This window comes from Litchfieldia alkalitelluris, assembly GCF_002153425.1.
GTDB lineage: Bacteria > Bacillota > Bacilli > Bacillales > Salisediminibacteriaceae > Evansella > Evansella alkalicola.
On the sequence record NZ_KZ119600.1, the window covers coordinates 1 to 57,399 of the forward strand.

At 40.4% G+C, this 57,399-nt stretch carries 66 protein-coding genes, 2 tRNA genes, 2 rRNA genes and 2 other annotated features; of the genes, 69 read left to right on the forward strand and 1 reads right to left on the reverse strand.

All coding sequences use genetic code 11. The features are described 5' to 3' along the window. Positions 1-149 precede the first annotated feature (149 nt). The 5 genes from BW724_RS00005 (at position 150) to BW724_RS24205 (ending at position 3,918) form a co-directional block, all read left to right on the forward strand. Positions 150-226: transfer RNA gene (locus BW724_RS00005), tRNA-Ile, on the forward strand. Between the two features lie 103 nt (positions 227-329). Next, positions 330-405, forward strand: a tRNA-Ala gene (locus BW724_RS00010). Between the two features lie 179 nt (positions 406-584). Further along, positions 585-3,519, forward strand: a 23S ribosomal RNA gene (locus BW724_RS00015). An 84-nt stretch (positions 3,520-3,603) separates the two neighbouring features. Further along, positions 3,604-3,718, forward strand: a 5S ribosomal RNA gene (gene rrf / locus BW724_RS00020). A 71-nt stretch (positions 3,719-3,789) separates the two neighbouring features. Next, positions 3,790-3,918: a hypothetical protein gene (locus BW724_RS24205; protein WP_268876122.1), complete on the forward strand. Its 129-nt coding sequence runs from the start codon at positions 3,790-3,792 to the stop codon at positions 3,916-3,918. A 389-nt stretch (positions 3,919-4,307) separates the two neighbouring features. Here BW724_RS24205 and BW724_RS00025 read toward each other — a convergent pair whose 3' ends face one another. Beyond that, entirely contained in the window at positions 4,308-4,925 is a 618-nt protein-coding gene (locus BW724_RS00025) for a hypothetical protein (protein WP_088073087.1), read from the reverse strand. 331 nt (positions 4,926-5,256) lie between these two features. Here BW724_RS00025 and BW724_RS00030 point away from each other — a divergent pair, with 331 nt between their 5' ends. The 64 genes from BW724_RS00030 to rplQ all read left to right on the forward strand — a co-directional run bounded on the left by BW724_RS00030 (position 5,257) and on the right by rplQ (position 57,367). Further along, positions 5,257-5,973 carry an MgtC/SapB family protein gene (locus tag BW724_RS00030; RefSeq protein ID WP_088073088.1) on the forward strand — a complete coding sequence of 239 codons (717 nt, stop codon included), beginning with the start codon at positions 5,257-5,259 and terminating at the stop codon, positions 5,971-5,973. 292 nt (positions 5,974-6,265) lie between these two features. Next, entirely contained in the window at positions 6,266-6,739 is a 474-nt protein-coding gene (locus BW724_RS00035; protein WP_088073089.1) for a CtsR family transcriptional regulator, read from the forward strand. An 18-nt stretch (positions 6,740-6,757) separates the two neighbouring features. Next, complete coding sequence (locus BW724_RS00040; protein WP_088073090.1) at positions 6,758-7,294, forward strand: protein-arginine kinase activator protein McsA; 537 nt, start codon at positions 6,758-6,760, stop codon at positions 7,292-7,294. Positions 7,295-7,297: 3 nt separating this feature from the next. Beyond that, complete coding sequence (locus tag BW724_RS00045; protein ID WP_088077559.1) at positions 7,298-8,368, forward strand: protein-arginine kinase McsB; 1,071 nt, start codon at positions 7,298-7,300, stop codon at positions 8,366-8,368. Positions 8,369-8,394: 26 nt separating this feature from the next. Next, complete coding sequence (gene clpC / locus BW724_RS00050) at positions 8,395-10,824, forward strand: ATP-dependent protease ATP-binding subunit ClpC (RefSeq protein ID WP_088073091.1); 2,430 nt, start codon at positions 8,395-8,397, stop codon at positions 10,822-10,824. A gap of 123 nt (positions 10,825-10,947) precedes the next feature. Then, positions 10,948-12,354 (forward strand): DNA repair protein RadA, encoded by a 1,407-nt coding sequence (gene radA, locus BW724_RS00055; protein WP_088073092.1) that lies wholly within the window; start codon positions 10,948-10,950, stop codon positions 12,352-12,354. 10 nt (positions 12,355-12,364) lie between these two features. Continuing rightward, a complete protein-coding gene (gene disA, locus BW724_RS00060; protein ID WP_088077561.1) occupies positions 12,365-13,411 on the forward strand; it encodes a DNA integrity scanning diadenylate cyclase DisA in 1,047 nt (348 codons plus the stop codon). 197 nt (positions 13,412-13,608) lie between these two features. After that, positions 13,609-14,715, forward strand: coding sequence for a PIN/TRAM domain-containing protein (locus tag BW724_RS00065; protein WP_088073093.1), 1,107 nt, complete (start codon positions 13,609-13,611; stop codon positions 14,713-14,715). Between the two features lie 86 nt (positions 14,716-14,801). Continuing rightward, positions 14,802-15,497, forward strand: coding sequence for a 2-C-methyl-D-erythritol 4-phosphate cytidylyltransferase (ispD, locus tag BW724_RS00070; protein WP_088073094.1), 696 nt, complete (start codon positions 14,802-14,804; stop codon positions 15,495-15,497). Beyond that, on the forward strand, positions 15,494-15,970 hold the full coding sequence (ispF, locus tag BW724_RS00075; protein WP_088073095.1) for a 2-C-methyl-D-erythritol 2,4-cyclodiphosphate synthase: 477 nt from the start codon (positions 15,494-15,496) through the stop codon (positions 15,968-15,970). Before ispD ends, ispF begins: the two co-directional genes overlap by 4 nt. Positions 15,971-16,081: 111 nt before the next feature. Then, positions 16,082-17,536, forward strand: a complete 1,455-nt coding sequence (gltX, locus tag BW724_RS00080; RefSeq protein ID WP_088073096.1) for a glutamate--tRNA ligase — start codon at positions 16,082-16,084, stop codon at positions 17,534-17,536. Between the two features lie 84 nt (positions 17,537-17,620). Further along, positions 17,621-17,879: a binding site (T-box leader), on the forward strand. A gap of 107 nt (positions 17,880-17,986) precedes the next feature. Further along, positions 17,987-18,637, forward strand: a complete 651-nt coding sequence (gene cysE, locus BW724_RS00085) for a serine O-acetyltransferase (RefSeq protein ID WP_088073097.1) — start codon at positions 17,987-17,989, stop codon at positions 18,635-18,637. 33 nt (positions 18,638-18,670) lie between these two features. Beyond that, positions 18,671-20,071, forward strand: a complete 1,401-nt coding sequence (cysS, locus tag BW724_RS00090) for a cysteine--tRNA ligase (RefSeq protein ID WP_176371235.1) — start codon at positions 18,671-18,673, stop codon at positions 20,069-20,071. Between the two features lie 20 nt (positions 20,072-20,091). Then, entirely contained in the window at positions 20,092-20,505 is a 414-nt protein-coding gene (locus BW724_RS00095) for a Mini-ribonuclease 3 (protein ID WP_140355072.1), read from the forward strand. Then, positions 20,489-21,241 (forward strand): 23S rRNA (guanosine(2251)-2'-O)-methyltransferase RlmB, encoded by a 753-nt coding sequence (rlmB, locus tag BW724_RS00100; protein WP_088073100.1) that lies wholly within the window; start codon positions 20,489-20,491, stop codon positions 21,239-21,241. The genes BW724_RS00095 and rlmB overlap by 17 nt, the downstream gene beginning before the upstream one ends. After that, entirely contained in the window at positions 21,242-21,754 is a 513-nt protein-coding gene (locus BW724_RS00105) for an NYN domain-containing protein (protein WP_088073101.1), read from the forward strand. A gap of 67 nt (positions 21,755-21,821) precedes the next feature. Next, positions 21,822-22,517, forward strand: coding sequence for an RNA polymerase sporulation sigma factor SigH (gene sigH / locus BW724_RS00110; protein ID WP_417891353.1), 696 nt, complete (start codon positions 21,822-21,824; stop codon positions 22,515-22,517). Positions 22,518-22,713: 196 nt separating this feature from the next. Next, a complete protein-coding gene (gene rpmG / locus BW724_RS00115; protein WP_088073103.1) occupies positions 22,714-22,863 on the forward strand; it encodes a 50S ribosomal protein L33 in 150 nt (49 codons plus the stop codon). A gap of 49 nt (positions 22,864-22,912) precedes the next feature. Next, positions 22,913-23,107: a preprotein translocase subunit SecE gene (gene secE, locus BW724_RS00120; protein WP_268876123.1), complete on the forward strand. Its 195-nt coding sequence runs from the start codon at positions 22,913-22,915 to the stop codon at positions 23,105-23,107. A gap of 250 nt (positions 23,108-23,357) precedes the next feature. After that, positions 23,358-23,891 (forward strand): transcription termination/antitermination protein NusG, encoded by a 534-nt coding sequence (nusG, locus tag BW724_RS00125; protein WP_088073104.1) that lies wholly within the window; start codon positions 23,358-23,360, stop codon positions 23,889-23,891. A 165-nt stretch (positions 23,892-24,056) separates the two neighbouring features. Further along, on the forward strand, positions 24,057-24,482 hold the full coding sequence (gene rplK, locus BW724_RS00130) for a 50S ribosomal protein L11 (RefSeq protein ID WP_140354875.1): 426 nt from the start codon (positions 24,057-24,059) through the stop codon (positions 24,480-24,482). Between the two features lie 121 nt (positions 24,483-24,603). Further along, entirely contained in the window at positions 24,604-25,299 is a 696-nt protein-coding gene (gene rplA, locus BW724_RS00135) for a 50S ribosomal protein L1 (protein ID WP_088073106.1), read from the forward strand. Positions 25,300-25,349: 50 nt separating this feature from the next. Next, positions 25,350-25,500 (forward strand) — a sequence feature (ribosomal protein L10 leader region). 29 nt (positions 25,501-25,529) lie between these two features. Next, positions 25,530-26,030, forward strand: a complete 501-nt coding sequence (rplJ, locus tag BW724_RS00140) for a 50S ribosomal protein L10 (protein WP_088073107.1) — start codon at positions 25,530-25,532, stop codon at positions 26,028-26,030. A gap of 60 nt (positions 26,031-26,090) precedes the next feature. Further along, positions 26,091-26,456: a 50S ribosomal protein L7/L12 gene (rplL, locus tag BW724_RS00145; protein ID WP_088073108.1), complete on the forward strand. Its 366-nt coding sequence runs from the start codon at positions 26,091-26,093 to the stop codon at positions 26,454-26,456. Positions 26,457-26,683: 227 nt separating this feature from the next. After that, on the forward strand, positions 26,684-27,283 hold the full coding sequence (locus BW724_RS00150; protein ID WP_088077565.1) for a class I SAM-dependent methyltransferase: 600 nt from the start codon (positions 26,684-26,686) through the stop codon (positions 27,281-27,283). Positions 27,284-27,592: 309 nt separating this feature from the next. After that, positions 27,593-31,132: a DNA-directed RNA polymerase subunit beta gene (gene rpoB / locus BW724_RS00155; protein ID WP_088073109.1), complete on the forward strand. Its 3,540-nt coding sequence runs from the start codon at positions 27,593-27,595 to the stop codon at positions 31,130-31,132. A gap of 36 nt (positions 31,133-31,168) precedes the next feature. Then, a complete protein-coding gene (rpoC, locus tag BW724_RS00160) occupies positions 31,169-34,783 on the forward strand; it encodes a DNA-directed RNA polymerase subunit beta' (protein WP_088073110.1) in 3,615 nt (1,204 codons plus the stop codon). A gap of 284 nt (positions 34,784-35,067) precedes the next feature. Next, positions 35,068-35,316, forward strand: coding sequence for a 50S ribosomal protein L7ae-like protein (locus BW724_RS00165; RefSeq protein ID WP_088073111.1), 249 nt, complete (start codon positions 35,068-35,070; stop codon positions 35,314-35,316). A 114-nt stretch (positions 35,317-35,430) separates the two neighbouring features. Further along, entirely contained in the window at positions 35,431-35,844 is a 414-nt protein-coding gene (gene rpsL / locus BW724_RS00170) for a 30S ribosomal protein S12 (RefSeq protein WP_088073112.1), read from the forward strand. A gap of 64 nt (positions 35,845-35,908) precedes the next feature. After that, positions 35,909-36,379, forward strand: coding sequence for a 30S ribosomal protein S7 (gene rpsG / locus BW724_RS00175; protein WP_088073113.1), 471 nt, complete (start codon positions 35,909-35,911; stop codon positions 36,377-36,379). A gap of 89 nt (positions 36,380-36,468) precedes the next feature. Beyond that, entirely contained in the window at positions 36,469-38,547 is a 2,079-nt protein-coding gene (fusA, locus tag BW724_RS00180; RefSeq protein WP_088073114.1) for an elongation factor G, read from the forward strand. A gap of 122 nt (positions 38,548-38,669) precedes the next feature. Then, complete coding sequence (gene tuf, locus BW724_RS00185; protein ID WP_088073115.1) at positions 38,670-39,860, forward strand: elongation factor Tu; 1,191 nt, start codon at positions 38,670-38,672, stop codon at positions 39,858-39,860. 954 nt (positions 39,861-40,814) lie between these two features. Continuing rightward, positions 40,815-41,786 carry a nuclease-related domain-containing protein gene (locus BW724_RS00190; protein WP_088073116.1) on the forward strand — a complete coding sequence of 324 codons (972 nt, stop codon included), beginning with the start codon at positions 40,815-40,817 and terminating at the stop codon, positions 41,784-41,786. Between the two features lie 572 nt (positions 41,787-42,358). Then, entirely contained in the window at positions 42,359-42,667 is a 309-nt protein-coding gene (gene rpsJ, locus BW724_RS00195; protein ID WP_013486754.1) for a 30S ribosomal protein S10, read from the forward strand. 37 nt (positions 42,668-42,704) lie between these two features. Beyond that, the gene (gene rplC, locus BW724_RS00200; protein WP_088073117.1) at positions 42,705-43,340 is read left to right on the forward strand and encodes a 50S ribosomal protein L3; all 636 of its coding nucleotides are present in this window, start codon (positions 42,705-42,707) and stop codon (positions 43,338-43,340) included. A gap of 26 nt (positions 43,341-43,366) precedes the next feature. Further along, positions 43,367-43,990, forward strand: a complete 624-nt coding sequence (gene rplD, locus BW724_RS00205) for a 50S ribosomal protein L4 (RefSeq protein WP_088073118.1) — start codon at positions 43,367-43,369, stop codon at positions 43,988-43,990. After that, positions 43,990-44,280, forward strand: coding sequence for a 50S ribosomal protein L23 (gene rplW / locus BW724_RS00210; RefSeq protein WP_088073119.1), 291 nt, complete (start codon positions 43,990-43,992; stop codon positions 44,278-44,280). Before rplD ends, rplW begins: the two co-directional genes overlap by 1 nt. A 29-nt stretch (positions 44,281-44,309) precedes the next feature. Continuing rightward, a complete protein-coding gene (gene rplB / locus BW724_RS00215) occupies positions 44,310-45,140 on the forward strand; it encodes a 50S ribosomal protein L2 (protein ID WP_088073120.1) in 831 nt (276 codons plus the stop codon). A 63-nt stretch (positions 45,141-45,203) separates the two neighbouring features. Continuing rightward, positions 45,204-45,482 (forward strand): 30S ribosomal protein S19, encoded by a 279-nt coding sequence (gene rpsS, locus BW724_RS00220; RefSeq protein WP_088073121.1) that lies wholly within the window; start codon positions 45,204-45,206, stop codon positions 45,480-45,482. A gap of 21 nt (positions 45,483-45,503) precedes the next feature. Next, positions 45,504-45,845, forward strand: coding sequence for a 50S ribosomal protein L22 (gene rplV / locus BW724_RS00225; protein WP_088073122.1), 342 nt, complete (start codon positions 45,504-45,506; stop codon positions 45,843-45,845). Between the two features lie 2 nt (positions 45,846-45,847). After that, positions 45,848-46,507, forward strand: coding sequence for a 30S ribosomal protein S3 (rpsC, locus tag BW724_RS00230; RefSeq protein ID WP_088073123.1), 660 nt, complete (start codon positions 45,848-45,850; stop codon positions 46,505-46,507). Between the two features lie 2 nt (positions 46,508-46,509). After that, positions 46,510-46,944, forward strand: a complete 435-nt coding sequence (gene rplP / locus BW724_RS00235; protein ID WP_088073124.1) for a 50S ribosomal protein L16 — start codon at positions 46,510-46,512, stop codon at positions 46,942-46,944. Next, a complete protein-coding gene (rpmC, locus tag BW724_RS00240) occupies positions 46,934-47,137 on the forward strand; it encodes a 50S ribosomal protein L29 (protein WP_088073125.1) in 204 nt (67 codons plus the stop codon). The genes rplP and rpmC overlap by 11 nt, the downstream gene beginning before the upstream one ends. A 21-nt stretch (positions 47,138-47,158) precedes the next feature. Further along, positions 47,159-47,422, forward strand: coding sequence for a 30S ribosomal protein S17 (gene rpsQ / locus BW724_RS00245; protein WP_088073126.1), 264 nt, complete (start codon positions 47,159-47,161; stop codon positions 47,420-47,422). 48 nt (positions 47,423-47,470) lie between these two features. Then, positions 47,471-47,839: a 50S ribosomal protein L14 gene (gene rplN, locus BW724_RS00250; RefSeq protein ID WP_088073127.1), complete on the forward strand. Its 369-nt coding sequence runs from the start codon at positions 47,471-47,473 to the stop codon at positions 47,837-47,839. Between the two features lie 59 nt (positions 47,840-47,898). Further along, positions 47,899-48,210: a 50S ribosomal protein L24 gene (gene rplX / locus BW724_RS00255; protein WP_088077567.1), complete on the forward strand. Its 312-nt coding sequence runs from the start codon at positions 47,899-47,901 to the stop codon at positions 48,208-48,210. Positions 48,211-48,239: 29 nt separating this feature from the next. Next, on the forward strand, positions 48,240-48,779 hold the full coding sequence (gene rplE / locus BW724_RS00260; RefSeq protein WP_088073128.1) for a 50S ribosomal protein L5: 540 nt from the start codon (positions 48,240-48,242) through the stop codon (positions 48,777-48,779). Positions 48,780-48,808: 29 nt separating this feature from the next. After that, a complete protein-coding gene (locus BW724_RS00265) occupies positions 48,809-48,994 on the forward strand; it encodes a type Z 30S ribosomal protein S14 (protein WP_088073129.1) in 186 nt (61 codons plus the stop codon). A gap of 27 nt (positions 48,995-49,021) precedes the next feature. After that, positions 49,022-49,420, forward strand: a complete 399-nt coding sequence (rpsH, locus tag BW724_RS00270) for a 30S ribosomal protein S8 (protein WP_088073130.1) — start codon at positions 49,022-49,024, stop codon at positions 49,418-49,420. Positions 49,421-49,451: 31 nt separating this feature from the next. After that, positions 49,452-49,988: a 50S ribosomal protein L6 gene (gene rplF / locus BW724_RS00275; RefSeq protein WP_088073131.1), complete on the forward strand. Its 537-nt coding sequence runs from the start codon at positions 49,452-49,454 to the stop codon at positions 49,986-49,988. Positions 49,989-50,018: 30 nt separating this feature from the next. After that, positions 50,019-50,381 carry a 50S ribosomal protein L18 gene (gene rplR / locus BW724_RS00280; RefSeq protein ID WP_088073132.1) on the forward strand — a complete coding sequence of 121 codons (363 nt, stop codon included), beginning with the start codon at positions 50,019-50,021 and terminating at the stop codon, positions 50,379-50,381. Between the two features lie 24 nt (positions 50,382-50,405). Beyond that, positions 50,406-50,903 (forward strand): 30S ribosomal protein S5, encoded by a 498-nt coding sequence (gene rpsE / locus BW724_RS00285; protein WP_088073133.1) that lies wholly within the window; start codon positions 50,406-50,408, stop codon positions 50,901-50,903. 13 nt (positions 50,904-50,916) lie between these two features. Next, positions 50,917-51,105 (forward strand): 50S ribosomal protein L30, encoded by a 189-nt coding sequence (gene rpmD, locus BW724_RS00290; RefSeq protein WP_088073134.1) that lies wholly within the window; start codon positions 50,917-50,919, stop codon positions 51,103-51,105. 27 nt (positions 51,106-51,132) lie between these two features. After that, the gene (gene rplO, locus BW724_RS00295) at positions 51,133-51,573 is read left to right on the forward strand and encodes a 50S ribosomal protein L15 (RefSeq protein ID WP_088073135.1); all 441 of its coding nucleotides are present in this window, start codon (positions 51,133-51,135) and stop codon (positions 51,571-51,573) included. Further along, positions 51,573-52,865: a preprotein translocase subunit SecY gene (gene secY / locus BW724_RS00300; RefSeq protein ID WP_088073136.1), complete on the forward strand. Its 1,293-nt coding sequence runs from the start codon at positions 51,573-51,575 to the stop codon at positions 52,863-52,865. Before rplO ends, secY begins: the two co-directional genes overlap by 1 nt. 63 nt (positions 52,866-52,928) lie before the next feature. Continuing rightward, on the forward strand, positions 52,929-53,582 hold the full coding sequence (locus BW724_RS00305) for an adenylate kinase (protein WP_088073137.1): 654 nt from the start codon (positions 52,929-52,931) through the stop codon (positions 53,580-53,582). Further along, positions 53,579-54,328 carry a type I methionyl aminopeptidase gene (gene map, locus BW724_RS00310; protein ID WP_088073138.1) on the forward strand — a complete coding sequence of 250 codons (750 nt, stop codon included), beginning with the start codon at positions 53,579-53,581 and terminating at the stop codon, positions 54,326-54,328. Before BW724_RS00305 ends, map begins: the two co-directional genes overlap by 4 nt. A 13-nt stretch (positions 54,329-54,341) precedes the next feature. Beyond that, positions 54,342-54,644, forward strand: a complete 303-nt coding sequence (locus BW724_RS00315) for a KOW domain-containing RNA-binding protein (RefSeq protein ID WP_088073139.1) — start codon at positions 54,342-54,344, stop codon at positions 54,642-54,644. A gap of 4 nt (positions 54,645-54,648) precedes the next feature. Then, positions 54,649-54,867, forward strand: coding sequence for a translation initiation factor IF-1 (infA, locus tag BW724_RS00320; protein ID WP_010896341.1), 219 nt, complete (start codon positions 54,649-54,651; stop codon positions 54,865-54,867). A 42-nt stretch (positions 54,868-54,909) separates the two neighbouring features. Continuing rightward, positions 54,910-55,023, forward strand: a complete 114-nt coding sequence (gene rpmJ / locus BW724_RS00325; RefSeq protein WP_003322638.1) for a 50S ribosomal protein L36 — start codon at positions 54,910-54,912, stop codon at positions 55,021-55,023. Between the two features lie 20 nt (positions 55,024-55,043). Next, complete coding sequence (rpsM, locus tag BW724_RS00330; protein ID WP_088073140.1) at positions 55,044-55,409, forward strand: 30S ribosomal protein S13; 366 nt, start codon at positions 55,044-55,046, stop codon at positions 55,407-55,409. 18 nt (positions 55,410-55,427) lie between these two features. Then, complete coding sequence (gene rpsK, locus BW724_RS00335; protein ID WP_088073141.1) at positions 55,428-55,820, forward strand: 30S ribosomal protein S11; 393 nt, start codon at positions 55,428-55,430, stop codon at positions 55,818-55,820. A 183-nt stretch (positions 55,821-56,003) separates the two neighbouring features. Continuing rightward, the gene (locus BW724_RS00340; protein ID WP_088073142.1) at positions 56,004-56,948 is read left to right on the forward strand and encodes a DNA-directed RNA polymerase subunit alpha; all 945 of its coding nucleotides are present in this window, start codon (positions 56,004-56,006) and stop codon (positions 56,946-56,948) included. 56 nt (positions 56,949-57,004) lie between these two features. Beyond that, a complete protein-coding gene (gene rplQ, locus BW724_RS00345) occupies positions 57,005-57,367 on the forward strand; it encodes a 50S ribosomal protein L17 (protein ID WP_088073143.1) in 363 nt (120 codons plus the stop codon). The last annotated feature ends 32 nt before the right edge of the window (positions 57,368-57,399 follow it).

Sequence of the window (57,399 nt, forward strand, 5' to 3'; positions counted from 1 at the left end):
CGGAAGGTGGGGATGGATCACCTCCTTTCTAAGGAGCTTAAAAGGCTCATACCTTTTTAAAAAACTTCGTTTTGGTACTTTTTGTTTAGTTTTGAAGGGTTATACCTTCAAAATAATTCTCGCTTTTACTATGACAACAAACAAGGCGGGGGCCTGTAGCTCAGCTGGTTAGAGCGCACGCCTGATAAGCGTGAGGTCGGTGGTTCGAGTCCACTCAGGCCCACCATGAATTTTCATATCAAGAACTTTTATAATTCTTGAGAATTAATATAGTAAAAGTGATTACGAATGAAAATTTATTACTCTTTGACATTCTTAGAAATTAACCTGGGGCCTTAGCTCAGCTGGGAGAGCGCCTGCCTTGCACGCAGGAGGTCAGCGGTTCGATCCCGCTAGGCTCCACCATATTTGATTTCACCAAAGACCTCATAGAGGTTCTTTATATTGTCCTTTGAAAACTAGATAACACAAGATTGATAAGAAACACACTGGTTAACTTTTTTTGAAAAGCCTATGCTTTTTGAAGAGTTCAACTAAGTGTCTTAGAGAAGGCTAATTAATGATGACGCCACAACTTTTTTAGTGGTTAAGCTAGAAAGGGCGCACGGTGAATGCCTTGGCACTAGGAGCCGATGAAGGACGGGACGAACACCGAAATGCTTCGGGGAGCTGTAAGTAAGCTTTGATCCGGAGATATCCGAATGGGGGAACCCACCATCCGTAATGGGATGGTATCCATACCTGAATCCATAGGGTATGAGAAGGCAGACCTGGGGAACTGAAACATCTTAGTACCCAGAGGAAGAGAAAGAAAATTCGATTTCCTGAGTAGCGGCGAGCGAAACGGAAAGAGCCCAAACCAAGAGGCTTGCCTCTTGGGGTTGTAGGACACTCCATACGGAGTTACAAAGAAACGGCGTAGACGAAGCGATCTGGAAAGATCCGCGAGACAAGGTAACAGCCCTGTAGTCGAAATGTCGTTTCCTCCGGAGTGTATCCTGAGTACGGCGGGACACGTGAAACCCCGTCGGAATCTGGGAGGACCATCTCCCAAGGCTAAATACTACCTAGTGACCGATAGTGAACCAGTACCGTGAGGGAAAGGTGAAAAGCACCCCGGGAGGGGAGTGAAATAGATCCTGAAACCGTGTGCCTACAAGTAGTTGGAGCCCGTTAATGGGTGACAGCGTGCCTTTTGTAGAATGAACTGGCGAGTTACGATAACGTGCAAGGTTAAGTTGAAGAGACGGAGCCGCAGCGAAAGCGAGTCTGAATAGGGCGCCATAGTACGTTGTTGTAGACCCGAAACCGTGTGATCTACCCATGTCCAGGGTGAAGTCCAGGTAACACTGGATGGAGGCCCGAACCCACGCACGTTGAAAAGTGCGGGGATGAGGTGTGGGTAGGGGTGAAATGCCAATCGAACACGGAGATAGCTGGTTCTCCCCGAAATAGCTTTAGGGCTAGCCTCGAGGGAAGAGTCTTGGAGGTAGAGCACTGATTGGACTAGGGGTCCCCACAGGATTACCGAATTCAGTCAAACTCCGAATGCCAATGACTTATCCTCGGGAGTCAGACTGCGAGTGCTAAGATCCGTAGTCAAGAGGGAAACAGCCCAGACCATCAGCTAAGGTCCCAAAGTATACGTTAAGTGGAGAAGGATGTGGAGTTGCTTAGACAACCAGGATGTTGGCTTAGAAGCAGCCACCATTGAAAGAGTGCGTAATAGCTCACTGGTCGAGTGACTCTGCGCCGAAAATGTACCGGGGCTAAACGTATCACCGAAGCTATGGCTTGTCCTTATGGACAGGGGTAGGGGAGCGTTCCAAGGGCTGCGAAGCATGACCGGAAGGACATGTGGAGCGCTTGGAAGTGAGAATGCCAGTATGAGTAGCGAAAAGAGGGGTGAGAATCCCCTCCGTCGAAAGCCTAAGGTTTCCTGAGGAAGGCTCGTCCGCTCAGGGTAAGTCGGGACCTAAGCCGAGGCCGAAAGGCGTAGGCGATGGCAAACAGGTTGAAATTCCTGTACCACCACGTCACCATTTGAGCAATGGGGGGACGCAGGAAGGTAGGGTAAGCGCGGCGATGGAATGCCGCGTCCAAGCAGTTAGGCTGACAAGTAGGCAAATCCGCTTGTCATAAAGGCTGAGCTGTGATGGCGAGGGAAATATTAGTACCGAAGTTCCTGATCCTACACTGCCAAGAAAAGCCTCTAGCGAGGTGACTGGTGCCCGTACCGCAAACCGACACAGGTAGGCGGGAAGAGAATTCTAAGACGCGCGGGAGAACTCTCGTTAAGGAACTCGGCAAAATGACCCCGTAACTTCGGGAGAAGGGGTGCTCTATTAGGGTTTACGCCCGAGAGAGCCGCAGTGAATAGGCCCAAGCGACTGTTTATCAAAAACACAGGTCTCTGCTAAGCCGCAAGGCGACGTATAGGGGCTGACACCTGCCCGGTGCTGGAAGGTTAAGAGGAGGGGTTATCCTTTTTGGAGAAGCTCTGAATTGAAGCCCCAGTAAACGGCGGCCGTAACTATAACGGTCCTAAGGTAGCGAAATTCCTTGTCGGGTAAGTTCCGACCCGCACGAAAGGTGTAACGATTTGGGCACTGTCTCAACGAGAGACCCGGTGAAATTATATTACCTGTGAAGATGCAGGTTACCTGCGACAGGACGGAAAGACCCCATGGAGCTTTACTGTAGCTTGATATTGGATTTTGGTACAGCTTGTACAGGATAGGTAGGAGCCTTGGAAGCCGGAGCGCCAGCTTCGGTGGAGGCGTTGGTGGGATACTACCCTGGCTGTACTGAAATTCTAACCTCGAACCGTGATCCGGTTCAGGGACAGTGTCAGGTGGGCAGTTTGACTGGGGCGGTCGCCTCCTAAAAAGTAACGGAGGCGCCCAAAGGTTCCCTCAGAATGGTTGGAAATCATTCGCAGAGTGCAAAGGCATAAGGGAGCTTGACTGCGAGACATACAGGTCGAGCAGGGACGAAAGTCGGGCTTAGTGATCCGGCGGCACCGTATGGAAGGGCCGTCGCTCAACGGATAAAAGCTACCCTGGGGATAACAGGCTAATCTCCCCCAAGAGTCCACATCGACGGGGAGGTTTGGCACCTCGATGTCGGCTCGTCGCATCCTGGGGCTGAAGTAGGTCCCAAGGGTTGGGCTGTTCGCCCATTAAAGCGGCACGCGAGCTGGGTTCAGAACGTCGTGAGACAGTTCGGTCCCTATCCGTCGCAGGCGTAGGAAATTTGAGAGGAGCTGTCCTTAGTACGAGAGGACCGGGATGGACACACCGCTGGTGTACCAGTTGTTCCGCCAGGAGCATCGCTGGGTAGCTACGTGTGGAAGGGATAAGTGCTGAAAGCATCTAAGCATGAAGCCCCCCTCAAGATGAGATTTCCCATCACGTAAGTGAGTAAGATCCCTCAGAGATGATGAGGTTGATAGGTCTCGTGTGGAAGCATGGCGACATGTGTAGCTGAGAGATACTAATCGATCGAGGGCTTAACCAATTTTTAAAACTTCTTTAAGTATTATCAATCCAATATGTTATCTAGTTTTGAGAGGACAATTTATTTTGTTTTATCTCAATCAAGTCCAGTGACGATAGCGGAGAGGTCACACCCGTTCCCATGCCGAACACGGTAGTTAAGCTCTCCAGCGCCGATGATAGTTGGGGTTCACCCCTGTGAAAGTAGGACGTTGCTGGGCAGATAAAGACATTCTCAATAGAGGGTGTCTTTTTTTGTGTTTTAATACACCGAAAGGTGTTTATGGTTTATATGAGATGTAAATTTGTAAACGAGGGAATTGAGGAGCAAGAAGGTCAAGGAAACAAGGGAGAGAGAATCGGAATGGGCTATGCCCATGAGAATCGAACGAGTGCAGTTGACGCAGAGATTCGTAGGTAATCGATTCCCGCAGTCCGAACACGGTAGATAAGCTCGAGCGCCGATGATAGTTGGGGTTCACCCCTGTGAAAGTAGGACGTTGCTGGGCAGATAAAGACATTCTCAATAGAGGGTGTCTTTTTTTGTGTTTTAAATGATGTGATGATTTTTTGTGTAAGGTACTCGCTTTCACTTAAGGTATTTGTGCGATATCTGCTCATTCTTCGCAGTGTTTTCTTTGCAGTGGGCAATGCTTCAGGTCTTAGGTTATTTCAGCGTTACTTCGTCGACTATGTGGCGAGTTGTCTCGACGGATAAGGTTCTTAGCTTATACTCGTAGAGGAAGAGACAGGTTTACCTTACGCAAAAATTACTGCTATAAGTAAAATTACAAATAGTCTTAAATAGAGCTAATTAAATGAAGACTGAAACAAATGATAACTCATATTTGAGTCCTCATTTTCAAAGAATGAGGACTGAAACTTATTAGAAATTAAATTTGAGTCCACATTTTCAAAGAATGAGGACTGAAACTCATTAGAAATTAAATTTGAGTCCACATTTTCAAAGAATGAGGACTGAAACCTATGATAAATCAAATTTGAGTCCTCATTTTCAAAGAATGAGGACTGAAACCTATGATAAATCAAACTTGATTCCTCATTTTCAAAGAATGGGGACTGAAACCCATGAGAAATCAGATTTGAGTCTTCATTTTCCCAGAATGGAGACTGAAACCCATGAGAAATTAGATTTGAGTCTTCATATTCCCAGAATGGAGACTGAAACCCATGAGAAATTAGATTTGAGTCTTCACTTTCCCAGAATGGAGACTGAACTGCACTAAAAATTAGATTTGAGTCTTCATTTTCCCAGAATGGAGACTGAAACCCATGAGAAATTAGATTTGAGTCTTCACTTTCCCAGAATGGAGACTGAACTGCACTAAAAATTAGATTTGAGTCTTCATTTTCCCAGAATGGAGACTGAACTGTACTAAAAACTAGATTTGGGTCTTCATTTCCCAAAATGAAGACGATCTCCAGAAAAAACTAGATTTGGGTCTTCATTTCATCAAAATGAAGACTAGCTCGCATGAGAAATCAGCTTTGTATCTTAATCCTCCCAAAGTGAAGACAGCACCCTCCTCTGACTAGAAGATAAATATCTTTGCTAGATATATTAACCAAACTTTTTTTTGAAAGTAGATAATAGATAGATGAATTGCTAACAAGTAGATATGAAGAACCGATAGTAGAATAAGTTAAAAGAGCACATTTCAAATAAGGAAACTAAATATAATATTGGGGAATATATTTTTAACAGGACGATAAATCTTTTTAAAGGGGTGAATGTGAGATGGAATGGGAAGTAATAACAAATAGTGAAACATTTATTATGACAATCCGTTTAATCATTGCAGCTGCTTTAGGAGGCTTAGTTGGAGTAGAGAGGGAATTTCATCAACACCCCGCTGGATTTCGAACACATTTATTAGTGAGTGTGGGTTCATGTTTGATTATGTTGCTAGCTTTTTACGGTTTTCAAAATTATATTAGTGGTCATAATCCTGAAACAATTAATTTTGACCCTTCTCGTCTTGCTGCATATGTTGTAAGTGGAATAGGGTTTCTAGGAGCAGGAACGATTCTTGTCCAAGGATATACAGTGAGGGGACTTACTACAGCTGCGTCAATTTGGGTCGTTGCGGGAATTGGGTTAACTGTAGGTGCTGGTATGTATCTACCTGCAATTATAACAACTATTATCGTGATTCTAAGTTTATTTTTATTAGGAAAAATCGACTTTGGTTTTTTAATGAAGCGTAAAAAAAGGTTTATCTATTTAGTCGTGGAAGAGGGAAAGAGTCCATTAAGTAACTTAATTAAAGTGGTGGAATCATACTCGATCGAAGTAAAAGGGATCAAAACGGAAAAACAAAAATTATTTAATGATAAATCCATGATTGAATACAGGCTATATGTGGAATATGAAGATAAGGAGGCAATTATTTACTTAGCAGATCATCTAAATAAAGATGAATTTGTGCATCAAGTATACTTAGATGGAAAATAGGATTAATGTTTGATTATCTGGCTATACTGATAAAGGATTCTGTGAAACCTTTAGTGTATATTATTTGCGGAATAATTTTTTTTAGTGCATAATATCCTTATAGTCAAAGATAGTCAAAGTCAAATAACCTAACTTAATATCATAAAAAATATCAGAACATAAAATCTTTAAGAAGGTGCTTTGTTAATAGAGCTAACATAGCCAAAAACGATTAGATGTTCTATTTACAACATGGCTTTCATGATAAGTAGGGATATAGGACCTTTTCATCCATGCAGGGGAGGGTTGTTATATGCGAAATATTTCTGATGTAATTGAAAACTACTTAAAGCAAATTATTAACCAAAGTAATAATGAAATTGTGGAAATTAAAAGAAGTGAACTGGCAGAAAGATTTGAATGTGTCCCGTCCCAGATTAATTATGTCATCAGTACTCGATTTACAGTAGAAAAAGGGTATATGGTTGAAAGCAAACGGGGTGGTGGGGGCTACATTCGAATTATTAAGGTGAAACCTAACGATAAGCTAGAATTATTTGATCAACTGATCGAATTATCAGGTAGCAGGATTACACAGCAATCTGCCGAAAGTATTATCCTAAGATTATTTGAGGAAGAGGCGATAACAAAACGGGAGGCTAATCTAATGGCTAGTGTCATTGATAGGTCTGCTATCCATGTGAATTTGCCACTTCGAGATGAAATTAGAGCTCGGCTTCTTCGGGCAATGATTTCAACGCTTAAATATAAGGAATGGAACGATTAAATAAAGGAGGGAGAAGGGATGCTCTGTCAGGAATGTCAAGAGAGGCAGGCTACGTTACATTTTACAAAAATTATTAATGGTGAGAAAACGGAGTTCCATATCTGTGATGTTTGTGCCAAGGATAAAGGAGAGTATTTCCCAGGTTCCAATAGTTTCTCCATTCATCAGCTTTTATCAGGATTATTAGATGTGGATCATCCAGTCTCAAAGGCAAATGAAGGATTTGCTCAGCAAAAAGCACAATTAAGATGTTCAAGCTGCGGAATGACATATCAACAATTTGCAGATATAGGACGATTTGGATGCTCTAATTGCTACAAAAGATTTAATGAAAAATTAGATCCAATCTTTAAAAGAATTCATAGTGGTAATGCAAAGCACGCAGGTAAAATACCAAAACGTAAAGGGAAAGACTTGCACATTCATAAGGAAATAAGAAGACTGAAAGAACAAATGCAGCAATATATTTCAAAGGAAGAGTTTGAACAAGCTGCAGAAATTAGAGATGAAATAAGATCTCTAGAAAAGAAGCTAAATGAGAAAAGGGAGGGGTGAATGATGTCTCTTCAAAATTTCATAAGTGAAGCAATCAGTCCTTGGATGAAAAATGAAGGTCCTGATGCGGATATTGTTTTAAGCAGCAGGATTAGATTAGCTAGAAACATCGATAATACACCATTTCCAATTACTGCTTCTAAGGAGAAGCATGAAGAAATAATTGAAATTGCAAGATCAAAGTTTTCAAAGCACTCTCATAAAAGATTTGGAACGCTTGAACTTCTTAAAATGGATGATATGAAGAAGAATGAAAAAAGAGTTTTAGTAGAAAAACATTTAATTAGTCCTAATCTTTCTGATGAATCTAAAGCTGGAGCTGTTTTATTAAGTGAAGATGAATCTTTAAGTATTATGGTGAATGAAGAGGACCATTTTAGAATACAAGTCTTATTATCTGGGTTTCAACTTGACCATGGATTAAGGTATGCAAATGAAATTGATGACTGGATGGAGGATAGGCTCGATTTTGCTTTTGAGGAAAAACGAGGTTATTTAACTAGCTGTCCAACAAATGTGGGAACGGGCTTGAGGGCATCCGTCATGATGCACTTACCAGCCTTAGTTATCACGCGACAAATGAACCGAATACTCCCTGCTATCAATCAACTAGGATTAGTTGTAAGGGGAATATACGGTGAAGGAAGCGAAGCATTAGGAAATTTATTTCAAATATCTAATCAAATGACCTTAGGGAAATCTGAAGATGATATCGTAGATGATTTAAGAAGCGTTGTTGTACAGTTAATCCAACAGGAGAGGGCTGCAAGGGAAACTTTATTGCAACAGTCTAAACTCCAAATGGAAGACCGTGTCTATCGTTCCTATGGAATATTATCTTATAGTCGAACGATGGAATCAAAAGAGGCAACGCAGCGACTGTCTGATGTAAGACTCGGAATAGATATGGGACTTATCACTGATATAAGTGGCAGTATCTTAAATGAATTAATGATATTAACGCAACCTGGTTTTTTACAACAGTACGCAGGGGAAATTCTCTCATCAGAGCAGAGAGACCAGCGCAGGGCAACATTAATCCGTGAACGGTTAAAACTTGAAGAAAATAATTAAGGTATTTATTTCGGAGGTGGATACTTATGATGTTTGGACGATTTACAGAACGAGCACAAAAAGTATTAGCATTGGCACAAGAAGAGGCAGTACGATTAGGCCATAATAATATTGGGACAGAGCACATCCTTCTAGGCTTAGTACGCGAAGGGGAAGGAATCGCAGCTAAAGCTCTTGTTGCTTTAGGGCTTAATCCGGAGAAAATACAAACAGAAGTAGAAAATTTAATTGGACGTGGTGGAGAAAATTCGAAGCAGGTCCACTATACTCCACGAGCTAAGAAAGTAATTGAGCTATCTATGGACGAAGCGCGTAAACTAGGACACTCTTATGTAGGTACGGAGCATATCTTATTAGGACTTATACGTGAGGGAGAAGGAGTCGCGGCAAGAGTTTTAAATAATTTAGGAGTGAGCTTAAATAAAGCTCGACAACAAGTACTACAACTCCTTGGAAGTAGTGAGTCTTCCAACAGTCAGCAGCAAGCTGCAGGGGCAGGAAATAATGTAAACACTCCTACACTAGATGGCTTAGCGAGGGATTTAACAGCTATAGCCAAAGAGGAACAAATAGACCCTGTCATTGGACGTTCTAAAGAAATCGAGCGAGTTATTCAAGTACTTAGTCGAAGAACAAAAAACAACCCTGTATTAATTGGTGAGCCAGGGGTAGGTAAGACAGCTATTGCAGAAGGTCTTGCACAGCAAATAGTAAACAATGAGGTTCCTGAAACTTTGAGAAACAAACGTGTCATGACCCTTGATATGGGAACGGTTGTAGCAGGAACAAAATACCGCGGGGAATTTGAGGATCGTCTAAAGAAGGTAATGGAGGAAATTCGTCAAGCTGGTAATGTCATTCTATTTATAGATGAACTTCACACACTGATTGGTGCTGGTGGGGCAGAAGGCGCTATTGATGCATCGAATATTTTGAAACCATCGTTGGCTCGTGGTGAGCTACAATGTATTGGTGCGACTACGTTAGATGAGTATCGCAAATATATTGAGAAGGATGCGGCGCTAGAGCGAAGATTCCAGCCAATACAGGTAGATGAACCTACTGCTGACGAGTCCATTCAAATTTTAAAAGGGTTACGTGACAGATACGAAGCACATCATCGTGTTGAAATTACTGATGACGCAATTGATGCTGCGGTTAAGTTATCTGATCGTTATATATCTGATAGATTTTTACCAGATAAAGCGATTGACTTAATAGATGAAGCAGCTTCAAAGGTTAGACTACGATCTTATACGGCTCCTCCGAACTTAAAGGAAATGGAGCAAAAGCTTGAAGAGACAAGGAAGGAAAAGGATGCAGCGGTACAGAGCCAGGAATTTGAAAAGGCAGCATCTTTACGAGATAGTGAGCAGCGCATTCGAGAAGAACTTGATACGTTAAAGAAAGAATGGAAAGAAAAACAAGGTCAAGAAAACTCAGAGGTTACTACGGAAGATATAGCCCAAGTTGTTGCAAGTTGGACTGGAATTCCAGTTAGTAAACTAGAAGAGGAAGAAACAGAGCGTCTTTTACGCATGGAAGAGATTTTACACAATCGGGTTATTGGGCAAGAAGAGGCAGTCAAGGCTGTTTCTAAAGCAGTACGTCGTGCACGAGCTGGCCTAAAGGATCCTAAGCGACCAATAGGCTCATTCATCTTCCTTGGACCTACTGGTGTCGGTAAGACGGAATTAGCACGAGCTGTTGCCGAATCATTGTTTGGTGATGAAGATGCGATCATTCGTATAGACATGTCTGAATATATGGAAAAACATAATACTTCCCGTTTAGTAGGTTCGCCTCCTGGATATGTTGGTCATGAAGAAGGTGGGCAATTAACAGAGAAGGTTCGCCGTAAACCATATTCTGTTATTCTATTAGATGAAATTGAGAAAGCACACCCTGAAGTATTTAATATACTACTGCAAGTACTAGAGGATGGGTTCCTTACAGACTCGAAAGGAAGAAGAGTGGACTTCCGTAATACGGCAATTATTATGACATCAAACGTTGGGGCAAGTACGCTACGCCAAAACAAAAGTCTTGGTTTTACAGCACAGCTAGATGGTGAACAGTATAAAGACATGAAAGGGAAAGTCATGTCTGAATTAAAGAAAGCGTTCCGACCTGAGTTTTTAAATAGAATTGATGAAATTATTGTGTTCCATTCCCTTGAGAAAGACCACATTAAGAAGATCGTTTCATTAATGTCTGAGCAATTAAAGAAGCGATTAACAGAACAGGGAATAGAGTTTGACTTAACGGCAGATGCATTAAATAAAATTGCAGATGAAGGCTTCGATCCAGAATATGGTGCAAGACCACTTCGTAGGGCACTACAAAAGCAGGTGGAAGACCGACTCTCAGAAGAACTCCTTAAGGGCACAATAACAAAAGGTCAATCTGTAATAATGGATGTAAAAGACGGAGAATTTCATGTAACAACAAAGTAGTTTATAGTTAAAGGTTTCAGGGGAAGTCCTATAAGAGGGCTTCTCCTGGTTTATGTTTGTATTCATGATAAAATATGTGGTGTTGAATATACTGGTATTGTGAGGGCCAGGAAGGGGAAACTTATGGCAAAGAGAAAAACCAAATTTGTTTGTCAAGAATGCGGATATGAATCTACAAAATGGATGGGGAAATGTCCAGGATGCCAAAACTGGAATTCCATGGTGGAGGAGATAGAAGCAGCTACGAATGCTCCGAAGCGAGGTTTTGTAACATCTGAATCGACCTCATCTAAACCCCAGCCTATTACGAAAATAGAAAATCAGGTTGAACAACGATATGATACGCATATAAATGAATTAAATCGTGTGCTTGGAGGAGGCGTTGTTCCAGGTTCCCTCGTGTTAGTTGGGGGTGACCCTGGTATTGGGAAGTCCACTTTACTTTTGCAAGTATCAGGCGAAATAGCTAAACATAAAAAGCGAGTGTTATATATATCTGGGGAAGAATCCTTAAAACAAACGAAACTCCGAGCGGATCGCCTCAACATAACCTATGATGAACTTTTTGTTTTAGCAGAGACAGATGTGGAACACATTGATAAGATGATCCAACAAATTCAACCAATATTAGTTGTAATCGACTCTATCCAGACTGTCTATTTAGACCATGTGACAAGTGCGCCAGGAAGCGTCTCTCAAGTCAGGGAGTGTACAGCAGCTTTCATGCGGATAGCTAAAACAACAGGAATAGCTATTTTTATTGTAGGTCATGTTACAAAACAAGGAGCGATTGCTGGACCAAGGTTGCTAGAGCATATGGTAGATTCAGTCTTATACTTTGAAGGTGAGCGGCATCATACATACCGTATCTTACGTGCCGTAAAAAACAGGTTTGGGTCAACCAATGAAATAGGTATATTTGAAATGAAGGAAGTTGGACTGGAAGAGGTATTAAATCCATCAGAAATATTTCTTGAAGAAAGATCATCTGGTGCTGCAGGTTCAGCGGTCGTAGCATCACTAGAAGGGACGAGAACCGTATTAGTGGAGATTCAGGCATTGATTTCACCTACTAGCTTTGGGAATCCTAGGCGTATGGCCACGGGTATTGACCATAACCGGATATCACTGCTGATGGCAGTTTTAGAAAAGCGAGTAGGGATGTTACTTCAAAATCAAGATGCCTATATCAAGGTTGCAGGTGGCGTTAAATTAGATGAACCTTCCATTGATCTAGCAATCGTAGTAGCCATTGCTTCAAGTTTTAGGGATGCCCCAACGCCCCCAACGGACGTCATTATTGGTGAAGTGGGACTTACTGGAGAAGTGAGAAGAGTTTCAAGGATTGAGCAGCGTGTGATAGAAGCTGCTAAATTAGGCTTTAAGCGTGTCATCGTTCCTGAAAAAAGCGTAGGAGGCTGGACACCACCTGCTGGGATTGATGTGGTTGGTGTGAATACAGTGAACGAAGCATTGGAAGTTACTTTAGGAGGAATGTCGAGTGGATCATCACCAAGATTCGAATTATGATACAGGTTTTATGAACGACGTTTTACAGCTAGTATCCCCAGGTACACCACTCCGTGAAGGCATTGATAATGTACTTCGTGCTAAAACTGGTGGACTTATTGTACTGGGGTATACGAATGAAATGATGGAAATTGTTGATGGTGGATTCTTTATTAACTGCGAGTTTTCACCTGCATACTTGTATGAACTGGCGAAGATGGATGGGGCAATTATATTAAGTGAAAATGCGGATAAAATTTTATATGCGAATACACAGCTAGTACCGAATAATGCAATTGAATCAACAGAAACGGGTATTCGTCACAGGACTGCGCAACGTGTCGCAAGGCAGACGGGTAACCTAGTTATCTCTATCTCACAGCGTAGAAATGTTATCACTCTTTATCAAGGTGAATATCGTTACGCATTAAAAGACATCGGCGTTATTTTAACAAAGGCCAATCAAGCGATTCAAACGTTAGAGAAGTATAAATCTGTTTTAGATCAGGGAATTACAAACCTAGGGGCATTGGAGTTTGAAGAGCTTGTTACGTTCCATGAGGTATCTCAGGTGATGCATCGGGTGGAAATGGTTCTTAGAATTAAAAGTGAGATCCTTAACTATGTGAATGAATTAGGGAATGAAGGGCGACTTATTTCGATGCAGTTAGAAGAACTTGTTTCAAATGTTGAAAAAGAAGCAGTATTACTTATTAGTGATTATATGAAAGATAAATCGAGTGATCCAGTGCAACTTTTAAAGAGGTTAATACGTCTGTCTAGTGAAGAACTTTTAGACGACCAAGTGATTGTTAAGCTTCTTGGCTATAATAAAAATACGAATTTATCAGAATTTGCTATCTGTCCAAGAGGATATCGCATCCTGCATAAAATCCCGAGAATCCCAGCCCATGTAGTGGAGAATCTTATTGAGAAATACGAGGATCTACCTCATATTATGAGAGCTTCCATTGAAGACTTGGATGAAGTAGACGGGATTGGGGAAGCTAGAGCGAGAAAGATAAAAGAAGGACTTACAAGAATTCAAGAACAGTTATTTATCGATCGTCATATATAAATGTCAAAAAAAATCGCCCCTTGACGAAAAATATATTTAATTATATAATAAAGAATTTTACGAAATTGACAACTTTTAGTCCGTTTGGTAAGGTGAGATTATTCAAAATCCAATAAGTTTGTAATTTTTTGTGATTTTGCTAGATCTACGTTTGATTTAAAAATAATTGTCTATAATGGTAAAAGGAGGTGAAGTGGATGCTTCGAAGAATTGTACAACTATTTATATTGCTCATCGGTGGTACAGTAGGTTTTATATTTTTACCTGATTTAATTGAACTATTAAATATAGGAGACAGCCCTCAGTGGTTAACTAACTCTTATATTGGCGCGGTTTTAGGTGCACTTATTTTATTTTTCTCTACTTTTTGGCTTGTGGATGATATTGTAGGGTTGATCCGCTTGGTCGAGGAGACATTAGTGAAAGCCCCAGTTACAGATCTGCTTTTTGGAACGATGGGTCTTGGAATGGGTCTTTTAATTGCATATTTATTGAGCCTGCCTGTTGCTGAAATGCAAATTCAGGTAATTAGTACAATCCTACCACTTTTTATAACGATATTATTAGGGTATTTAGGTTTCCAAGTTGGTTTTAAGAAAAGAGATGAATTGGTTAACTTATTCCCAATAGGAAATAAAGTAACTCTAAAAGAAAAGAAGAAAATGTACATGGAAAATGACGGAAGTGAAGTCTCCGGTACGTTAAAAATATTAGATACGAGTGTTATTATAGATGGACGAATTGCAGATATTTGCCAAACTGGTTTTCTTGAAGGGACATTAATGATTCCAGAGTTTGTACTGGAGGAGTTACAGCATATTGCAGATTCTTCAGATGTACTAAAAAGGAACCGTGGTCGACGTGGTCTAGATATCTTAAATAAAATTCAGAAGGAACTCCCAGTAAATGTAGAAATATATGAGGGAGACTTTGAGGATATTCAGGAAGTTGATAGTAAGCTTGTAAAACTAGCCAAGTTATTAGATGGATATGTCGTTACAAATGATTTTAACTTGAATAAAGTTTGTGATTTACAAGGTGTTTCCGTCTTAAATATTAATGACTTAGCAAATGCCGTTAAACCTGTCGTTTTGCCTGGTGAAGAAATGGACGTTCAGGTCATTAAAGATGGAAAAGAGCAAAATCAAGGTATTGCCTATTTGGACGACGGAACAATGATTGTTGTTGAAGAAGGTCGTAACTATATTGGAAAACAAATTGAAGTTGTCGTTACGAGTGTTTTACAAACATCAGCTGGAAGAATGATTTTCGCTAAACCTAAGTTACTAGAAAAAGCGCTCTAATTTTTGTATTATATAAAAAGATTCTATTTAGTTTAGCACGATGGAAGTAGATATAAAAATAGGCTTTAATACGAAGGAAGATACGCATGGAGAAGTATAAGGTTGTCATTCCAGCTGCAGGCCAAGGGAAACGTATGAAGGCCGGCAAAAATAAACAGTTCTTACTATTGGATCAAGTTCCCCTCCTCATTCACACAATCCTTGTGTTTGAGGAGGATATTCTATGTGACGGAATAATATTGGTAATCAATAAAGATGAATTTGATGATGTGAAACAGCTACTATTAGAGTTTGGAATAAAAAAGGTCGAAAAGCTTGTAGTAGGTGGAAAAGAAAGACAACAGAGTGTTTATGAAGGATTAAAAAGTATTGAAGGAGATCCTATTGTGCTCGTTCATGATGGGGCGAGACCATTTATCCAGATAGATAAAATACATAAACTAGTAAGTGCGTTTATTAAAAATGGATCTGCAACTATTGGTACACCAGTCAAGGATACCATCAAAGAAGTGGTAGATGGAAAAGCAACGAAAACAGTGGATCGCTCTCGCTTGTGGGCTATACAAACACCACAAGCTTTTCGTCATTCACAAATATACAGAGCTCACCAAACGGCAGAAAGTAATAATTATTTTGGTACGGACGATGCTTCTATTATGGAGTATATTGGGGAGTCAGTATATATTGTTGAAGGAGATTATGAAAACATAAAAATTACGACGCCAGAAGATTTATTGTTTGGTGAAGCGATCATAGGGAAACGAAAGGGTGAATTTAAATGATGCGGATTGGACAAGGATTTGATGTTCATGCATTAGTGGAAGGAAGACCTCTGATCATTGGTGGAATAACGATTCCTCATGAAAAAGGATTATTAGGACACTCCGATGCTGATGTATTATTACATACGATTGCAGATGCCTGTTTGGGTGCAATAGGAGAAGGGGACATAGGTAAGCATTTTCCTGATACGGACCCTGAATTCAAAGATGCAGATTCTGCAAAACTATTATCACATGTCTGGGGTATAGTAAAAGAAAAAGGATATAAGCTTGGAAATGTGGATTGTACAATCATGGCCCAAAGACCAAAGATGGCACCGCATATTGAAAAGATGAAGCAGCGTATTGCAGAACTACTGGAAGGACAAGCTTCTCAAGTGAATGTGAAAGCTACTACCACAGAAAAGTTAGGTTTTACAGGAAGAGAAGAAGGAATTGCCTCCATGGCCGTAGTATTGTTGATTGCAGAGTAGCATTATTTTAAAATTAACGATATGTAGATTCCTTGCCTAAGTAAAAATCAATTATTTGAAGCGAAAAATCAATGAAACAAAATAGAACAAATGAATGGAAGGTGTCATACTATGACTCAACAAGTACGTGTAAGATTTGCTCCGAGTCCAACTGGTCACTTGCATATAGGTGGAGCAAGATCAGCCCTATTTAATTATTTATTTGCGAAAAACCAAGGTGGAAAATTTGTCCTACGGATTGAAGATACAGACCAAGCTCGAAATGTTGACACTGCAACGGAAAAATTGATGGATAGTCTACGTTGGTTAGGTCTTGATTGGGATGAGAGTGTAGATATTGGTGGTCCCCACGCTCCCTATAAAAGCATGGATCGCCTAGATATATATAATAAATTTATCCAACAATTAATAGATTCAGGAAAAGCATACCATTGCTATATGACTGAAGAAGAGCTTGAAGCGGAACGTGAGGAACAAAGAGCTAAAGGCGAAACACCTAAATATAGTGGACGTGATCGCGACTTAACACCAGAACAAAAGGCTACCTACGAAAATGAAGGAAGAAAGCCTGTAGTTCGTTTTCGAGTACCAGAAAATCAAACTGTTTTGGTTAATGACATAGTCAGGGGAGAAGTTACTTTTGAAACGGAGGGCATAGGTGATTTTGTTATTGCCCGAAAAGATGGCATCCCGACTTATAACTTTGCAGTAGTAGTTGATGATCACTTGATGGAAATTTCCCATGTTATCCGTGGGGAAGAGCATTTATCAAATGCGCCAAGACAGGTGCTACTTTTTGAAGCGTTAGGTTGGAAAGCTCCGATCTTTGCCCATGCTTCCTTAATTTTAAATGAAGATCGTCAAAAGATGAGTAAGCGGGATGAATCCATCATTCAATTTGTGGAGCAATATAAAGAATTAGGTTATATGCCTGAAGCTATCGTCAATTTCATAGCTTTACTAGGGTGGTCACCAGGTGGAGAAGAAGAGATTCTAAGCCTGGACGAATTAGTAAAGCAATTTAGTCTAGAGCGTGTCATTAAGGCGCCTGCAGTTTTTGATACGAAAAAGCTAGCTTGGATGAATAACCAATATATGAAGGAAGCTGATGTTGATCGGGTCGTTGATCTCGCCCTGCCCCATTTAATTAAGGCTGGTAAGTTACCAGAAGATATGGATGGAGAAGAGCGCCAGTGGGCCCACGAGTTAATTGCCCTTCATCAAGAAAAGTTGAGTTATGGCGCAGAGATTGTTGAGTTAACAGAGTTGTTCTTCAAAGCAGATATCGATTATAATGAGGAAGCAAACGAAGTACTTGGAGAAGAGCAAGTCCCTGAAGTAATAAAAGTTTTCAAAGAAAAGGTTGATGCACTTGAAACCTTCTCTGCAGCGGAAGTGAAACAATCGATTAAAGCTGTTCAGAAAGAAACTGGCCATAAAGGAAAGAAACTCTTTATGCCAATTCGTGTAGCGACTACAGGACAGACACAAGGTCCTGACTTGCCACAGGCAATTTCACTACTAGGAAAAGAAGTCGTGTCAAGTCGCTTAGGAAAACTTATATAAGTGTAAGTGTAACATCTTTCTCTAGTGTGCTATAATGTGACCACAAGTAAGCGGGCAGAAGCGGTTAGGCTAACTGTCCAATATAGATGAACGTTGAAGAGGAAAAGTAGATTAAGTTTTTATTCCTTACCAGAGAGAGCTGTCATCGGCTGAAAACAGCTTAAGGTATCCTTAGTCGAAATGCACCTCAGAGTCCTATGCAGAAACACTGAGTATGTATAGGCGGTGGGAACCGTTAAGATCCTTGAAGTGGAACGATATTTCCTAGGCACGTAATAACTTTTTTAAGCTATGGCAAATCGTTCAAACAGAGTGGAACCACGTATTAACAAGCGTCTCTGTGTCAAATGACACAGTGGCGCTTTTTTCTTTGGCGGGCACGCCCGCGGCAAGGATTGCCTATTCTTATATATCTCCATATTTGCATTTAAGGGGAGGAGGGGTTGGAACATGTTTAAAACATTAAAAAATGATATTGATGTCGTGTTGGAGCAAGATCCTGCGGCTCGTACTAGAATAGAAGTGGTGATGAACTACTCGGGGCTTCACGCCATTTGGTTTCATCGTTTTTCCCATTGGTTATGGAAAAAGAAACTTTATTTTATTGCACGCTTCTTTTCACAAATTGGAAGGTTTTTAACTGGGATAGAGATACACCCAGGTGCTAGAATCGGTCAAAGACTTTTTATCGACCATGGTATGGGTGTTGTGATTGGGGAAACCTGTGAAATAGGTGATAATGTTACTATCTATCAAGGGGTTACCCTTGGTGGAACGGGTAAAGAAAAGGGGAAAAGACACCCTACTGTGGAAGATAATGTGCTCATTGCATCTGGTGCAAAGGTGTTAGGGTCCATGACTATTGGTAAGAACTCTCGGATTGGTGCGGGATCAGTTGTTTTAAAGGAGGTCCCCCCTAATTCAACAGTTGTGGGAATTCCTGGTCGAGTAGTGGTTCAGGACGGTGTGAAAGTAGAGCATCAGTTAGACCATAGTAATTTACCAGATCCAATTTCAGATAAATTCCGTGAGTTAGAAGAAGAATTATTCCGTTTGAAGGAAGAAATAAAAGAACTTAGAAGCGATAAAGTGAATAAGTAATTATTGGTTAGACGAAAAAGGGAGGATGTATTGATGAGCATTAAAATGTACAATACACTGACGCGAAAAATAGAACAATTTAAACCCCTAGAAGAGGGTAAAGTAAAGATGTATGTATGCGGACCAACCGTTTACAATTATATTCATATTGGAAATGCAAGGCCAGCGGTCGTTTTTGATATGGTTAGACGATATTTAGAATATCGTGGCTATGATGTAGAGTATATCTCAAACTTTACAGATGTAGATGATAAAATTATTAAAGCGGCTAATGAAATGGGTGAGGATGTTAAAACCATTTCTGAAAAGTTTATTAAGGCGTATCATGAAGACACTGGGGCATTAGGTGTAAAGACGGCAGATAAACATCCTACAGTGACGGAAACAATGCCAGAAATCATTAGTTTTATTGAGAGATTAGTCGATAAGGGCTATGCCTATGAGTCGCAAGGAGATGTATACTTCCGTACGAGGAAGTTTGATGACTACGGTAAGCTTTCTCATCAATCCATTGACGACTTACAGCTAGGAACAAGAATTGAAGTAGGTGAGAAAAAGGAAGATCCACTAGACTTTGTTCTATGGAAAAGCGCTAAGCCAGGTGAAATATATTGGAATAGTCCTTGGGGAAATGGACGCCCAGGGTGGCATATTGAATGCTCAGCAATGGTAAAAAAGTATTTAGGAGATACTATTGACATTCATGCAGGGGGTCAAGACCTCTCCTTTCCCCATCATGAAAATGAAATTGCACAATCTGAAGCATTAAATGAAAAACAAATGGCAAACTATTGGCTCCATAATGGTTATATTAATATAGATAATGAAAAAATGTCTAAGTCACTAGGAAATTTTATTCTAGTTCATGATATCATCAAAAAATTTGATCCGAATGTAGTGAGGTTTTTTATCGTTAATGCCCATTACCGTAGTCCAATTAATTTTAGTGATGAACTTCTTAATAGTTCAGAAAATGGATTAGAAAGAATAAAAACAACTTACGCTAATTTGCAGCACCGCTTAGATGAAACGGCAAATTTAGGCGAAGAAAAAGATAAGTGGATTGATGAAATAGATTCGCATCATGATGCATTCATCAAAGAGATGGATAATGATTTTAATAGTGCTAACGCCGTAGCAGCGTTGTTTGAATTAGTTAAAACTGCAAACCTTTATTTACGTGAAAAGCATACGCAAAAATCTGTTTTAGAATACTTTTTAAAGCGTATGGATGACATGGCTTACGTGCTAGGCATTAAGCTAATAGAAGAAAAAGAACTTTTAGATGACGAAATAGATGGATTAATCCAAGAAAGAATAGAAGCAAGGAAAAACAGAGATTTTGCAAGAGCGGACGAAATAAGGGATTTATTGAAGGATAGAAATATTATCCTTGAAGATACACCACAAGGCACCCGTTGGAAGAGGGGTTAGTTATGAAACTTAATCAGACGATGAAAGAACCTGAGCAGTTAAACGCCCTTGCTTTAGCGTATATGGGAGATGCGGTATTGGAAACTTACGTCCGATACCGTCTCATAGCAAGTGGACAAGTCCGCCCTAATAAACTCCATAAAATTGCAACGAACTATGTATCTGCTAAGGCACAAGCAAAGGTGTTGCATCTATTTTTTGATCGCGGTGTATTATCTGAAGAGGAAAAAGCTGTAGCCCTAAGGGGAAGGAATGCCAAATCTGGTACAATTCCAAAAAATACAGATCATTCAACTTATCGATACAGCACTGCGTTTGAAGCATTAATAGGTTACTTGTATTTGGTGGAAAATAATGAACGTCTAGATGAACTTGTTGAACAAGCATTCAAAATTATTGAGGGGAAGGAGGGAGAAAATGGGTCAACAACTTGATTATATCATTGGTAAAAATCCTGTAATTGAGGTTTTGAAAGGGAAGCGTCCAATTAACAAGATCTGGATCTCTGAAGGTTCTCAACGGGGACAAATGTCTACAGTTATGGAAATGGCAAAAAATGCACAAGTAAATGTCCAGTTCGTTCCAAAGGCAAAACTTGATCAGATGGTTGATGGTCAGCACCAAGGAGTGGTGGCACAGATCGCTGCGTATGAATATCAAGATATGTCTGTTCTTTTTAAAAAAGCAGAAGAGCGTAATGAAGCTCCCTTCTTTTTATTACTTGATGAACTGGAAGACCCTCATAATTTAGGGTCAATCATCAGGACTGCTGATGCAGTAGGCGCTCACGGTGTAATTGTACCAAAGAGAAGGTCGGTTGGATTAACATCCACTGTTGCGAAAGCTTCAGCAGGTGCAATTGAACACGTGCCAGTAGCAAGGGTAACAAACCTTGCTAGAACGATGGAAGATCTAAAGAAACAAGGCTTGTGGTTTGTCGGAACAGATGCTAAAGGTAAGGAAGATTACCGCGAAGTGGATCTGGACATGCCAGTCGCTTTAGTAATAGGTAGTGAAGGGAAGGGCATGAGCCGTTTAGTGAAGGAAAAGTGTGATTTCCTTGTAAGTATTCCTTTGGCTGGAAATGTTACTTCTTTAAATGCATCGGTTGCAGCTAGTCTTTTAATGTATGAAGTTTATCGTCGTCGTCATCCCGTAGGAATGAAATAGATGAGACGCGTTTTACTTGTAGATGGATACAATATTATAGGGGACTGGCCAGAATTAAGAGAGCTACAAAAGAATGACTTGGAGAGTGCGAGGGACCTTCTCATTGAGGAAATGGCAGAGTACCAAGCGTATATGGGCATGGAGGTAATGATTATTTTTGATGCGCACATGGTACCTGGTTTAGGGAAAAAGTATCAAAACTATCGAATAAAGATCATTTATACAAGGGAAAAAGAAACTGCAGATGAAAAAATCGAAAAGCTATGCAGGGAGCTGAAAAGGGTCGATACTCAAATATACGTGGCCACGTCCGATTTTGTGGAGCAGCGTGTTATTTTTGCAAGTGGCGCTTATCGGAAATCAGCTCGAGAGCTTCGTAATGAAGTGAAAGAAATGGAAAAAGATATTAAGAAAGATGTTATCAAAACAAAGAAGAAAAAGATAAAAACAAAATTACCAATTACAGATGAGATGGCGGAAATTTTTGAAAAATGGCGTCGGGGTCAACATTGATTACCTTGACGCCTTTGTTTTTTTTCTTGTATACTATTTCTATATTTAGACAATTCTATCATTGCTTATGTTATGCGCTTTCAAAAAGGTAGGGGTCGGAGGGATCGCGGTGTCCTTAAACATCATTGAGAATGGACTGCAAGCTAAATATGATGAGATGGAAGATGAAAGCCTCGTAGAATACGTGCGAGAAGGGGATAGTTCTGCGCTAGAATACTTGATAAATAAGTATAAGAACTTTGTCCGAGCGAAGGCAAGATCGTATTTTTTAATTGGTGCGGATCATGAAGATATTGTGCAGGAAGGGATGATTGGTTTATATAAGGCCATTCGAGACTTTAAAGGGGACAAGCTTTCTTCTTTTAAAGCATTTGCTGAACTGTGCATTACTAGACAAATTATTACGGCCATTAAAACGGCAACGAGACAAAAGCATATTCCTCTAAATTCCTATGTTTCTTTAGACAAGCCTATTTATGATGAAGAATCGGATCGTACGTTGTTGGATGTCATTGTTGGTTCAAGGGTTAGTGATCCAGAGGAACTCTTGATTAATCAAGAGGAGTTTGATGATATTGAACTGAAAATGGGAGAAATATTAAGTGAGCTGGAACGGAAAGTGTTGATGCTTTATTTAGATGGAAGAAGCTATCAAGAAATTTCAGCTGATTTAAACCGCCATGTTAAGTCAATAGACAATGCTTTACAGCGGGTAAAACGAAAGCTGGAAAGGTATGTAGAATTAAAAGGGGTTAAACTATAACCAATGTACAATGCTCCCAGTTGGGAGTATTTTACTTTTTAAATACACTAATATACATATTTTTAGACTACACTTATGAAAACGGTAAAAATCGTCAACAATGAAGATTGCAGGAGTCATTGACATAGAAGGAATCACTATGATAAGTTTTAGGAGTATGTATGATTTCATCGTAAAGTAAAAAGGAGTATGGACGATGTCTCAAAAAGTGGTCCTTGCATGTCACTATTGCAAATCACGTAATTATACAACGAATAAAACAGAACAAAATCGGACAACCCGTCTTGAGATAAAGAAATATTGTAATACTTGCGGAAAGCATACAGCACATGTTGAAACAAAATGACTCAATGTTCAATTCACACATATTGTTTATAAAACTGGAGGTGGCATTAGTGGCCAACGTAGTGAAAGGTTCAACTAAGTTTTTAAAAGATGTTTCTACAGAAATGAAGCGTGTATCCTGGCCTAAGCGTAAAGAGCTAGTAAGATATACAGCTGTTGTTATTGCAACTGTAACATTTATTGCAATTTTCTTTGCGATTACCGATTTAGGAATTTCTACTTTAATTCGTACAATATTGAACTAATTTAATAGATATATTACGGCGAATGAAAATGAGTAACTTGATAATTGAATGAACGGAAGGCTACGAGACTCCTGCGGGATCAAAGGCAGGGGTGAGACCCCGCAGATGCGAAGCATCGAGGAGGCTCACCAGCCGCCCGCGGAAAGCTAGTAGCCTGTAGTGAGTTCAATTAACATTAGACTATTTTCACTGAAGCCTATAAAAAATGGTTTTTTAATGAGGAGGGAAGGACACTCTTGTCCTGATCGTAATGGAAAAGAATTGGTACGTCGTTCATACTTATTCTGGTTATGAGAATAAGGTGAAGACTAATCTGGAAAAACGAGTGGAATCCATGGACATGACAGATAAGATTTTTCGTGTTCTCGTCCCTGTGGAGGAAGAAACGGAAATAAAGAATGGGAAAAGTAAGCAAGTAACAAAAAAAGTTTTCCCAGGTTATGTTATTGTGGAAATGGTAATGACTGATGATTCTTGGTATGTAGTCCGTAACACACCTGGAGTAACTGGGTTTGTAGGGTCTGCAGGAGCAGGGTCTAAGCCTACAGCGTTATTGCCAGAAGAAGCAGAAAACATTTTGAAACAAATGGGTGTAGTAGAACCACGTGCTGAAGTTGACTTTGAACTAAAAGAATCTGTAAAAGTAAAAGAGGGTCCATTTGCAAACTTTATTGGATCTGTTGAAGAAATTTACACAGATAAACAGAAGTTAAAAGTACACGTAAACATGTTTGGTAGGGAGACTCCGGTCGAACTAGAATTCACTCAAGTTGAAAAAATTTAACTTGATTTCAAAAAAACTTGCTATCTATTGTTCAAAGTGATAAAATCTTAATGTTGTTATTGAACGTGGACACTTCGTTCACGTTTTTTCCTGCAAAAAGCAGATAATGAGTGGGAGAGCATGATGCTCGGTTTACCACATCACGGACTTAAGGAGGTGTGTCGCGTGGCTAAAAAGGTCATTAAAGTTGTAAAACTACAAATTCCAGCTGGTAAAGCGAACCCAGCACCACCTGTTGGACCTGCATTAGGTCAAGCTGGTGTTAACATTATGGGATTCTGTAAAGAATTTAACGCTCGTACACAAGAACAAGCGGGCTTAATTATTCCAGTAGAGATTACGGTATTTGAAGACCGTTCATTTACATTTATCACTAAAACTCCACCTGCAGCAGTTCTTTTAAAGAAAGCAGCTGGAATTGAAACAGCATCAGGTGAACCTAACACGAAAAAGGTTGCTACACTGAAGCGTGATAAAGTTAAAGAAATCGCGGAAACAAAAATGCCAGACCTAAACGCAGCTGATGTAGAAGCAGCGATGCGTATGGTTGAAGGTACTGCCCGTAGCATGGGTATCGTTATTGAAGACTAATTAACCCATGGACGTACAAGGAGGTTGCGAGTAAAGGACTGGTTCCTGCCTACATTGTAGGTTCGCAACCTTTATTAGTGGGAGGTATAACCGCTAAAACCACATTCGAGGAGGAAAGAACATGGCTAAAAAAGGTAAAAAATATACAGATGCACTTAAGCTTGTTGATCGCGAGAAAGTGTATGAAATTTCAGAAGCAGTAGAATTAGTTAAGAAAACTGCAACGGCTAAGTTTGATGAAACAGTTGAACTTGCAGCTCGTCTTGGGGTTGACCCTAAGAAAGCAGACCAACAAATCCGTGGAGCAGTAGTTCTTCCAAACGGTACTGGTAAAACACAACGTGTACTAGTGTTCGCTAAGGGAGAAAAAGCAAAAGAAGCGGAAGCGGCTGGAGCTGACTTCGTAGGTGAAGAAGACTTAATCAACAAAGTTAACCAAGGTTGGTTTGACTTTGATGTAGTAGTTGCAACTCCTGATATGATGGCTCAGGTAGGTAAATTAGGTCGAGTTTTAGGACCAAAAGGCTTAATGCCAAACCCTAAAACTGGAACTGTTACTTTTGATGTTACAAAAGCTGTTAATGAAATTAAAGCTGGTAAAGTAGAATACCGTGTTGATAAATCAGGTAACATCCACGTACCAGTTGGTAAAGTCTCTTTCGAAGATGATAAGTTAGTTGAAAACATTAACACAATCATTGACACTTTACTAAAAGCAAAGCCTGCAGCATCTAAAGGGACTTACATGCGTAATGTTGCTATTGCATCTACAATGGGTCCTGGACTAAAGGTAAATGTTGCTAACGTAAAATTATAATTAACTTGTTGACTTGTTAAGGTCAACTCGATATACTATATTTTGTGAATTAAAACATTTAAATCATACCGTAGACAGTAGGCGCGTATTAACGCTTAATCTCCTACCGAGGTTCGTAAACATCTAAACCCTATTATATGATTATAATTGGTTAAGATACGACTGCCTCCATGTCTACATGGAGGCGTTTTTTATACGTGCGGTATGACATTTCAACGGGAGGTGTCAGGATGAGAGCAGTGATTGAAAAGAAAAGTCAGGTTGTTGATGAAATTGCATCAAAATTACAAGATAGTCAGTCTACTATTGTTGTTGACTATCGTGGGCTTGATGTATCAGAAGTAACTGAATTACGTAAACAGCTTCGTGAAGCAGGCGTGGATTTCAAAGTGTATAAAAACACTATGGCCCGTCGTGCTACTGAAAAGCTTGGACTTACTGAGCTTGATGAGCAATTAGTTGGACCTACAGCAATTGCATTCAGTAACGAAGATGTTGTTGCACCAGCAAAAATCCTTAACAAATTTGCTAAGGATCATGAAGCTTTAGAAATTAAAGCTGGTGTTATCGAAGGTCGTATTGCATCACTTGAAGAGATTAAAGCTCTTGCAGAACTACCATCACGCGAAGGTTTACTTTCTATGGTACTCAGCGTGTTACAAGCACCAATTCGAAACTTTGCATTGGCAACAAAAGCTGTTGCGGATCAAAAGGAAGAACAAGGCGCTTAATATTTACGAAAAAAATTGCCTAGCGGTATAAAACTATAAGAATAATAGGAGGAAATAAAAATGACTAAAGAACAAATTATTGATGCGGTTAAAGAAATGTCCGTTTTAGAATTAAATGACTTAGTAAAAGCAATTGAGGAAGAGTTTGGTGTAACAGCTGCTGCTCCTGTTGCTGTAGCTGGTGGAGCTGCTGCTGGTGAGGCTGCAGAAGAAAAAACTGAGTTTGACGTAGTACTTGAATCTGCTGGTTCATCTAAAATCGGTGTTATCAAAGTGGTTCGTGAAATCACTGGTCTTGGCTTAAAAGACGCTAAAGCTCTAGTTGATGGCGCTCCAGCACCAGTTAAAGAAGGCGTAGCTAAAGAAGAAGCTGAAGAAATGAAAGCGAAACTTGAAGAAGCTGGCGCATCTGTAGAACTTAAGTAATTTTATCACTGCTTTAAAACTCGCTTTGAAACAATTCAAAGCGAGTTTTTTTAACGATATAACTGATTGGTGTAATATGGAATAGTCTTGAATATACATGTCTAAGCTGTTAAGGAGCCTACCAGCCGCCCACAGTATTGGGGGGTGTAGTGAATACGACAAAGACTGTTATGTTAAGAATCTATTTTATTTTTTGATGAAATATATCATTTGGAGGTAAGTTGGAATTGGCAGATCATTATTATACTGATAAACCGAATGTTGAGAGCAAACGGGAAAGAATTTCTGAAACCCTTCGCGGTGAAACGCTTCACTTCCTAGTGGATCGCGGTGTTTTTTCAAAAAGTGGAATAGATTATGGATCAAAGCTGCTAATTGAATCTTTCATGCCACCTTCTATTCCTGGACCAGTAGTAGATGTGGGCTGTGGTTGGGGACCTATAGGAATCACTGCGGCAAGAATGATGCCCGATAGATTAATTGAAATGGTGGATATTAATGAAAGGGCGATTGAGCTCTCAACGTTAAATGGCGATCTAAATAACGTAAAAAATATTAAAGTATTTCAAAATGATCTATTAAGTGATTTTAAGGGACAATATGCAGCAATTATTACAAATCCCCCAATAAGAGCAGGGAAACATGTTGTATTTAACTTATATGAACAAGCTTACTCCCTGTTATTAGGTGATGGGGAACTGTGGATTGTCATTCAGAAAAAGCAAGGAGCCCCTTCAACAATGAAAAAGCTGGAAGAACTAGGGTTCGAGGTAGAGATCGTTGAGAAATCAAAGGGCTATTTTATAATTAAAGGAAAAAAATGTTGACTCGGAGTTCGCTTTTTGTTAATATTATTTAATGCGTATGAATATATAGTTCGAAACTGGGAAATAATGCTTAAAATATAGGTGATGTGTATAAAAAGGGTGATTTTGGACAAACTAGTAAAGTCTTTTGTGCCTTACTTGGTAAGAGGGCTATCACACCTTTTTTTTGTTTTCAAGAAAAGTATTGTTTAAAGAATTGCGAAGGTTTTTGTTTTTTAGTATTTAAGTCAGTCAAAGGGATGTACATGTTACATAGAAATGAATGCATTCCTTTTGATATAAAAACGCTAGTTTTGAGGGGTGAATCAGTTGACAGGTCAACTAGTTCAGTATGGACGCCACCGCCAGAGAAGAAGTTATGCTCGTATCAGTGAAGTGTTGGATCTTCCAAACTTGATTGAAATACAAACGGCTTCTTATGAATGGTTTCTAGAAGAAGGTATACGTGAGATGTTTCAAGACATCTCTCCAATTGAAGATTTTACTGGTAATCTGGTACTTGAGTTTATTGATTACAACTTAGGTGAACCGAAGTATTCAGTAGAAGAATCGAAGGAGCGAGACGTTACATATTCTGCGCCGCTTCGTGTAAAGGTTCGTCTCATTAATAAAGAGACGGGAGAAGTAAAAGAGCAGGAAGTTTTCATGGGAGACTTCCCGTTAATGACTGATACTGGTACCTTTGTTATTAATGGTGCAGAGCGTGTCATTGTTTCTCAGTTAGTGCGGTCTCCGAGCGTTTATTTCAGTAAAAAGATTGATAAGAACGGAAAGCCTGGTTTTACGGCAACTGTAATACCGAACCGGGGTGCATGGCTTGAATTAGAAACAGACGCTAAGGATATTGTGTATGTACGTATCGATCGTACGAGAAAGATCCCTGTAACAGTATTGTTGCGTGCAATTGGGTTTGGTTCAGATCAAGAGATTATTGATCTATTAGGAGAAGATGAATATCTACGTAATACGCTTGAAAAGGACAACACAGACAGTAGTGAAAAGGCGTTGTTAGAAATCTATGAGCGTTTACGTCCTGGAGAACCTCCAACTGTAGATAATGCAAAAAGCCTATTGGAGTCTAGATTCTTTGATCCTAAACGTTATGATTTAGCAAACGTTGGGCGTTATAAGATGAATAAAAAGCTTCATATTAAGGATCGTTTGTTTAATCAGCGACTTGCAGAGACATTAGTTGATCCAGAAACAGGTGAAGTTTTAGCAGAAGAAGGGGCTCTAATTGATAGAAGATTGTTAGACAGGTTAATCCCTTATCTTGAGAATAATGTAGGCTTCCGTCATATCACCCTTAATGGTGGGGTAGTAGATGACGAAGAAGTTGAAATGCAATCAATACTCATTCACAATCCTGATGGAACTAGTGAACAGCCAATTAAAGTAATTGGTAACGGTGTTGTGGAAAAAGGCGTTAAAAATATTACACCTGCAGATATATTATCTTCTATTAACTATTTCTTTAATCTATTACATGGAGTAGGAAATACAGATGATATTGACCACCTAGGTAACCGACGTTTACGTTCTGTAGGTGAGCTATTGCAGAACCAGTTCCGTATTGGTTTATCTCGTATGGAGAGAGTTGTGCGTGAAAGAATGTCTATTCAGGATGCTAATGTTATTACGCCACAAGCGTTAATTAATATTCGTCCAGTGATTGCATCTATTAAAGAGTTTTTCGGTAGCTCTCAGTTATCTCAATTTATGGATCAAACGAATCCATTGGCGGAGTTAACGCATAAGCGTCGTTTATCAGCTCTAGGGCCTGGTGGTTTGACGCGTGAACGTGCTGGATTTGAAGTACGTGACGTTCACTACTCTCACTATGGTCGTATGTGTCCGATTGAAACGCCAGAGGGTCCAAACATTGGTTTAATTAACTCCCTATCAAGTTATGCGAAAGTAAACGAGTTCGGCTTTATGGAAACGCCTTATCGTAAGGTAGACCATGAAACTGGCCGAGTAAGTTCGCAATTTGATTACTTGACTGCGGATGAAGAAGATAATTATGTAGTTGCACAGGCGAACGCAAAGCTTGACGAAAACGGAGCTTTTATTGATGACAACATCATATGCCGTTTCCGTGGAGAAAATATTATCGTGGCACGGGACAGAGTTGACTATATGGATGTATCGCCTAAGCAGGTTGTTTCTGCTGCGACAGCGTGTATTCCTTTCTTAGAAAACGATGACTCAAACCGTGCATTGATGGGTGCGAACATGCAACGTCAAGCAGTTCCTTTACTTCAACCTGAAGCACCTTTAGTTGGTACAGGTATGGAGTATGTTTCTGCAAAAGACTCCGGTGCAGCTGTAGTTTCTAAAGTAAGTGGCCGAGTTGAACGTGTTACTGCTAAATACGTGCAAATTCGTCAAATAGAAGAAGTAGATGGTAAAGAAGTTGAAGGTGATGTAGTAAGGTATAACCTTCAGAAGTTCGAACGTTCCAACCAAGGTACTTGTTATAACCAAAAACCTATTGTAAGTGAAGGTAATATCGTTACAAAAGGTGAGACTTTAGCTGATGGTCCTTCTATGGAGCTTGGTGAAATGGCCTTAGGACGAAATGTAATGGTCGGCTTTATGACATGGGAAGGTTATAACTACGAGGATGCGATCATTTTAAGTGAGCGTCTTGTAAAAGATGATGTCTACACTTCTGTTCATATTGAAGAATATGAATCGGAAGCACGAGATACGAAATTAGGGCCTGAGGAAATCACTCGTGATATTCCTAACGTTGGGGAAGATGCGTTGAAAAACTTAGATGAGCGTGGAATTATCCGCGTTGGTGCTGAAGTGAAAGACGGAGACATCTTAGTTGGTAAAGTTACGCCAAAGGGTGTAACAGAGCTAACAGCTGAAGAACGATTACTCCACGCCATTTTTGGTGAAAAAGCAAGAGAGGTTCGTGATACTTCATTACGTGCTCCTCACGGTGGAGATGGAATCGTTCTAGATGTGAAAGTGTTTAACCGAGAAGATGGAGATGAACTACCTCCAGGGGTAAACCAGCTTGTTCGTGTATATATTGTTCAGAAAAGAAAGATTCATGAAGGGGATAAAATGGCAGGTCGTCACGGGAACAAAGGTGTAATTTCCCGAATTCTACCAGAAGAAGATATGCCATATTTACCAGATGGTACTCCAATTGATATCATGTTAAACCCATTAGGGGTTCCTTCCCGTATGAACATCGGGCAGGTATTAGAGCTTCATCTTGGAATGGCAGCACGTTATTTAGGTATCCATGTAGCGAGTCCAGTATTTGATGGGGCAAGTGAAGAAGATGTGTGGAGTACTCTTGAAGAAGCAGGCATGGCCCGTGATGGTAAGACTGTTTTATATGATGGTCGTACTGGAGAGCCATACGATAACCGTGTGTCAGTAGGTATCATGTATATGATCAAGCTTGCTCACATGGTTGACGATAAATTGCATGCTCGGTCAACTGGACCTTATTCTCTTGTTACACAACAACCATTGGGTGGTAAAGCTCAATTTGGTGGTCAACGTTTCGGAGAGATGGAGGTATGGGCACTAGAAGCATATGGTGCTGCTTACACACTTCAAGAAATCTTGACTGTAAAATCTGATGATGTTGTTGGACGTGTGAAAACATATGAGGCCATTGTCAAAGGTGAAAACGTACCAGAGCCAGGTGTTCCTGAGTCATTCAAGGTACTTATCAAAGAACTTCAAAGCTTGGGTATGGATGTAAAAATGCTATCAAGTAATGAAGAAGAGATTGAGATGTTAGAGCTTGATGATGATGAAGAGCAAGGCAATGACAAGTTGAACTTGAACCTTGAAACGAATGAATCTAACGGATAATGCGAGAACTTGAATGCTGAAAGGGAGGTTAGCCCCTTGATAGATGTAAATAATTTTGAGTATATGAAAATTGGCCTTGCATCACCAGATAAGATAAGATCTTGGTCTAGAGGTGAAGTAAAGAAGCCAGAAACGATAAACTATCGTACTTTAAAACCTGAAAAAGATGGTCTTTTCTGCGAAAGAATTTTCGGGCCTACTAAGGACTGGGAATGTCATTGTGGAAAATACAAACGAGTTCGTTACAAGGGTGTTGTTTGTGACCGTTGTGGAGTAGAAGTAACTCGCGCTAAAGTTCGTCGTGAGCGTATGGGGCACATTGAATTAGCTGCCCCAGTCTCCCACATTTGGTATTTTAAAGGAATCCCAAGTCGTATGGGGCTTGTCCTAGACATGTCCCCACGTTCTTTGGAAGAAGTTATTTATTTTGCTTCTTATGTTGTGACGGAGACAGGAGATACACCTTTAGAATTGAAGCAGCTTTTATCTGAGAAGGAATACCGCACATATCGTGAGAAGTACGGACGTTCTTTCACTGCGCAGATGGGAGCAGAAGCAATTCGCAAACTCTTACAGGATATCGACACAGAGAAAGAAGTTGGTATGCTGAAAGAGGAGCTTGTCACTGCTCAAGGTCAAAGACGAACTAGAGCGATCAAACGTCTTGAGGTACTGGAAGCATTCCGTCACTCTGGTAACAACCCAGCTTGGATGATTCTTGATGTACTGCCAGTTATTCCACCAGAGTTGCGCCCAATGGTTCAACTTGATGGAGGTAGATTTGCAACTTCAGACTTAAACGATCTATATCGTCGAGTAATTAATAGAAACAATCGTTTGAAGCGACTATTAGATTTAGGTGCTCCAAATATTATTGTTCAAAACGAAAAACGTATGCTACAAGAAGCGGTTGATGCATTGATTGATAATGGAAGAAGAGGCCGACCAGTTACTGGTCCTGGTAATCGACCGTTAAAATCCTTGTCTCATATGCTAAAAGGTAAACAAGGACGTTTCCGTCAAAACCTACTAGGTAAACGTGTTGACTACTCTGGTCGTTCCGTTATCGTTGTAGGACCACATTTAAAAATGTATCAGTGTGGTTTACCGAAGGAAATGGCATTAGAATTGTTTAAACCATTTGTTATGAAGGAATTAGTAAGCCAAGGGCTTGCTCATAATATTAAGAGTGCAAAAAGGAAAGTAGAACGGGTTCAACCTGAAGTGTGGGATGTCCTTGAGGAAGTTATTAGGGAACATCCAGTTCTATTAAACCGTGCACCTACATTACACAGACTTGGTATTCAAGCATTTGAGCCAACATTAGTAGAAGGTCGCGCAATTAAGCTACACCCATTAGTATGTACAGCCTATAATGCCGACTTTGATGGGGACCAAATGGCGGTCCACGTACCACTTTCTGCGGAAGCGCAAGCAGAATCTAGACTACTAATGCTTGCTGCACAAAACATCTTGAATCCTAAAGATGGAAAACCAGTTGTAACACCGTCTCAAGATATGGTATTAGGTAACTACTACCTAACTCTAGAACGTGAGAATGCAGTTGGTGAAGGTAACATTTACAAAGATCCAAATGAAGCAATTACTGCATACCGTAATGGCTATGTCCATCTTCACACGCGTATTGCTTTACCAGTTTCTTCTGTAGGAAAAACGAATTTCAAAGAAGAGCATAATGATAAACTTCTGCTAACGTCTGTTGGTAAAGTTATCTTTAACGAGATTTTACCGGAGTCATTCCCATACGTGAATGAACCAACCGCTTTTAACCTAGAAGTGGAAACTCCTGATAAATATATGGTCCCTATGACAACTGATGTTAAAAAGCTATTTAAAGAAACGGATGTAGTAAATCCTTTCAAGAAAGGCTTTTTAGGGGATATAATCGCAGAAGTATTTAAGAAGTTCAAAGTGTCAGAAACATCTGTCATGCTTGATAAGATGAAAGACTTAGGATTCCACTATTCCACAAAAGCTGGAATTACGGTTGGTGTTTCCGATATCGTTGTTTTAGAAGAGAAGAAAGAAATTCTCGCTGAAGCAGAAACAAAGGTAGAACGAATCTTAAAGCAATATAGAAGAGGTTTAATTACGGAAGAAGAACGCTACGATAAGGTTATTGAAGTTTGGAGTTCAGCGAAAGATCTTATTCAAGAAAAGCTGATGGGCACACTTGACAAGACGAACCCAATCTTTATGATGAGTGACTCTGGTGCCCGTGGTAACGCATCTAACTTTACGCAACTTGCGGGTATGCGTGGTCTGATGGCTAACCCGTCAGGTCGTATTATTGAGCTTCCAATCAAATCTAGTTTCCGAGAGGGTCTAACTGTATTAGAGTACTTTATCTCTACTCACGGTGCTCGTAAAGGTCTTGCCGATACAGCCCTAAAAACAGCTGACTCAGGATACTTAACACGTCGACTTGTTGATGTTGCTCAGGACGTTATTGTCCGTGAAGACGATTGTGGAACTGATAGAGGCTTAACTGTAGCGGCTATAAAAGAAGGTACAGAAGTAATTGAAAGTCTTTACGATCGATTAGTTGGGCGTGTAGTACACCAAACTGTATTTCACCCAGAGACCAATGATGTACTCATTGGGCGTAACGAAGAGATTAGTGAAGATATGGCAAAAACAATTGAAGATTCCGGAGTTGAAGAAGTTGTCATCCGTTCAGCCTTTACATGTGATACGAAGCATGGTGTATGTAAAAACTGTTATGGACGCAACTTAGCAACTGGAGCTGAAGTTGAAGTTGGTGAAGCAGTAGGTATTATTGCAGCACAATCTATCGGTGAGCCAGGAACGCAGTTAACGATGCGTACATTCCATACAGGTGGGGTAGCTGGAGACGATATTACACAAGGTTTACCGCGTATCCAAGAGGTGTTTGAGGCCCGTAATCCAAAAGGTCAGGCAGTCATCTCAGAAATACAAGGTACCGTTTCTGATATAAAAGATGTAAATGAAAGAAAAGAAATTGTAGTTCAAGGTGCAATAGAAACTCGTAGCTACACTGCGCCATACGGTTCAAGGCTAAAAGTAGAAGTAGGTCAAGAGGTAGAACCAGGTGAAGTACTAACGGAAGGGTCTATCGATCCGAAAGAATTACTTGTTGTATCTGGTGTTCAAGGTGTTCAAGAGTATCTACTTAAAGAAGTACAGAAGGTTTACCGTATGCAAGGGGTTGAAATTGGTGATAAGCACGTGGAGGTAATGGTAAGACAAATGCTTCGTAAAATCCGTGTAATCGATGCTGGAGACACTGAAGTTTTACCAGGTTCTCTTGTAGAAATTCACCAATTTAATGAAGCTAACCGTGATATCCTTCTACGTGGTGGTACACCAGCTACTGGTAGACCAGTACTACTTGGTATTACAAAAGCATCTCTAGAGACTGATTCCTTCTTATCTGCCGCATCCTTCCAGGAGACTACTCGTGTCCTAACTGATGCTGCTATTAAAGGTAAGAAAGATGAACTTGTCGGCTTGAAAGAGAATGTAATTATTGGTAAACTCGTTCCAGCTGGTACTGGAATGCAGCGTTACCGTAAGATATCAGCTGCTAAAGTTGATGAAGAAAACGTGGAACAGGATCATTTGGAAGGTGCAATACTTCAAGATTAATAAATGTGTTATGACTGTTTTTCTTACAAAATTATGATATAAAACTCGAGTAGCGCAGGTGGCGACTCCAGCGGGAAAAGCAATAGCTGAAGCCCCCACAGACGTGGTTTTGGTGTCGAGGAGGCTGAAGCATTGCCCGCGGAAAGCGTCCACCTGTAGCGTATCGAGTGCAACATTTTTTTAGAAATCAGTCTAATTTATTTTAAATTGAATGTTGACACTGAAACACCACGGTGGTAATATACTTAAGTGTGCCAAATACCTGATACTTTGGAGGATGAAAGATGTCTTATGAAAAAGTAGTGCAGGCTATGGAAAAAGTCGTTGGCACGAAGCAAACGCTAAAAGCACTGGAAGATGAGCAGGTTAAAGAAATCATCGTCGCAGAAGATGCGGATCCTAGAGTTTTGCAACGGGTAATCACCCAGGCAGAAAAAACAAGCGTTCCATGGTCAAAAGTTGATTCAAAGAAGAAACTTGGGAAAGCTTGTGGGATTGAAGTAAGTGCAGCAACTGTAGCGATTAAAAAGTAAAATATTAGTTTTTGTCATAGGCTTCCTACGGGCAAAAACTTTCCTTTTACACATTTATGAACCACCTGGACCAGTGGACTTACAAATCGTTGAATAGGAAGGAGGATACAATAAATGCCTACTATAAATCAATTAGTACGTAAAGGTCGTCAATCTAAGACTCAAAAGTCTGATTCACCAGCTTTAAACAAAGGGTATAACAGTTTCAAGAAGTCTCAAACTGACTTGAGCTCTCCACAAAAACGTGGGGTTTGTACTCGTGTTGGTACGATGACACCAAAGAAACCAAACTCGGCACTTCGTAAGTATGCCCGTGTTCGTTTAACAAACGGAATCGAGGTAACAGCATACATTCCAGGTATCGGTCACAACCTTCAAGAGCACAGTGTTGTTCTTATCCGTGGCGGACGAGTGAAAGACTTACCGGGGGTACGTTATCATATCGTACGTGGAGCACTTGATACGGCTGGTGTAGAAAACCGTATGCAAGGTCGTTCTAAGTATGGTACAAAACGTCCTAAGAAATAATAAGTTTCAAAGAAAAGCATCTTAATAAATTCCAGTTTTTTATTTTTTGAAAGGAGGGAAACTGATGCCTCGTAAAGGACCTGTACCACGCAGAGATGTTCTGCCTGATCCAGTATATAACTCGAAGTTAGTAACGCGTTTGATCAACCGCATCATGATTGATGGGAAAAGAGGTATTGCTCAAACGATTCTTTATAAATCATTTGAATTAGTTCAAGAACGTACTGGTAATGATCCACAAGAAGTTTTCGAACAAGCTTTAAAAAATATCATGCCAGTTCTTGAAGTTAAAGCACGCCGTGTTGGTGGTGCCAACTATCAAGTACCTATCGAAGTAAAACCTGAACGTCGTACGACTCTAGGTCTTCGTTGGTTAGTAAACTACGCTCGTCTTCGTGGTGAAAAAACGATGGAAGAGCGCTTAGCTAATGAAATTATGGATGCAGCAAATAACACTGGCGCAGCTGTTAAGAAGCGTGAAGACACGCACAAAATGGCTGAAGCTAACAAAGCATTTGCTCATTACCGCTGGTAAAAACAACATGGGACACAGTCTTAGGGTAATCCTTTGGCTGTTTTCTCCCATAACCATTAACATCTTCACAAAGGAAGGAGAAAAAACCAATGGCAAGAGAATTCTCCTTAGAGAAAACTCGTAATATCGGTATCATGGCACACATTGATGCTGGTAAAACAACTACAACTGAACGAGTTCTTTTCTACACAGGGCGTATTCATAAAATTGGTGAAACTCACGAAGGTGCTTCTCAGATGGACTGGATGGAGCAAGAGCAAGAACGTGGGATCACTATTACATCAGCAGCAACAACTGCACAATGGAAAGGCCACCGTGTAAATATCATTGATACACCGGGACACGTAGACTTTACTGTAGAGGTAGAACGTTCCCTCCGTGTATTAGATGGTGCTGTAGCAGTACTAGACGCTCAATCTGGTGTTGAGCCTCAAACTGAAACAGTATGGCGCCAAGCAACAACATATGGAGTACCACGTGTTGTGTTCGTTAACAAAATGGATAAACTAGGTGCTGACTTTATTTACTCTCTAGGTACTTTGCACGATCGTCTTGGTGCGAATGCACATGCAATTCAGTTACCAATCGGTGCAGAGGATGACTTTGATGGAATCATCGACCTTGTGGAAATGAAAGCATTTTTCTATGAGGACGATTTAGGAACACGTACAGATGCACGTGAAATTCCTGAAGAATATAAAGCACAAGCTGAAGAATACCACGAAAAACTAAAAGAAGCTGTTTCTGAATTAGACGAAGATCTAATGATGAAATACCTTGAAGGTGAAGAGATTTCAGTAGATGAACTGAAAGCTGCGATCCGTAAAGGGACAATCAATGTTGAGTTCTACCCAGTTATTTGTGGATCAGCATTCAAAAATAAAGGTGTTCAGTTAATGCTGGATGCAGTTATTGATTACTTACCAGCTCCTACAGATGTAGAAGCTATTAAAGGAATTCTACCTGATTCCGAAGAAGAAGTAGTTCGTCATTCTAGTGACGAAGAGCCGTTCTCAGCTTTAGCATTTAAAGTTATGACGGATCCTTTCGTAGGAAAGCTTACATTCTTCCGTGTGTATTCTGGTACTGTTGATTCTGGATCATATGTTCGTAACTCCTCAAAAGGGAAACGTGAGCGTATGGGACGAATTCTTCAGATGCACGCCAATCACCGTGAAGAAATTTCAACTGTATATGCAGGGGATATTGCTGCCGGTGTAGGTTTGAAAGAGACTAGTACTGGAGATACTCTATGTGATGAAAAGAATCTTGTTATTCTTGAATCTATGGAATTCCCAGAACCAGTTATCTCACTTTCAGTTGAACCAAAATCAAAAGCTGACCAAGATAAAATGGGTATGGCACTTGCTAAGCTTGCGGAAGAAGATCCAACTTTCCGTACGCATACTGATGAAGAAACAGGACAAACGATTATCGCTGGTATGGGTGAGCTTCACTTAGATATCATCGTTGACCGTATGAAGCGTGAATTCAAAGTAGAAGCAAATGTTGGTGCTCCTCAAGTATCTTACCGTGAAACAATCAGACAAGCGGCAAGTTGTGTAGGTAAATTTGTACGTCAATCTGGTGGTCGTGGTCAGTATGGTCACGTTGTGATAGAATTTACTCCAAACGAAGAGGGCGCAGGTTTTGAATTCGAAGATGCAGTAGTAGGTGGAGTAGTACCTCGTGAATATATCGGTTCTGTTAAAGCTGGTTTAGAAGATTCATTAGATAATGGACTTCTTGCTGGATTCCCATTAATCGATGTTAAGGCGAAGTTATATGACGGTTCTTATCACGATGTTGACTCCAATGAAATGGCGTTTAAGATCGCAGCTTCTATGGCTTTAAAAGAAGCAAAAAACAAATGTAAACCTGTACTACTTGAGCCAATCATGAAAGTAGAAGTTGTTATCCCAGAAGAATACATGGGTGACATCATGGGTGACATCACTTCCCGTCGTGGACGTGTAGAAGGTATGGACACTCGTGCAAATGCACAAATCGTTAAGGCGATGGTGCCACTTGCTGAAATGTTTGGTTATGCAACATCACTTCGTTCTAATACTCAAGGTCGTGGTCAATATACAATGCACTTTGATCACTATGAAGAAGTTCCAAAGAGTATTGGAGAAGAAATTATTAAGAAAAATTCTGGTCAATAAACACTAATATTGTCTAGTGAAACAATTTATTGTAAGCTAAGAAAGGTGAAAAGGAGTAAGATCTATACACCTTTCTTCCAAAATAAAAAAATCTTTTTCTCAATACAAGGAGGAATTTCAAAATGGGTAAAGAAAAATTTGATCGTTCCAAGACACATGCCAACATTGGTACTATTGGACACGTTGACCATGGAAAAACTACTTTAACTGCAGCAATCTCTACAGTACTACACAACAAATCTGGTAAAGGTACTGCAATGGCTTATGACCAAATCGACGGTGCTCCTGAAGAGCGTGAGCGTGGAATTACAATCTCTACTGCACACGTTGAGTACGAAACTGATTCTCGTCACTATGCACACGTAGACTGCCCAGGACACGCTGACTACGTTAAAAACATGATCACTGGTGCTGCACAAATGGACGGAGCTATCTTAGTAGTATCTGCTGCTGATGGCCCAATGCCACAAACTCGTGAGCACATCTTACTTTCTCGTCAAGTAGGTGTACCATACATCGTTGTATTCTTAAACAAAGTTGATATGGTAGACGACGAAGAATTACTTGAGTTAGTAGAAATGGAAGTACGTGACCTTCTTTCTGAGTACGACTTCCCTGGTGATGACATTCCTGTAATCGCTGGTTCTGCTCTTAAAGCTCTTGAAGGTGAAGAGCAGTACGTTAACAAAATCTATGAACTAATGGACGCTGTTGATAGCTACATCCCAACTCCAGAGCGTGACAAAGATAAGCCATTCATGATGCCAGTTGAGGACGTATTCTCAATCACTGGTCGTGGTACTGTTGCAACTGGACGTGTTGAGCGTGGACAATTAAACGTTGGTGATGAGCTTGAAATCATCGGTCTTGCTGAAGAGTCTAAGAAAACAACTTGTACTGGAGTAGAAATGTTCCGTAAGCTTCTTGACTATGCTGAAGCTGGAGACAACATTGGTGCATTACTACGTGGTGTATCTCGAGATGAGATCAACCGTGGTCAAGTACTTGCTAAGCCAGGTACAATCACTCCACACACAAAGTTCAAAGCTGAAGTATACGTTCTTTCAAAAGAAGAGGGTGGACGTCACACTCCATTCTTCACTAACTACCGTCCTCAGTTCTACTTCCGTACAACTGACGTAACTGGAATTTGTAACCTTCCAGAAGGCGTTGAGATGGTAATGCCTGGTGACAACGTAGAGATGACTGTTGAGTTAATCTCTCCAATCGCTATCGAAGAAGGTACTAAGTTCTCTATCCGTGAGGGTGGACGTACTGTTGGTGCTGGCGTTGTTGCTACAATCCAAGAGTAATTCTTAATTCTTGGACTGATATGGCTAGAACTGAACTAAACTAGTTTGTATAAAACTAGTTGGCTTGGTTTGAACGCTTATTAAATACTTATGACACCTTGGGGCTAGTTATGTCCCAAGGTGTTTTTTTGCGTTCTGTGGGTGAGGGAGCTGGTGCGGTATGGTGAGGTGGAGTGTGGTACGTTGAGGATGGTGAGGTGAGGTGCGTTGAAGTGAGGCGAGTTACGGTACGGTGAAGTGCGGCGAGTTGAAGTGAGGTGATGTAAAGTGAGGTGATGTAAAGTGAGGCGTGGTATGGTACGGTACTGTTTGGTTAAGTTAATTTAAGTTAATTTAAGTTAAGTTATCGTTAGACGAGGCGAGGTGCCATGGTAGCGCAGGTAAAAATATATAATGCTACCTTTTATTTGTGGGAAGAGGGGGGATTGTGACTGAAATGTGTCAGGAATGTGTACATGGCGTGAACAACCTCCAAATCGGCGCGTAGCAGCCTGAATCTGGCGCGTAAGAGGCCAAAACCCGCGCGTAAACCTCCAAATCTGGCGCGTAACCCATCAAAACCCGCGCGTGAACTTAACTCCTCATTAAAACAACCAACTTCCAATTGCTGCTACCCGCACAAATGACAAGATAATACAAAATTCTTAGTGACAATTAGCTTTTTTTAAGTTATATATAATGTATAGAAGTGTAGAGCCTCAGTTTTACCCCCTATTAGCTCTTTGAAGCCATCAAAACCCTACTCTTTTTAAAAATCAACTCATTTTCAACGCAATATCAACGCATTTTCAGCCCAATTTCCACTCACCAGCCAATACCAAGCCAATACCAATTCAAAATCGGTATCAATTCAACGCATTTCCAACTCAAAATCGAACTCCAATCAACTCAATAACACCCTAAGTATCACTTAAATCACTTATTTTCCAAAATTCTTTTTGAGGAGTGTGAAACGTGATCATAAAAGAAGCGCAAAAACCAAGGAAGATTAAAAAGCTAGAAGTTTTACTATTACGTACTCCAGAAAGCTTACCGCAGCGAGACATCCTAAATAGTATGTTAAATCGAGAACTTGCTGGATATGAGGGCGAACTTCAATTACAGTACTATTTGAATTTTTTAACGGAAAAAGACTATCATTTACTCCATCATATTAGGTTAAAGGACGATAATGGATATTTTCAGATGGATGCCATACTAGTTACCAAGTTTTATATACTAATCATGGATTCAAAGTATTGGACAGGGCATATTACAATTGATAATCACTTTAAACAATATATCCAGTTGAACAAAGGCGTAACGCAAGTTTATTCAGATCCAGTGCTGCAAATTTCCCTGCAAGAAAAGAGATTGAAACGCTGGTTGAAAAAAATGAAATATCCAACTCTACCAGTAAAATCACTTGTAGTTTTTACAAATAGAAACGTACACCTGGAAACTCAAACTCCTCCAAATAATTATCCATTTCTAAATAGAGTCATTAAGACTCCGGAATTAATAATGAAAATCGATAACTTCCATCACATGTACCAAATGGAAATACTAACAAACAAAGAATTAAATAAACTAACGAAAACCTTATGTATTAAAAATGTACCAGAGGACCCAGATTACTTATCTATACTAGATATCTCACCGAATATTATTATTAAGGGTATAAGGTGTGAACATTGTCATATGTACGCTATGAAAAGATATAAAGGAAAGTGGTACTGCCCTCATTGCAAGAATCGTTCATCGACAGCTCATCATACTACGTTACAGGAGTATTCTTTTCTATACGGAAATAAAATAACAAACAAGCAACTACGAAATTTCCTATTGATTGGATCCACCTCAGTAGCACATAAACTTCTTTCCTCTATGGACCTCCCGCAAACTGGACCTAAACAAAGAACAATATATCATTTACCTATCAACTAAACTTCAATCACTCCAACTCAACTTTCCTTAACTTTTAATAGGCCATGGTGACTTTCCCGTATAGAGTTAATTAACTTCAAGTCACATCAATCAATCCACCTGCATAAGATGATAAGGTTTGGTATTACTATACAAATTAACATCACCGAAGTTTTTCCTAATATAACTCTATGCACGATACTCTCAAACGGAAACTTAAGGATAGTATAGTGGACAACTATGGTAAAAACGCTAGATGTGTTTAATCTCCATCAATCCCGTCTATATATAGAAGGAACTAGTAATTCCAAAACTGGATATAATCCCCGACACGATTCTTTGGAATTGGCTAAAATCCTTGTTGAAAACTAGAACACCGCCATGTATAATAGAAAAAGTGCGCTAAAGAAAAAAATATGCATAAAAAACCTTGCATTCAGCTCTACAATTTTGTATAATGTTGAATGTTGGTCACTGACAGGCTATGATCCGGAAGGTTGCTGACACACCCGGCCCCTTTGCCATGGGGCGTGTGGAGGAATTTCCGATGAGCAAGTCTATTTCCAAAAATGGGCGAAAAAGGAGGTAATAAAATGGCAAAACAGAAAATTCGCATTCGTTTAAAGGCGTATGATCACAGAATCTTGGATCAATCAGCAGAGAAAATCGTAGAGACTGCAAAGCGTTCAGGTGCTTCTGTAGCTGGACCAATTCCACTACCTACAGAAAAATCTATCTATACGATTCTTCGTGCGGTTCATAAGTACAAAGATTCACGCGAACAGTTCGAAATGAGAACTCATAAGCGTTTGATCGACATTGTTAACCCAACTCCACAAACTGTGGATGCTTTAATGCGATTAGATCTGCCATCTGGTGTAGATATCGAAATCAAACTATAATAAATGAAATTAAATGATAAAACAGGAGGTGTGACTCATGGCCAAAGGAATCTTAGGTAGAAAATTAGGTATGACTCAAGTTTTTGCTGAAAACGGTGAAGTTATTCCAGTAACAGTTATCGAAGCTGAGCCTAACGTTGTTCTTCAAAAGAAGACAGTTGAAGGTGAAGGATATGAATCTATTCAATTAGGTTTCGCTGACAAAAAAGCTGTTCAATTCAGAAAACCAGCTAAAGGTCATGCAGACAAAGCGAATACAAACCCTAAGCGCTTCGTCAAAGAATTCCGTGATGTTAATGTTACGGATTATGAAATTGGTCAAGAAGTCAAGGTAGATACATTTGCAGTAGGAGATATCGTTGATGTAACTGGTACATCAAAAGGGAAAGGTTTCGCTGGTTCAATCAAGCGTCATAACCAATCTCGCGGACCAATGTCCCACGGTTCTCGCTACCACCGTCGACCTGGTTCTATGGGACCTGTTGACCCTAACCACGTACTTAAAGGTAAAGCATTACCTGGGCGTATGGGTGGAGAGCAAGTGACTATTCAAAACTTAGAAATCGTTCGTGTTGATACAGAGCGCAACTTACTTTTAGTAAAAGGAAACGTACCAGGAGCTAAGAAAAGCTTTGTTTCTGTAAAATCTGGAGTAAAAGCGACTGCTGAATAAGATCTAGAAGGAAAGGAGGAGCCCAGATGCCTAAAGTTACATTATATAACCAAACTGGCTCACAAGTAGGCGATATTGAACTATCAGACAGCGTGTTCGGTATTGAACCTAATGAAAGTGTTCTATTTGACGCTGTTGTGATGCAACAAGCATCTTTACGACAAGGTACACATGCTGTAAAAGGTCGTTCAGATGTACGTGGAGGCGGTAAGAAGCCTTGGCGACAAAAGGGAACAGGACGTGCTCGTCACGGTACAATTCGTTCACCTATCTGGGTTGGTGGTGGTGTAGCATTCGGACCACAACCACGCAGCTATAGCTATAAATTACCAAAGAAACAACGTCGTTTGGCGTTAAAATCTGCTCTTTCTTCCAAAGTTAACGCAGAAGAAGTACGCGTTTTGGAAGGATTGAACTTTGAAGCTCCAAAAACGAAAGAAATGTTATCTGTACTTAACGGTCTTTCTGTTGAGAGAAAAGCATTAGTTGTTACTGCAGATTACAACCAAGCGGTTGCATTATCTGTTAATAACATTCCTGGTGTAAAATTCGTCACTGCAGACGGTGTTAACGTACTAGATGTGTTAAACCATGACCATTTAGTGATAACACAAGATGCTGTGAAAAAGGTAGAGGAGGTGCTTGCATAATGGCAAACGCTCGTGATATTATTAAGCGCCCCGTGATTACAGAACGTTCTACTGATCTTATGGCTGAGAAGAAATACACATTCGAAGTAGATCCTCGTGCTAATAAGACTCAAATCAAAGATGCTATTGAAGAAATCTTTGGCGTTTCTGTAACGAAAGTAAACACAATGAACTACAAAGGTAAATTCCGTCGTTTTGGACGTTATACTGGCTACACTGCTAAGCGCAAAAAAGCCATTGTACAACTAACACCTGATAGTAAAGACTTAGAATTCTTCGAAGGTGTTTAAGAATTTTTTAGAGAAGGAGGGAAATGTTGATGCCTATTAAAAAGTATAAACCAACCACAAACGGTAGACGTGGAATGACTACTTTAGATTACTCTGAAATTACTACAGATACGCCTGAAAAGTCACTTCTTGAGCCATTAAACAAAAAGGCTGGCCGTAATAACCAAGGTCGTCTTACTGTACGTCACCAAGGTGGTGGGCATAAGCGTCAATATCGTGTAATTGACTTTAAGCGTGACAAAGATGGAATTCCAGGACGCGTTGCTACGATCGAATACGATCCGAACCGTTCTGCTAACATCGCTCTAATCAACTATGTTGATGGGGAAAAGAGATATATTATTGCACCAAAAGGTCTAAAAGTAGGCCAAGAAATTATGTCAGGTAAAGATGCGGATATCAAAGTTGGTAACGCACTTCAATTAAGAGATATTCCAGTGGGTACTGTACTTCACAATATCGAATTAAGACCTGGTAAAGGTGCACAGCTAGTAAGATCTGCTGGAGCTGAAGCTCAACTTCTTGGTAAAGAAGGAGATTATGTACTAGTAAGATTACGTTCAGGTGAAACTCGTTTAATCTTATCAACTTGCCGTGCTACTGTAGGTCAAGTAGGTAATGTTGAGCATGAGTTAGTGAACATCGGTAAAGCCGGTCGTTCTCGCTGGATGGGAAAACGTCCAACAGTTCGTGGTTCTGTTATGAACCCTGTTGATCACCCACACGGTGGTGGTGAAGGACGCGCACCTATCGGTCGTAAATCACCAATGTCTCCATGGGGCAAACCAACCCTTGGATTCAAAACTCGTAAGAAAAACAAAGACACGGATAAGTATATTGTGCGTCGTCGTAAAAAATAACGTGATTTTACTACGGTTCTCAAGAAGTAGAGCCGTAGAACAATCGCGAAGGGAGGTACAGTCATGGGTCGTAGCTTAAAAAAGGGACCTTTTGTCGATGATCATTTGATGAAGAAAGTTGAAGCAATGAGCGGTGATGATAGCAAACGCGTTATCAAAACTTGGTCTCGTCGTTCTACAATTTTCCCTGAATTCATTGGTCACACAATTGCCGTATACGATGGTCGTAAACACGTACCGGTTTATATTTCAGAAGATATGGTTGGACATAAACTAGGTGAGTTTGCACCTACAAGAACGTATAAAGGGCACGCAGCAGACGACAAGAAAACACGACGTTAATAAAGAGGGGAGGTACTTTCCATGGAAGCAAAAGCAGTTGCAAAACAAGTGCGTATTGCTCCTCGTAAAGTTCGCCTAGTGGTTGACTTAATTCGCGGAAAGAGTGTAGGAGAAGCTATCTCAATTCTACGCCTTACGCCGAAGAAAGCTTCACCAGTAGTTGAAAAGCTTTTAAATTCAGCTATCGCGAACGCTGAGCATAACTATGAAATGGAACCTGACAATTTAGTAGTCAGTAAAGTATATGTTGATGAAGGCATTACATTAAAACGATTCCGTCCACGTGCGATGGGCCGTGCAAGCCGAATCAATAAACGAACTAGCCACATTACGGTTGTTCTTACAGAAAAGAAGGAGGGATAAGTGTGGGTCAAAAAGTAAATCCAACGGGACTTCGTGTCGGAATTATTAAAGACTGGGAGTCAAAATGGTATTCCGACAAAGACTATGCTGATCTGCTACACGAAGACATTAAGATTCGTGAGTACTTAGAAAAGCGTCTTAAAGAAGCATCTTTATCCACAGTAGAAATTGAGCGTGCAGCTAACCGCGTAAACGTAACTATTTTTACTGCTAAGCCTGGTATGGTTATTGGTAAAGGTGGATCCGAAGTAGAAGCATTACGTAAAGCGTTAAACCAATTAACTGGTAAAAGAGTTCACATCAATATCAACGAAGTGAAATATCCAGATATGGATGCTCGCTTAGTTGCTGAAAATATTGCTCGTCAATTAGAAAATCGTATTTCATTCCGTCGTGCGATGAAACAAACTATCCAACGCACAATGCGTTCAGGTGCAAAAGGTATTCGTACTCAAGTATCTGGTCGTCTAGGCGGAGCAGACATTGCTCGTTCTGAATCTTATAGTGAAGGCACAGTTCCACTACACACACTAAGAGCTGATATCGATTACGGTACTGCAGAAGCAGATACTACTTACGGTAAGCTTGGTGTGAAAGTATGGATCTATCGTGGTGAAGTCCTTCCAACGAAAGGAACGAAACAAGAGGAAGGAGGAAAATAATCATGCTAATGCCTAAACGTGTAAAATTCCGACGCGAACATCGTGGTAAAATGCGTGGCCGTGCTAAAGGTGGAACTGAGGTTGCATTTGGTGAATACGGCTTACAAGCGCTAGAACCTTCTTGGATTACAAACCGTCAAATTGAAGCAGCACGTATTGCTATGACACGTTATATGAAACGTGGAGGTAAAGTATGGATCAAAATTTTCCCAGATAAGCCTTATACAGCTAAACCATTAGAGGTACGAATGGGTTCCGGTAAAGGTGCACCTGAAGGATGGGTTGCAGTAGTAAAACCGGGGAAAATTTTGTTTGAAATTGCTGGAGTTTCTGAAGAAGTTGCACGTGAAGCGTTACGTCTTGCTTCTCACAAACTACCAATTAAATGTAAATTCGTAAAACGCGAAGAAGTGGGTGGTGACGCAAATGAAAGCTAATGAGATTCGCAACCTTACCACTGCCGAGATCGAACAAAAGTCAAAGTCTTTAAAAGAAGAGCTATTCAACCTTCGCTTTCAACTTGCGACTGGACAGTTAGACAATCCAGCCCGTATCCGCGAAGTTAGAAAAGCAATTGCTCGTGCAAAAACGGTATTGCGTGAAAGAGAATTAGGGATCACTAACAATTAATTCTGAGAGGAGGCCTGCACTGTGACAGAACGTAACAATCGCAAGAGCTATACTGGTCGTGTCGTATCTGACAAGATGGATAAGACGATTACGGTTCTTGTAGAAACGTATAAAATGCACCCGCTCTACGGAAAGCGTGTTAAGTACTCTAAAAAGTTAAAAGCTCATGATGAGGAAAACACAGCAAAAGCTGGCGATATCGTACGTATCATGGAGACTCGTCCATTATCTAAAGACAAACGATTCCGCCTTGTGGAAGTTGTAGAAGAAGCGGTTATTATTTAAAAAGTAGTAGAGATAGAAGTTTGCTTACCTGAAGGGAGGTAAAGAACTATGATTCAACAAGAGAGTCGATTAAAAGTTGCTGATAACTCAGGAGCACGTGAAGTACTATGTATTAAAGTTCTTGGCGGTACAGGACGTAAAACTGCTAACATTGGTGATATTATTGTCTGTTCTGTAAAGCAAGCAACACCTGGTGGCGTTGTCAAGAAGGGTGAAGTTGTGCGTGCTGTAATCGTACGTTCTAAGAGCGGAGTTCGCCGCGCTGATGGCTCATACATCAAATTTGATGAAAATGCAGCTGTTATTGTGCGTGACGATAAGAGCCCACGTGGGACTCGTATCTTCGGACCTGTTGCACGTGAATTGCGTGATAATCAGTTCATGAAGATCGTATCTTTAGCTCCTGAAGTACTTTAATAATAGAATTAGTTCGGAAATTTAGGTGTTAAGGAGGTGCCCTTATGTCTCAACCAAAATTGCACGTCAAAAAAGGAGATACAGTTAAAGTTATCTCTGGGAAAGACAAAGGCAAAGAAGGTAAAGTCCTTGAAGCATACCCAAGTCAATATCGCGTGTTAGTGGAAGGTGTGAACATGGTTAAGAAACACTCTAAACCATCACAAGCTAATCCACAGGGTGGTATTTTAAATCAAGAAGCTCCAATACATGTATCTAATGTAATGCCAATTGATCCAAAAACGAGTGAGCCAACTCGCGTTGGGTATAAAGTAGAGAACGGGAAAAAAGTAAGAGTTGCAAAGAAATCTGGCGTAGTATTAGATAAGTAATCGCCAGTTGCTGAAGGGAGGTCTACGCAATGAATCGATTGCAAGAAAGATATAGGAAAGAAATCGTTCCTGCATTAACGGAAAAGTTTAATTACTCTTCTGTAATGGAAGTACCAAAAGTTGAGAAAATTGTTATTAACATGGGTATCGGTGATGCTGTTCAGAATTCAAAAGTTTTGGATAAAGCAGTTGAAGAATTAACAGCAATCTCTGGTCAAAAACCATTGATTACAAAAGCAAAAAAATCTATTGCAGGATTCAAGCTTCGTGAAGGTATGCCAATCGGTGCGAAAGTAACTCTTCGCGGAGAAAGAATGTATGCATTTTTAGATAAACTTGTGAGTGTATCTTTACCACGTGTACGTGACTTCCGTGGCGTATCAAAAAAAGCATTTGATGGCCGTGGTAACTACACATTAGGTGTAAAAGAACAATTAATTTTCCCAGAAATTGATTATGATAAAGTTGACAAAGTCCGAGGTATGGATATCGTTGTTGTAACGACTGCTAAATCAGATGAGGAAGCACGTGAACTACTCACTCAAATGGGCATGCCGTTTCAAAAATAAGCTCGTGCTAAAAGAGAGGAGTGAAGATCTTGGCAAAAAAGTCGATGATCGCAAAGAACAAGAGACCTAAAAAGTTTCAAGTGCAAGATTATACTCGATGCGAACGCTGCGGAAGACCGCACAGTGTGCTTCGCAAATTTAAGCTATGCCGTATCTGCTTCCGAGAACTTGCATATAAAGGTCAAATTCCGGGTGTCAAAAAAGCTAGCTGGTAATTCCGTTTAGGGAAGGAGGTAAATACGATGGTCATGACAGATCCTATTGCAGATATGCTTACTCGTATTCGTAATGCGAATACAGTTAAACATAATAGTTTGGAGCTTCCAGCTTCAAAAATTAAGCGTGAAGTAGCTGACATTTTAAAGCGCGAAGGTTTCATTCGTGATTTTGAATATATTGAGGATAGCAAACAAGGTATCCTTCGTATTTTCCTTAAGTACGGTGCAAACAACGAACGTGTTATCACTGGACTTAAGAGAATAAGTAAGCCGGGACTTCGTGTGTACGCAAAGGCAGATCAACTACCACGCGTACTTGGCGGATTAGGTATTGCAATCATTTCATCATCTAATGGAATGATTACGGATAAAGAAGCTCGCCAACAGCAAGTTGGAGGAGAAGTAATAGCTTACGTTTGGTAATTCGATGATTGGAAGAATGGAGGTGTAAGGCATGTCTCGTATTGGTTTAAAACCAGTAGAGATTCCTTCAGGAGTTGACGTGAAAGTTGAAGGAAATCAAATTACGGTTAAAGGACCTAAAGGTGAATTAACTCGTACTCTACATGAAGATATGATCGTAAAGCATGAAGACAATCAAGTAGTTGTGGAACGACCAACTGATAATAAAGAGCACCGCTCTCTTCACGGAACAACTCGTAGTGTCATCAACAATATGGTTGAAGGTGTTACGAAAGGTTACGAGAAGTCATTAGAATTAGTAGGTGTTGGTTACAGAGCTACTAAAACTGGAAATAAATTAGTATTAAGCGTAGGTTTATCCCATCAGGTAGAATTCACACCTGAAGATGGAATAGAAATTGACGTTCCTGCAAATACAAAAATTACTGTAAAAGGAATCGATAAAGAAAAGGTTGGAGCACTTGCTTCAAACATCCGCGCTGTAAGAAAACCTGAACCTTACAAAGGAAAAGGTATCCGCTATGAAGGCGAAAGAGTTCGTCGTAAAGAAGGTAAAACAGGTAAATAGTAAATAACGGAAAGAAAGGACTGACGTTCAATGATCACTAAGACTAACAAGAACGCGGTACGTAAGAAAAGACACGCACATGTTCGTCGCTCGATCACTGGCACTGCTGAACGTCCTCGTTTGAATGTTTTCCGTTCTAATAAGCAAATTTACGCACAATTAATCGATGACGTCGCTGGCGTTACGGTTGCTAGTGCGTCTAGCTTAGATAAAGAACTAAAACTTGAAAACGGCGGAGATAAAGAAGCAGCTCGCCAAGTAGGCGAACTTGTTGCTAAGCGTGCCCTTGAAAAGGGTCATGAAACTGTAGTATTTGACCGTGGAGGATATTTATATCATGGTCGCGTACAAGAACTTGCAGATGCAGCCCGAGAAGCTGGTCTGAAGTTCTAATCAAGGCTAGAAGGAGGGAAATTCATGCGTATCGATCCAAATAAATTGGAACTTGAAGAAAGAGTCGTTACTGTCAACCGTGTTGCAAAAGTAGTAAAAGGTGGACGTCGTTTCCGCTTTGCTGCATTGGTTGTAGTTGGAGATAAAAACGGACACGTTGGTTTCGGAATGGGTAAAGCCCTAGAAGTACCGGAAGCAATCCGTAAAGCAATTGAGGACGCTAAGAAAAACTTAATTCTTGTACCTATTCAAGGAACTACTATTCCACACCAAATTACTGGACAGTTCGGAGCAGGTAGCGTATTTTTAAAGCCAGCTTCTGAAGGTACTGGAGTTATCGCAGGTGGTCCTGTACGTGCGGTATTGGAATTAGCAGGTGTTGGTGACATCTTATCTAAATCCTTAGGTTCAAATAACCCTATTAATATGGTGCGTGCAACCATTGAAGGACTTAGAGCAGTAAAAAGTCCTGAAGAGGTAGCTAAACTACGAGGCAAATCTGTAGAAGAGTTGTTAGGTTAAGGAGGGATTTGGCATGGCAAAGAAATTAGAGATCACCCTCACACGTAGCTTGATCGGACGCCCAGAAGATCAACGCGTCACAGTGAAGACTCTAGGTCTTCGTAAAGTGAATCACACTGTCGTTCAAGAGGACAATGCAGCAATTCGCGGTATGGTAAACAAAGTTTCTCATCTCGTCAGTGTTAAAGAAGTAGAAGCGTAAAAGATAAACAGTTGAGGAGGTGCAACAATGAAACTTCATGAACTACAACCTGCTGAAGGTTCACGTAAAGAACGTAAGCGTAAAGGTCGTGGTATCGCTACTGGTAATGGTAAGACAGCTGGTCGTGGACATAAAGGACAAAACTCCCGTTCTGGAGGTGGTGTTCGTCCAGGATTCGAGGGTGGACAAATGCCTATCTTCCGTCGTTTACCAAAGCGAGGATTCACGAACCCAACACGTGTTGAGTACGCTGTTGTGAATTTAGATACTTTAAATCGTTTTGAAGACGGTACTGAAGTAACACCAGAACTTTTAGTTGAAACTGGTGTTGTTAAAAACGAGAGAGACGGAATTAAAATTCTTGGAAATGGAACTCTTGAGCGCAAGCTAACTGTTAAGGCTCATAAGTTCTCTGGTACTGCAAAAGAAGCAATCGAGGCTGCCGGCGGAACGACTGAGGTGGTTTAATGTTTCGAACTATTTCCAATATCATGCGTATAGGTGATTTAAGAACGAAGATTCTTTTCACTTTAGCGATGCTCATCGTCTTTCGCATTGGTGCTCACATCCCTGCTCCAGGTGTGGATGCTGACCTTTTGGATTTTCAGGGAGAAATGAACGCCTTTGGTTTCCTTAATACCTTTGGCGGTGGGGCTTTGGAAAACTTCTCGATCTTTGCAACTGGTATAATGCCATATATCACTGCTTCCATTATCGTTCAGCTTTTAAGAATGGACGTAGTACCTAAATTCGCTGAGTGGTCAAAACAAGGTGAAGCAGGTAGAAGGAAGTTAGCACAAGTAACGCGGTATGGTACAGTTGTCATTGCATTTTTTCAAGCGTTGGCTATGTCGATTGGGTTTAACAATATCTTCCCAGGTCTTGTTCCTAACGCGACCATACCAACTTACTTATTGATAGCTTTAACACTAACTGCGGGAACTTCTTTCCTGATGTGGTTAGGGGAACAAATTACTGCTAAGGGTGTAGGTAACGGGATTTCAATATTGATTTTTGGTGGTATAGCAGCTGCAATCCCAAATGGTGTAAATCAAATTTATGCCACAAAGATAGTAGATGCTGGTGATCAACTATTTATCAATATCGTTATCATTTTGTTACTACTGCTCGCAGTGTTAGCAATTACAGTCGGGGTAATATACGTACAGCAAGCCTTACGTAAAATTCCCGTGCAATATGCAAAACGTTTGGTTGCTGGGAAACCGCAAGGGGGGCAATCGACCCACTTGCCATTAAAAGTGAACTCAGCCGGGGTAATTCCAGTTATATTCGCAATGGCACTCTTTATTTTTCCGCCAACTGTCGCTGGATTAATAGGTGATGATAATACGATTGCCACTTGGGTAACACAAAACTTTGATTATACACAGCCATTTGGCTTAGTCGTTTACGCGGCATTAATCATTGGGTTTACGTATTTCTATACATTTATCCAAGTTAATCCTGAACAAATGGCCGATAACTTGAAGAAACAAGGCGGTTATATACCAGGTATACGTCCCGGACAAACGACACAAGTATATATCACTCGAATCCTTTATCGTTTGACGTTCGTAGGAGCTTTATTCCTAGCAACAGTATCAGTAATTCCTGTGTTTTTCACGGAACTGGCAGGTTTACCACCAGCTGTTCAAATTGGTGGTACTGGATTATTGATTGTCGTAGGAGTAGCTTTAGATACGATGAAACAGATTGAAAGTCAATTGATCCAACGTTCCTATAAAGGATTTATTAAATAGAACGAAAGGGAGGATGACTCCCTTTGCTTTCGATCTTGAATTTAAACGGTGGAGGGGAAAGTGATGAATTTAATCTTAATGGGACTCCCAGGTGCTGGTAAAGGGACCCAGGCAGAAAAAATAGTAGAGAAATACGGGATTCCTCATATATCAACAGGTGATATGTTCCGTGCTGCCATTAAAAATGGAACAGAACTTGGATTAAAGGCGAAAGCTTTTATGGACGAAGGGAACCTTGTTCCTGATGAGGTAACTGTTGGAATTGTTCGCGAGCGACTTAGTAAGGATGATTGTAAAAATGGATTCTTACTAGATGGCTTCCCGAGAACTGTAGCTCAAGCCGCTGCATTAGAAGATTTGCTAGACGGACTTGAACGACAACTCGATCATGTTTTATACATTGAAGTACCGAAAGAGGATTTATTTAAACGTCTTACTGGTCGTTGGATATGCCCAACATGCGGAGCAACATACCATGAGATCTATAATCCTCCGAAAGTGGCTGGAAAATGTGATAAAGATGACAGCGAACTTACACAACGGGACGACGATAAGCCTGAAACAGTAGAGAAAAGGTTAGAAGTAAATCTTGAGCAGACCAAACCTCTTGTTAACTTCTATCATGAAAAAGGCTATCTTCGAAGTCTCAATGGAAATAAGGATATTCAAGAAGTTTTTGAAGATATCGATGCCTTTTTGAAAGGAAGCAATAAATGATTATATGTAAGACGCCTAGAGAATTAGAAGTAATGCGTGTTGCAGGTAGGATCGTTGCTTTAACTCATCAGGAGCTTCAAAAACACATCAAGCCTGGCATTACAACTTTAGAATTAGACAGCATCGCGGACAAATTTATTCGCCAGCATGATGCGATTCCATCTTTTAAAGGCTATAATGGATTTACTGGGAGTATCTGTGCTTCAGTGAATGAAGAATTGGTACACGGAATTCCTGGAAACCGGGTACTCAAAGAAGGCGATATTATCAGTATTGATATAGGTGCTAAATATAATGGGTATCATGGAGACTCTGCATGGACTTATCCAGTGGGTGAAATATCCGAAGAGAGTAAGGAGCTACTTCAAGTAACTGAAGAGTCGTTATTTAAAGGACTTGATGAAGCAAAACCAGGTGAGAGGTTATCAAACATATCTCATGCTATCCAAACATATGTAGAATCATATGGTTTCTCAGTAGTAAGAGAGTATGTCGGTCATGGGGTTGGTCAAGACCTTCATGAAGACCCTCAAATCCCACACTTCGGACCACCAGGAAAAGGCCCGAGACTTAAGCCGGGAATGGTACTAGCGATAGAACCAATGGTAAACGCCGGATCGAGACACGTCCGTACATTAAAGGACAATTGGACGGTAGTGACCACTGATGGTAAAATGTGTGCCCATTTTGAACACACGATTGCTATTGTTGATGATGGATATGAAATTTTGACAAAAACCGAATAAGGGTGGTCACTAAATGAAAGATCCTGATTCGATTCCACAAGTGGGAGAGCTTGTGAGAATATTGAGTGGAAGAGACAAAGAGCAGTTTGCCTGTGTGATTGAAGTTATTGATTCTCGTTTTGTCCGAATTGCTGACGGTGATAAACGGAAAGTAGATCGGGCAAAAAAGAAAAATATTCAGCACATTGAGCAGACAGGTATCGTTGCCTTGGAAGTGAAAAATAGCATTGTGGAAACAGGTCGTGTTACCAATGCCAAATTGCGATTTGCAATTTCAACATATATCGATGATAATTTCCTGAAGGAAGGGGAGTAAATTCATGGCCAAAGAAGATGTAATCGAAGTAGAAGGAACGGTGATTGAGCCGTTACCAAATGCAATGTTCCGAGTAGAATTAGAAAACGGACATAAGATCTTGGCTCATGTCTCTGGAAAAATTCGAATGCACTTTATTCGTATTCTACCGGGTGATAAAGTTACAGTAGAATTGTCTCCGTATGATTTAACTCGTGGTCGAATTACGTATCGCTATAAATAACAAAAAAATGTTACTCCGCAGCAACATAAGGAGGTATAAATCATGAAGGTAAGACCGTCAGTCAAGCCAATTTGCGAAAAATGTAAGGTTATTCGCCGAAAAGGAACCGTCATGGTAATTTGCGAAAACCCTAAACACAAACAAAAACAAGGTTAACTCACAGGAGGTGTAAACCAATGGCACGTATATCAGGTGTCGACATTCCTCGTGATAAGCGAGTTGTCGTTTCATTAACGTACGTTTATGGAATTGGACGTTCAAGAGCAATTGAGATTCTTAAAACTGCAGGTGTATCTGAGGATACTCGTGTAAGAGATCTTACTGAAGATGAACTTTCAAAGATCCGTGAAGTAATTGATTCATTGAAAGTAGAAGGGGATCTCCGTCGTGAAATCTCATTAAATATTAAACGTCTAATTGAAATTGGATCATATCGTGGTATTCGTCATCGTCGCGGATTACCGGTACGAGGACAAAAAACGAAAAACAATGCACGTACACGTAAAGGTCCACGTCGTACAGTTGCAAACAAGAAGAAGTAAAGGAGGTATTTGTCGATTATGGCTAAACCGAAAACGACTCGTTCAAAGCGTCGTCAACGTAAAAATATTGAATCCGGCATTGCGCACATTCGTTCAACTTTCAATAATACGATTGTTACAATTACGGATACTCGCGGTAACGCAATTTCGTGGGCAAGCGCTGGTGCTTTAGGCTTTAAAGGTTCTCGTAAGTCAACACCTTTTGCTGCGCAAACTGCAGCTGAAACTGCTGCAAAGGCTGCTATGGAACACGGAATGAAAATAGTTGAAGTTTCAGTTAAAGGCCCAGGTGCTGGACGAGAAGCTGCAATTCGTTCACTTCAAGCTACTGGTTTAGAAGTGAATATGATTAAAGATGTTACTCCAGTTCCACATAACGGATGCCGTCCGCCAAAACGTCGTAGAGTATAGTCGCATCAGAGGTATGGAAGGTCATACCCTTGTCAATAATGGATTAAGAGTCTATAGCCGGAAACGGTTCTTTACAAAGGTATTGACGGTATCGTGACAGGTCGGGATGTGCCCAATGAGGGATTCCGGTTGAACGACTTGATTCAACCGGGGTTTCGACGTTTTGAAGGAGGGTTTGTTTAAATGATCGAAATAGAAAAGCCAAAGATTGAAGCGGTTGAAATTAAAGAAGATGCATCATATGGGAAATTTGTTGTTGAACCATTGGAGCGAGGATACGGGACAACCTTAGGGAATTCTCTACGCAGGATCCTATTGAATTCACTTCCTGGTGCAGCAGTAACAAGTGTCCAGTTTGATGGAGTACTTCATGAGTTTTCAACCATTGAAGGAGTAGTTGAGGATGTAACATCCATCATTCTTAACTTAAAAAAACTCGCTCTGAAAATCTACTCAGATGAAGAAAAAACGCTTGAAATTGAAGCGCAAGGCGAAGGAATTGTCACTGCTGCAGACTTTATGCATGACAGTGATGTGGAGGTATTAAACCCTGACCTTCATATTGCAACACTCTCTAAGGGTGCTCAATTTCATATGAAAGTAACAGCAAGCCGAGGTCGAGGATATGTTCAAGCTGAAGGAAACAATTCAGAAGAACTTCCAATAGGTGTTATTCCAGTTGATTCTATTTACACACCAGTTTCACGTGTAAACTATCAAGTGGAAAATACGCGTGTTGGGCAGATAACAAACTTTGACAAATTAACGTTAGATGTTTGGACTGATGGAAGTATTCGCCCAGAAGAAGCTGTATCACTTGGCGCAAAAATCTTAACTGAGCATTTAAATATTTTTGTTGGCTTGACGGACCAAGCACAGCATGCAGAGATCATGGTAGAAAAAGAAGAAGATCAAAAAGAGAAAGTGCTTGAAATGACGATCGAAGAGTTAGACTTGTCCGTACGCTCCTACAACTGTTTGAAACGAGCAGGAATTAATACTGTTCAAGAATTAACTCAAAAAACGGAAGAAGATATGATGAAAGTACGAAATCTAGGAAGAAAATCACTAGAGGAAGTACAAGAGAAGCTAGGCGAACTAGGCTTAGGACTTCGCAAAGAGGAATAGTTCCCTTTCATCATAATTTAGAACATAGTAATTTGACTTGAGAAGGAGGGACTCCCATGGCATACAGAAAATTAGGTCGAGACAGCAGTGCGCGAAAAGCACTTTTCCGTGACTTAGCGACAGACTTAATCATCAATGAACGTATTGAAACTACTGTACCTAAAGCAAAAGAGCTTCGTTCTGTTGTAGACCAAATGATTACACTAGGTAAACGTGGTGATTTGCATGCTCGTCGTCAAGCAGCTGCTTTCATTCGTAATGAAGTTGCAGACGAAGAGACTGGCGTAAATGCGGTTCAGAAATTATTTGATGATATCGCACCACGCTATGAAGAGCGCCAAGGTGGTTATACACGTGTGTTAAAGCTAGGACCTCGCCGTGGAGACGGTGCAGAAATGGCGATCATTGAGCTCGTGTAATAGATGCATAAGAATTGATTCTTCAAAGGGCG

Coding starts and splice junctions, on each gene's coding strand:
- rplF (WP_088073131.1), top strand. CDS start 49,452: ATGTCTCGTATTGGTTTAAAACCAGTAGAGATTCCTTCAGGAGTTGAC.
- clpC (WP_088073091.1), top strand. CDS start 8,395: ATGATGTTTGGACGATTTACAGAACGAGCACAAAAAGTATTAGCATTG.
- BW724_RS00095 (WP_140355072.1), top strand. CDS start 20,092: ATGAAAGAACCTGAGCAGTTAAACGCCCTTGCTTTAGCGTATATGGGA.
- BW724_RS00065 (WP_088073093.1), top strand. CDS start 13,609: ATGCTTCGAAGAATTGTACAACTATTTATATTGCTCATCGGTGGTACA.
- rplA (WP_088073106.1), top strand. CDS start 24,604: ATGGCTAAAAAAGGTAAAAAATATACAGATGCACTTAAGCTTGTTGAT.
- rplC (WP_088073117.1), top strand. CDS start 42,705: ATGGCCAAAGGAATCTTAGGTAGAAAATTAGGTATGACTCAAGTTTTT.
- rpsL (WP_088073112.1), top strand. CDS start 35,431: ATGCCTACTATAAATCAATTAGTACGTAAAGGTCGTCAATCTAAGACT.
- BW724_RS00030 (WP_088073088.1), top strand. CDS start 5,257: ATGGAATGGGAAGTAATAACAAATAGTGAAACATTTATTATGACAATC.
- BW724_RS00035 (WP_088073089.1), top strand. CDS start 6,266: ATGCGAAATATTTCTGATGTAATTGAAAACTACTTAAAGCAAATTATT.
- rlmB (WP_088073100.1), top strand. CDS start 20,489: ATGGGTCAACAACTTGATTATATCATTGGTAAAAATCCTGTAATTGAG.
- rpsM (WP_088073140.1), top strand. CDS start 55,044: ATGGCACGTATATCAGGTGTCGACATTCCTCGTGATAAGCGAGTTGTC.
- secY (WP_088073136.1), top strand. CDS start 51,573: ATGTTTCGAACTATTTCCAATATCATGCGTATAGGTGATTTAAGAACG.
- BW724_RS00045 (WP_088077559.1), top strand. CDS start 7,298: ATGTCTCTTCAAAATTTCATAAGTGAAGCAATCAGTCCTTGGATGAAA.
- cysS (WP_176371235.1), top strand. CDS start 18,671: ATGAGCATTAAAATGTACAATACACTGACGCGAAAAATAGAACAATTT.
- BW724_RS00305 (WP_088073137.1), top strand. CDS start 52,929: ATGAATTTAATCTTAATGGGACTCCCAGGTGCTGGTAAAGGGACCCAG.
- infA (WP_010896341.1), top strand. CDS start 54,649: ATGGCCAAAGAAGATGTAATCGAAGTAGAAGGAACGGTGATTGAGCCG.
- rpsK (WP_088073141.1), top strand. CDS start 55,428: ATGGCTAAACCGAAAACGACTCGTTCAAAGCGTCGTCAACGTAAAAAT.
- rplQ (WP_088073143.1), top strand. CDS start 57,005: ATGGCATACAGAAAATTAGGTCGAGACAGCAGTGCGCGAAAAGCACTT.
- rpmJ (WP_003322638.1), top strand. CDS start 54,910: ATGAAGGTAAGACCGTCAGTCAAGCCAATTTGCGAAAAATGTAAGGTT.
- rpmG (WP_088073103.1), top strand. CDS start 22,714: ATGTCTCAAAAAGTGGTCCTTGCATGTCACTATTGCAAATCACGTAAT.
- rplE (WP_088073128.1), top strand. CDS start 48,240: ATGAATCGATTGCAAGAAAGATATAGGAAAGAAATCGTTCCTGCATTA.
- rplN (WP_088073127.1), top strand. CDS start 47,471: ATGATTCAACAAGAGAGTCGATTAAAAGTTGCTGATAACTCAGGAGCA.
- BW724_RS00040 (WP_088073090.1), top strand. CDS start 6,758: ATGCTCTGTCAGGAATGTCAAGAGAGGCAGGCTACGTTACATTTTACA.
- rpsE (WP_088073133.1), top strand. CDS start 50,406: ATGCGTATCGATCCAAATAAATTGGAACTTGAAGAAAGAGTCGTTACT.
- rpsH (WP_088073130.1), top strand. CDS start 49,022: ATGGTCATGACAGATCCTATTGCAGATATGCTTACTCGTATTCGTAAT.
- rplR (WP_088073132.1), top strand. CDS start 50,019: ATGATCACTAAGACTAACAAGAACGCGGTACGTAAGAAAAGACACGCA.
- rpsG (WP_088073113.1), top strand. CDS start 35,909: ATGCCTCGTAAAGGACCTGTACCACGCAGAGATGTTCTGCCTGATCCA.
- BW724_RS00165 (WP_088073111.1), top strand. CDS start 35,068: ATGTCTTATGAAAAAGTAGTGCAGGCTATGGAAAAAGTCGTTGGCACG.
- rpsS (WP_088073121.1), top strand. CDS start 45,204: ATGGGTCGTAGCTTAAAAAAGGGACCTTTTGTCGATGATCATTTGATG.
- fusA (WP_088073114.1), top strand. CDS start 36,469: ATGGCAAGAGAATTCTCCTTAGAGAAAACTCGTAATATCGGTATCATG.
- map (WP_088073138.1), top strand. CDS start 53,579: ATGATTATATGTAAGACGCCTAGAGAATTAGAAGTAATGCGTGTTGCA.
- BW724_RS00315 (WP_088073139.1), top strand. CDS start 54,342: ATGAAAGATCCTGATTCGATTCCACAAGTGGGAGAGCTTGTGAGAATA.
- BW724_RS00105 (WP_088073101.1), top strand. CDS start 21,242: ATGAGACGCGTTTTACTTGTAGATGGATACAATATTATAGGGGACTGG.
- rplJ (WP_088073107.1), top strand. CDS start 25,530: ATGAGAGCAGTGATTGAAAAGAAAAGTCAGGTTGTTGATGAAATTGCA.
- cysE (WP_088073097.1), top strand. CDS start 17,987: ATGTTTAAAACATTAAAAAATGATATTGATGTCGTGTTGGAGCAAGAT.
- nusG (WP_088073104.1), top strand. CDS start 23,358: ATGGAAAAGAATTGGTACGTCGTTCATACTTATTCTGGTTATGAGAAT.
- rplP (WP_088073124.1), top strand. CDS start 46,510: ATGCTAATGCCTAAACGTGTAAAATTCCGACGCGAACATCGTGGTAAA.
- rplW (WP_088073119.1), top strand. CDS start 43,990: ATGGCAAACGCTCGTGATATTATTAAGCGCCCCGTGATTACAGAACGT.
- disA (WP_088077561.1), top strand. CDS start 12,365: ATGAACGACGTTTTACAGCTAGTATCCCCAGGTACACCACTCCGTGAA.
- radA (WP_088073092.1), top strand. CDS start 10,948: ATGGCAAAGAGAAAAACCAAATTTGTTTGTCAAGAATGCGGATATGAA.
- rpmC (WP_088073125.1), top strand. CDS start 46,934: ATGAAAGCTAATGAGATTCGCAACCTTACCACTGCCGAGATCGAACAA.
- BW724_RS00340 (WP_088073142.1), top strand. CDS start 56,004: ATGATCGAAATAGAAAAGCCAAAGATTGAAGCGGTTGAAATTAAAGAA.
- BW724_RS24205 (WP_268876122.1), top strand. CDS start 3,790: ATGAGATGTAAATTTGTAAACGAGGGAATTGAGGAGCAAGAAGGTCAA.
- rpmD (WP_088073134.1), top strand. CDS start 50,917: ATGGCAAAGAAATTAGAGATCACCCTCACACGTAGCTTGATCGGACGC.
- sigH (WP_417891353.1), top strand. CDS start 21,822: ATGTTATGCGCTTTCAAAAAGGTAGGGGTCGGAGGGATCGCGGTGTCC.
- gltX (WP_088073096.1), top strand. CDS start 16,082: ATGACTCAACAAGTACGTGTAAGATTTGCTCCGAGTCCAACTGGTCAC.
- rplL (WP_088073108.1), top strand. CDS start 26,091: ATGACTAAAGAACAAATTATTGATGCGGTTAAAGAAATGTCCGTTTTA.
- rplV (WP_088073122.1), top strand. CDS start 45,504: ATGGAAGCAAAAGCAGTTGCAAAACAAGTGCGTATTGCTCCTCGTAAA.
- ispF (WP_088073095.1), top strand. CDS start 15,494: ATGATGCGGATTGGACAAGGATTTGATGTTCATGCATTAGTGGAAGGA.
- rplB (WP_088073120.1), top strand. CDS start 44,310: ATGCCTATTAAAAAGTATAAACCAACCACAAACGGTAGACGTGGAATG.
- ispD (WP_088073094.1), top strand. CDS start 14,802: ATGGAGAAGTATAAGGTTGTCATTCCAGCTGCAGGCCAAGGGAAACGT.
- tuf (WP_088073115.1), top strand. CDS start 38,670: ATGGGTAAAGAAAAATTTGATCGTTCCAAGACACATGCCAACATTGGT.
- rplD (WP_088073118.1), top strand. CDS start 43,367: ATGCCTAAAGTTACATTATATAACCAAACTGGCTCACAAGTAGGCGAT.
- rpsJ (WP_013486754.1), top strand. CDS start 42,359: ATGGCAAAACAGAAAATTCGCATTCGTTTAAAGGCGTATGATCACAGA.
- rplO (WP_088073135.1), top strand. CDS start 51,133: ATGAAACTTCATGAACTACAACCTGCTGAAGGTTCACGTAAAGAACGT.